The organism is Salinispora sp. H7-4 (assembly GCF_013416675.1).
Lineage (GTDB): Bacteria > Actinomycetota > Actinomycetes > Mycobacteriales > Micromonosporaceae > Micromonospora > Micromonospora vitiensis.
In genome coordinates this window covers 1-57,671 of the sequence record NZ_JABZED010000060.1, presented here as the reverse complement: position 1 = coordinate 57,671, position 57,671 = coordinate 1, and the positions used below count along the sequence as shown (strand labels likewise).

Sequence of the window (57,671 nt, the reverse complement as noted above, 5' to 3'; positions counted from 1 at the left end):
TCGGCTACCGCCATCCGCTGGGGGTGCTGCTCTGGGTCTGGGCGTTCAGCATCGCGATGTCGCTGGTGTTTCTCGACCCGAGCGTCGGCTACGGCAGCATGTTGCTGGTCAGTGGCGTGCTGGGATTGGGCCACCTGTGGGGCCGGTGGGCACAGGCGCGCGCCGGCCTGGTCGCCGAGCAGGAACGGGGTGCGATGCTGACCGAGCGCGCACGCATCGCCCGTGAGCTGCATGACGTCGTCGCCCACCACATGTCCCTCATCGCGGTGCGGTCGGAGACCGCCGCCTACCGGCTGGACAAGCTTCCACCGGCGGCGCGCGCGGAGTTCGGGGAGATATCCGGGGCGTCCCGGGAGGCGCTCACCGAGATGCGGCGGCTGCTGGGCGTCCTACGTGCCCCGCAGGAAGGGAGACCTCCACCACCTGCGTCGCCACGACGAGGGCTGCTGGGCGTCCTACGTGCCCCGCAGGAGCAGCCCTTGACCGCGCCTCAGCCCGGCCTCGCGGAGCTGGAGGCGCTCGTGGCGGACGCGCGGGCAGCCGGAACCCCGGTCACACTGTCGGTGGACGGCATAATCACCGGTGTGCCGGATTCTGTGGGTCTCTCCGCCTATCGGATCGTGCAGGAGGCACTCTCCAACGTGGCTCGTCACGCTCCGGGCGCGCCGACTGATCTCACCCTGCACCGGGCCCGGAGCGAGTTGACCATCCGAGTCCGCAACGCGGCCGGGGTGGACCCCAACGGCCGACCGCTCCCCCCAGCGGTTCCCGGGGCAGCTGGCGCGACCGGTGGTCACGGCCTGCTCGGGATGCGCGAGCGGGTGGCCGTGCTCCACGGCAGCCTGAGCGCGGCCGAGACCGGCGACGGTGGATTCGAGGTGCGGGCGACGTTGCCCCTGGAGAGCCAACCATGATCAAGGTGTTGCTCGTTGACGACCACGCGATGGTCCGGGAGGGTTTCGGGGCGCTGCTCACCGCCCAGGAGGACATGGTGGTGGTGGCGGACGCCGCCGACGGCGAGCAGGCGATTGCCGCGGCGCGCCGGCACGCTCCCGACGTCATCCTGATGGACATCCGGATGCCGACCGTGGATGGTCTCACCGCGACGCGCCGGATCCTGGAGCTGCCCCCCGGTCGGCATCGGCCGAAGGTGCTGATCCTGAGCACCTTCGACGTGGACGACTACGTGTTCGAGGCGTTGCGGGCCGGCGCGAGCGGGTTCCTGCTGAAGGATGCGCCGGCCGCGGAACTCGTGCACGCGGTCCGCGTGATCGCCGCGGGTGAGGCATTGCTCGCTCCCTCGGTGACCCGGCGGCTCATCGAGGCGTACGCGAGCCGGACAGCACCGCGGCGAGCCGGTCCGGACCCGATCAACATGCTCACCCGGCGGGAAGCCGAGGTACTGCGGCTGGTCGCGCGCGGGTTGTCGAACCAGGAGATCGCGGCGGACCTGGTGCTCGCCGAACAGACCGTCAAGACTCACGTCAGCCGCGTGCTGGCGAAGCTGAACCTGCGGGACCGGGCGCAGGCGGTGGTCTACGCCTACGAGAGTGGCATGATCAACCCGGGCGAGTAGTACCGGGGTACCGGTCTGGGTTGGCGCTCGCGGGTGACGCCGCCGGGAACGGTCTCTACCTAGCGTCACTGCCATGAAGCGATGGTTGTCGCGGCTGGTCGCCGCGGTGCTACTGGTAGCCGCGTGCCCGGCCCCGAGCCCGGCGGCGCCTGGCGCGCCGGTGGTGCGGACTGTGGGCGATCCGCGAGCAGCGGACCGGATCGTCGTGCTGGTGCCCGGTGTGGGCACCACGCCGGAGAACATCGACCGGGGGCACGGGGGAGTGCGACGACGCTCGCCACACTGGCAGGCCCGGCAGTTGCACACCGCGTGCGGCGGGCAGGTAGCGGTGGTGGCCTGGCTCGGCTACGCGCCACCCGGGGGCGTTGACCTCGCCGCGGTCCGGTCGGAGCGCGCGGTGGCTGGAGCGACGGCCCTGACCGGCTACGTGCGGCAGCTCGCCGCGGCCCGGCCGGACGCGACGATCACGGTGATTGGGCACAGCTACGGCTCCCTGGTCCTCGCCTACGCGGCGGCCCGGCTGCCCGTTCAGGTCGCCGACCTGGTGGTGCTGGGAAGCCCCGGCCTCGATGTCGGTGCGGCCGAACAGTTGGATACCGAGGCACGGCTCTGGGTGGGCAGCGCCGAGGATGACTGGACCCGGCGAATCCCCGAGGTGCGGATCCTCGGCCTCGGTCACGGCGCGGACCCGGGCCAGCCCTCGTTCGGCGCGCGAAACCTAGATGTCACGGGCGCCGTAGGTCACGACGGGTACTTCCTCCCCGGCACCACCTCATTGGAAAGTCTCGCCGCCGTGGCGTTGGGGGCATCATGACCACGAGGTCGCTCCGCGCGCGCTTCGAAGTGATCGCCCGGCCCGGTCGAGACCGGTCCATCGACGTGCTGCGTGCCCTGGCCATCACCGGTGTGGTGCTCGGCCACTGGCTGGTGACCGCGTTCGTGGTCACCGGGTCGGGGCTGCGGGTGGCCAGCCCGCTGACGTACCTGCCCGGCCTCACCCCCATCTCCTGGCTTTTCCAAACCCTCGCGATCTTCTTCTTCGTCGGAGGCTTCGCCGCGGCGCGCGGGCTGCCCGCGGCGAGCAGCTACCGGGAGTGGCTGCTGGCGCGGATGGGCCGACTCCTGCGTCCAGTGCTGGCTTTTCTCGCCTTCTGGGCGGTGGTGGCCGTGGTCTGGATGCCAGCCGTCGGCCCGGAGTCAGCGCGGACCGTTCGCGTCATCGTACTGAGCCCACTGTGGTTCGTCGTGGTGTACGCCGGGCTGATCGCCCTGACCCCGCTCGTGTGGAACCGTCCCGGTCGGGTCGTTGTGCCGCTCGTCGCCGCGGTCGCCGTGGTCGACGTGGCGCGGTTCGGGCTCGGCGGCCCGTCGTGGCTCGGTTGGGTGAACGTGGCGACCGCCTGGCTCGTACCCTTCTGTCTCGGGGTTGCCTGCGCCCGTGGGGCCCGGCTGCCGGCGGTCGGGCTGCTCCTCGGCGGGATCGTGGCCACCGCCGCGCTGGTGCACTGGTGCGACTATCCCGCCAGTCTGGTCGGTGTGCCAGGCCAGGGCCGGTCCAACCTCAACCCGCCCACCCTCATCGCCGTGAGCTTCGGGTTGGCCCAGGTGGGGCTCGCCCTGCTGCTACGTGGCCCGCTGACCCGGCTCGCCCGCCGGCCGCTGGTCTGGGCTGTCGTGGCCGGGACGAACCTGTCGGCCATGCGGATCTTCTTGTGGCACCAGACCGCGTTGGTGGCGGTGACCCTCTTCGCCCTGGGCTCCGCCCCACTGCCCGGACTGCACACCGCGCCCGACACGTGGTGGTGGATCCTCGCCCGCCTCCGCTGGCTGCCCGTCTTCGCAGCCGTTCTGCTGGGCGGGCTGTGGCTGGGTACCCGGATCGGCGCGGGACGGCGTCCCCGAAAGGGCCGTTCGGTCCCACTCCGGCCGGCAGCGTGACAGCGAATAGCCGATGGATGGCCATTGCCGCAAGAGGCCGGCGTGGTTGCGTTCCCCGGCGAAAGCCGGAATGTTCTTCGGCGGGGGAGTTCCACTGAGCAGGTAAAGTGCCAGAGTTCGTCAGCGGCCGAGGGAGCCAGTGCATGCGTGAGGATTCGCCGCGCTGGGAGCAGATCAACGCCAGCTCCTACGCCCATGAGCAGGACGGGCTGCGCGAGTTGGCCGGTTACCTGCCCGATACCGACCCGTACCACGTCTGGGCCAACGTCGAGTTCGTCGGTGCCGACGGCTCGATCAACGAGGTTGACGCCCTGGTACTCACCCCCAGCGGCCTTTACGTGCTGGAGCTGAAGCACTGGCAGGGGGAGATTCGTGGGGACGGGTCCCAGTGGGTGCGGAGGGCGCCCAACAGCCGGCTCATTCCCGAGGACAACCCCTACATTTTGGCCAACCGGAAGGCGAAGCGGCTGGCCAGTCTGATCCGCTACTACGCCCGTAAACAGGGCCGGGAGGCCCAGGCGCCGTACGTCGGCGCGGCGGTCTTCCTGCATGCCAGAGCCCTGGACGCGAAGGGCCTGGACGTGATCGGCCGGAAGCAGGTCTACGGCCTGGAGGGACACGACTCGGGGCTGCCCGGTCTCAAGGACCTGCTGCTGACCCAGCCCCGCAACCCGGGGCACCGGGTCGACGAGGCGCGTGGGCGGCAGATCGTCGAGCTCGTGCGAGGTGCCAAAATCCGGCCGTCGGTCGCCGACCGCAAGATCGGTCAGCTGCTGCTGTACCCGAGGCCGCTCGCCGAAGGGCTTGGCTGGCAGGACTTCCTCGCCGGGCACGCACTGGACACCTCGCTGGTGCGCCGGGTGCGGTTCTACCTGACCAGTCGCGCGGCCGAGCACGAGGTGCCGGCGATCCGCAAGGCGGCCGAGCGGGAGTTCCGCCTGTTACAGGGCATCCACCACCCGGGGGTGGCCCGGGCGCATGACCTGGTTGACCACGCCTGGGGTTCGGCGGTCGTCTTCGACCACCAGCGGGACTGGGTCCGCCTCGACCAGTGGCTGGTGCGCCGGGGCGATTCGCTGACCCTGGCTCAGCGTCTGCAACTGGTCCAGGACCTCGCCGAGATCATCGACTACGCGCACTCCCGCCGGTTGGCGCACCGGGCGCTCTCGCCCCGGGCGGTCTACGTCACCGATGCGGACGGTCCGCGTCCGTCACTGGTGGTGACCGACTGGCAGACCGGGGGACGCTTGGCCGGGGTCACCCAGACTGCTCGACTCGGTCCGTCGAGCGACCCGGCGAGCCTTGAGTTGTTCTTCGACGACGAGGTCCGTCGTTATCAGGCACCGGAGGCGGGGAACGCTGCCCGGCTGTCGGGACACCAGCTCGATGTCTTCTCTCTCGGCGCGCTGGCGTACCGGATCTTTGCCGGTTCGGCGCCAGCGACGACGCCGGAGGAACTGGTTGCCGAGGTGCGCGACAGCGGTCTGCACCTGGACGTCGCTGTCGACGGCATGCCAGACGAGCTGGTCAAGCTGGTCTACGACGCGACCCGGGGCGACCCAGGGCAGCGGCTCGTCGGGGTGGTGGCGATCCGTGAGCGGCTGGAAGCGGTGTGGGACACGCTGACCGCACCCGAGCCCGAGCCGGTGGCGGATCCGCTCTCGGCCCACCGCGGTGACCTGCTCGACGGCGGCTTGGAGGTGCGCGACCGGCTGGGTTCCGGTGCCACGGCTGTCGCCCTGCTCGTGCGCCGCGTCGGTGAGGACTCCCGCGAACTGGTGTTGAAGGTGGCGCGTGACGAGCGGCACGAGGACCGGCTGATCGCGGAGGCGCGTACCCTCGCCAACCTGAAGTATCCGCAGGTCGCAGCCCTGGTCGAGGGTCCGGTACGGGTCGGCGGCCGGACCGCTCTGCTGATGGAGAGCGCCGGGCGGCGAACCCTCGCCGAGGAACTGCGCGGCGGCCGGCTTGCCTTGGACCTGCTGGAGCGCTACGGGCGGGATCTGCTCGACATCGTCAACTTCCTGGACGGGCAGGGAGTCTGGCACCGCGACCTGAAGCCGGCGAACCTGGCCGCTCGGCCCCGGCCAAAGGACAAGCAGCCGCACCTGTGCGTCTTCGACTTCTCGCTGTCATCGACGCCGGCGGACCAGGTTGGGGCGGGCACGGTCGGCTACCTGGACCCGTTCCTCGGACCGCCACGTCGGCTGCGCTTTGACGCGGCGGCGGAGCGGTTCGCGGCGGCTGTGGTGCTCTACGAGATGGCGACCGGCACGCTGCCCCAGTGGGGCGACAACGCCAACCCGGCCGCGGTCAGTGAGGAGGTGACCCTCGAACCGTCGGTGTTCGATTCGGCGGTCGCCGACCGGCTGGTGGGGTTCTTCCGGCGGGCCCTCGCCCGGGACGCGACGGCCCGGTTCGACACGGTTGACGAGATGACCGACGCCTGGCGGGCCATCTTCCAGCAGGTACCGCGGTCGGCGGTGACGCCGGTTGGCTCGGCACCGGCGGTGGTGGGGCTGACCCGCGAGTCGCCGCTGCAAGCGACCGAGCTGACGGCGCGGGCCCGCTCGGCGTTGGAACGGCTCGGCATGCACAGCGTTGGTGATCTGCTGGCGGCGGACCTGTCCAAACTCACTCGGGTCAAGGGCGTGCCGGACGCCACCCGCAAGGAGATCGTCGGCCAGATCCGTGCCCTGCGTGCGGTACTGCCCGCCGCCAGTGAAGCAGCCGACGTCGATGCCCTGCCGCTGGCGCAGGGCGTCGAGGCGCTCTGCGTGACACTGCTGCCGCCGAAGGCGTCTCGCAACCACCACACCCTGGCCGTGCTCCTCGGGCAGGCACCCACCGTCGATGGTGCTTTTCTTCGCTGGCCGACGCAGAGCGAGGCGGCCCGGGGCACGGGCAGGAGCCAGCCGCAGATCTCCAAGCTGCTGACCAGTCAGGCCCGTACCTGGCTGGACGAGCCGGCGCTGGATGCGGTGCGTAACGAGATCGTCGCGCTGCTCGATGCTCGTGGTGCGGTGATGTCCGCTGAGGAGCTGGCGCAGGCACTGATCGCGGCGCGCGGCTCCTACACCGCGGAGCCGAAGCGGCTGCCGCAGGCGATCGGCCTGGTCCGGGCCGCTGTCGAGGCGGAGCTGAGCACGGGTGGGGACGCCCGGGTGGCGCTCTACCGGTTCCGTGCCCCTGGCATCGTCCTGGTCGGTCGGGAACCGGACGATCCGGCGTCTGACGTCACCGCCGCCGACCTTCTCGAGTACGTGGTGGGGTTGGGCGGCCGGGGCGTGGAGCTGGCCGCCGCCGACCCGCTCCTCACCCGGCAACGCGCGATCGACGAGCTGCGCCGGCTACCCGCGCCGGCCGGCATGCCGGCGGTGGCAGACGTGCGGCTGTTGCAGCTCGCGGCGGTCGGGAGCAACGATCGGGTCGACGTCACCCCGCAGGGGCAGCTCTACCCGGTGGGGATGTCGGCCCAGCGGGCGCTGCGGCTGTCGATGGGCAGCCTGATCGGCCAGCGGCTCGGCGAAGGGCCACTCCGCGACCGGGTGCACAGCCGATTCCCCAAGGCGGAGCGGTTGCCGGGCCGACCGGACCTCAACACGCTGCTGGCCGCGGCTGGGGTGCCGCTGACCTGGCACGCAGCCGACCGCGCGTACGGGCCGGTGACCGCCACCGCCTCGGTGACCGGTACCCAGCTGGTCACCACCCAGGCTCCGCTCCTCGGGCTCTCCGCCGCCGATGAGGTGACAGAGAAGCTGGCCTCAGCGGTCGATCGGCGCGCCTTCCTCGCGGTGCTGGCCCCGCTGCGCCGGTTGGGCGCGGCTCGCCGGGCGCTGTTGGCCCGCCTGCCACTGACCGAGGTGGACATCACCGCGATCCTGCTGGACCGGCTGCGGTCGCTCGGGTTCCCGTGGGAGGCGATCGTCGCGGCGGACAAGGGCGTGGCGCTGGACGCCGACTTCCGGAGCCTGCTGGATCTCGTCCGACACCAGGTCGTGCCGGCGATCGCGGAGAACATCGCGGCCGCCGACGGGCCGGTGCTGCTCACCGAGGCGGCGCCGCTGGCCCGCTACGGTCAGCTCGGGCTGCTCCAGGAGCTGGCCGACCCGACCCGGCCGCGACCGGCCGCCCGGCTGCTGCTGGTGCCGGCCCGCCGACCCGAGCCGGCGTTGCTGGACGGCGTACAGGTGCCGTTGACGTCGTCGGCCAGCCAGTTGCTCTGGCTGGCCGACGACTGGATCAAAGGGGTAGGCCTGCCGGTAGCCCCGAGCCGGTAGCGGGCGTGTCGGCGGCGGTACGGGAGGCGCCGCTCTACCGAGCTGCGGTGCGGTCAAGCCGTCCGGTGCGGTCAAGCCGTCCGGTGTGGCCATTCGGAGGGCAGGTGAGCGGTCACTGACTGTGGTAAAAGTCTAAGAATGCCGCTGCGCAAGATCGTGTTGGGGAACTACCGCTGCTTCCGGGACCGGCAGGAGATCGAGCTGGCCCCGGTCACGGTGGTCCTCGGTAAGAACAACTCCGGCAAGAGCGTCCTGACCCGGGCGCCGCTGGTTATCTCCACCGGCCTCGACACCATGAGCACCGCACCGCTCGACCTGGACCGGCTCGAACCACAGCAGGTGGACGGTTTCGCCGACCTGGTCTTCGAGCAGAGCCCGATTGGCAAATTCTTCCTCGGGTTCGAGGTGGATGGGCCGCTTCCGTTCTCGATGGAGGCGACGGTCCAGCTGGTCATCGAGGATAGGACCGCGTTCGTCTCGGCTCTGCGGGTTGGATTGGCGGGGCAAGGCGGGCTGATGGAGCACGAGTTCGTCCTCTCGGGGCAGTCGACCCTGACCAATGACTTTGCGAGGTTGTCCTACCAGATCCAGGCGTCGGGGCAGACCCCGGTCATCCGGACCGTGCCGTTCGCCGGGCTGCTTCCCCGCCCGGCCGGCATTCCGGAGCTGCGTCCGCTGACTGACCGGCGCGACGGCCTGAGTCTTGGGCCGATCCGCTTTCTCAGCGCCTACCGGGACCGCCCCGGGCGGCAACACCGGCTGCCACTGGGGGTGCCCCGCGGCATCGGCGAGCAGGGCCAGGGCACCCTTGCCATCCTCGCCCACGACCAGGCGCGTAACGGTGGCGAACTGCTCGCCCGGGTCAACGAGCGGCTGCCGGCCATCGTGCCGGGCTGGCGGATCGAGGAGATCGAGGTCGGCTCGTTGTGGTCGACGGTGCTGACCCGCAGCGGTAGCTCGGTGCAGGTCAACCTGGCGGATGCGGGCACCGGTCTGTCGCAGGTGCTGCCGATCCTGGTGCAGTGCGCGATGGACGAGGTGCAGGGCGAGGAGATGCAACCTGCCCTGCAGATCATTGAGGAGCCGGAGATGCACCTGCACCCGGGCGCACACGCCGCGCTGGCCGATCTCTACCTGAATACCGCGCGGGCCACCCAGACCCGCTTCCTCATCGAAACCCACAGCGAAACCCTCCTGCTGCGACTACGACGACACATCGCCGAGGGCTGCCCGCCGGAGATGGTGGCGGTGTATGTCGTGGAACAGCACGGTGGCGTCTCCGAGGTACGGCGGGTCGGCATCGACCGGCTCGGCAACCTCGAAGACTGGCCCGAGGGCTACTTCTCCCAGGACTACCACGAGGTGCGGGCGCTCGCCGCCGCGCAGCTCAGGCAGGGCGGCTATGCGTCTTGACATCGAACCAGACGTCTTCACCTCCGGCGACCGGCTGTCGGTGATCCACCTGCTGGGGCTGGCGGTGGAGGGGCAGCACGAGTGGCGGCCGAGCCTGCCGGCCGCGATCAGCGCCGAACGGTTCGCCACCGAGCAAGCCCCGCTGTTTTCCGAGTTCGTGCAGCAGGCGCTGGTGGAGGCGGCGAATCCGGCCCCGGCCGCACCGGCGGTCGCGCGGATCTCAGCCGACCGGCTCAAGGAGCTCGTCTCGGACCTCCGCCGCCCGGCGACGCTGATCGTGGAGAACCGGATCGCCGACGGCGGCTTCGTCCGCGCGGTGGCGGCGGCGCTCGGCGATCATCAAGTGGTGGAGGCGCTGTCGCAGCAGCCGCCCTGGTTGGGCTTCAGCCACGGCGGCGGCAGCGGTGACATCCCGGAGCTGGCGGCCGACGAGCGGGCCGGCTTCACGGTGCTGGTGCGGGTCGCGGTGCTGTTCGACAGTGACCGCAAAGCCGCCAGCGACCCCGGCCGGAACCAGGAAGACAAGGCGATGAAGTGCCGCGACAACGGTGTCGCCGAGGTGCATCTGCTGGCCTGGCGGATGATGGAGAACTACGCGCCGTTCCGGGTCTGGGAGCACCACTTCGCGCACCGGCCGGAGCACGTTGACGAACTGCGCGCCATCGAGCCGGAGCAGCGCGGCTACCTGCACCTCAAGACCTGGTTCAAGGGCCGGCGATGCCACCCGCCCAAGAGGGTCTTCCCCGCCGAGCTGACCCTGACCGAGGAGGACTTCGCCGAGTTGGGGCCCGAGGTCGTCGCCGAGCTGCGGGAGTTGCTCGCAATGATCCACCGCATCCTGTAGGAGACTGGGCCCATGTGCGCCGACCAGGCCGAGATCCGGCCCGACCCGACCATCGCCCTCGTCGACGACCTGTTGGGTGGCATCGGTCGAGGCGAGATCCGGGTGCCGGCCTTCCAACGGCCTTTCGTCTGGCGGCCGGAGCAGATGCTGGAGCTGTTCGACAGCATCGAGCGTGGCTATCCGATCGGCAGCCTCCTGCTCTGGCAGACCGACACTCAGGTGCCCTCGCTGGACCAGATCGGCGGCTTGCCGGTGCCGCCACCACCGGCCGGCCGGCAGGTCTCCTACCTTTTGGACGGTCACCAGCGGGTCTCCACCCTCTTCGGGGTGTTGAACCGGCCGCTGCGTGACGGCCCGGCCGAGGAGGACCGGGACTGGATCTGGCAGATCTACCGGGACCTGCGCCCGGTCGACCTGCGCGGCTCGGACCGCTACCGACACCACCGTTCCGGTCGATGGACTCCGCACCTGCTGCCGTTGGCGGCGGTGATGCGCACCCGGGACTTCCTGCGGCACTTCCAGCGGGTGGAGCTGAGCGTCAAGGACACCAGCCTGGCCGACTCGCTGATCCGGGAGGCCGAGGCGGTCGCGTACCGGATCAAGGCATACAAGCTCACCATGGTACGGCTCCAGGGCGCGAGTCTAGACCAGGCGGTGAATGTCTACGCCCGGCTGAACCGGACGGGCACCCGGATGGAGCCGGACCAGATGCTCTCCGCACTGACCTATCGGGAGGAGCAGCCCTCCCTGGCGAACCGGATCGACGATATCGTGGCCTCGATCGCCGAGACGGGCTTCGGTGAGCTGCCCCGCCTCGCCGTCTTCCGTTCGATGTTGGCGGTGGCCGGTGAGTCCGACGTCCTGTCGCCGCGCTGGAGCCTGGTCGCGAACTACATCCAGAACCGGCTGCACGACGCCCTGCCACAGACCGAGCGGGCGGTGCGGCGGGCAGCGGAGTTCCTGCAGAGCGGGGTCGGGGTGCCACATGCCCGGTTCCTGCCCTACGCACACCAACTGGTGCTCCTGGCGACATTCTTTCACTGCTGCCCCGAGCCGAGCGGCGAACAATATGACGGGCTGCGCCGCTGGTTCTGGATAACGTCGTGGTCGAACGCGTTCGCCGGGGCGACCTCGACCGTGCTGCGCCGGGCCCTGGCGGAGATGCGGTCGTACGCCACCGGCAAGGGCGACCTGGCCCCGGATGCGGACGACGTGCAGCCGATGCCGGAGGCGTTCAAGCTCAACAGCGCCCGGACGAGGGCGTACGTGATCTGGGAGGCGCTGGAGTTTCCCCGCCGGCTCGACATGCTGGGCGTGCCTCTCGACGTGGCGAGAACGCTTGCCACCTCCGACAACCAGGTATTCCGGCACGTGGTGCCGCGGGACAAACGCCCCGCCAACCGCCTGATCTTTCCCACGACCGCGAATACCACCGTGTTGTCGGCGCTGAAGGCGCTCAGCCCCCCAACCGGGCCGGGCCTGTTCGACGGTTTCCCGGAGCCGTCGAACAATCCGGTGGTCCCGTCGCAGACCGAGCTGATCCTGGAGAGCCACGGAATCCCGATCAAGGCGTGGCGACGGCTCTGTGAGGGCGGCAACGGGGGCCAGATCTTCGTCGAGGATCGCACCGAGCTGTTGGTGCAGCGGCTGCGCGCCTTCGCCGCGCGTGCGGGCGTGCCGGTCTCCGGCGCGATGATCGGCGCGGCCGATGACGATTCGGAGTAGTTGCGGGCGGGGCGGCAGACCTTAGGATCTAGCGGTGGTTGAGCTGAAGGCATTGCAAGCTCAGGTCAAGAGCCTGGTGGAGGATCTGCGTCGGCAGGTCGCGGAGACGCCGGTGCTCCGCGCCGAGCTGCGGCAGGAGCACGAGCGGGCCAAGGACGCCGAGCGGGTCGGCGCGAGCTTCGAGACCTGGCTGGAGGGCGTGCTCGACCAGGCGGCGGTGGCCTGGGTGCTCGGCTGCGTGTTCGTCCGGTTCTGCGAGGACAACATGCTGGTCGACGGGCTGTGGCTCGGCGGTGGTGACCCGGCGGCCCCGGCCGAGCGGGGGGTGCAGCACCGGCAGGCGTACCTGATCGCCAACCCCCGGCACAACGACCGGCACTGGCTGCGGGAGGCGTTCACGTACCTCGCCGAACTGCGTGCCACCGGCAAGATTTTCGACCGGCACAACCCGGTGTGGCGGTTCGACATCTCCGGCCCGGCCGCCGAGGAGCTGAGCGACTTCTTCCGCCGGGGCGTCGGCCGGGAGTCACTGCGCCGCGACGACCTGGACACCCGCTTCCTCGGCGACCTCTACCAGGACCTGTCGACGCACGCGAAGAAGACGTACGCGCTGTTGCAGACGCCGGAGTTCGTGGAGGAGTTCATCCTCGACCGCACCTTCGAGCCGGCCGTCCAGGAGTTCGGCCTGCCCGCCACCAGCGTCATCGACCCGACCTGCGGCTCCGGCCACTTCCTGCTCGGCGCGTTCCACCGGCTGCTGCGCAAGTGGCGGGACCGGGAGCCCGCCACCGACATCCGGGTCCTCGCCGAGCGGGCACTTGGCCAGGTCACCGGGGTCGACATCAACCCGTTCGCGGTGGCGATCGCCCGCTTCCGGCTGCTGATCGGGGCGATGAAGGTGTGCGACCTGGACCGGCTGGAACGCACGCCGGCCTTTCCGGTCCGGGTCGCCACCGGCGACTCCCTGCTGCCGTGGGAGCCGGAACGCTCCCGAGCGCAGGGCGACCTGCTCGCCGCCATCGAGGGCAGGGAGGTCTTCGCGTACGAGAGCGAGGACGCCGACCTGCTCCAGGATTACCTGGCCGAGAACAAGTACACGGTGGTGGTCGGGAACCCGCCCTACATCACCGTCGCTGACCCCGCCCGCAACAAGCTCTACCGCAGCATCTATCCGACGGTGTGCCATCGGCAGTACGCGCTGACGGTGCCCTTCGCCAAGCGCTTCTTCGACCTGGCCAAACGCTCGGACGAACACGGCGAGGGCGCGGGCTACGTCGGCCAGATCACCGGCAATGGCTTCATGAAGCGCGAGTTCGGCAAGAAGCTGATCGAGGACTACTTCGCCCACGAGGTCGAACTGACCGAGGTGATCGACACCTCCGGCGCCTACATCCCAGGCCACGGCACCCCGACGGTGATCCTGGTCGGCCGCACCAACAAGCGCCGCCGTCCGGCCAGCATCCGTGCCGTGCTCGGTGTTCGGGGCGAGCCGTCGACGCCGGATTCCGCCTCCGACGGCCTGGTTTGGCAGGCGATCGCCAGGCAGATCGACTGGCCAGGCTCCGACTCGGATTGGGTCAGTGTTGTAGACCTGTCCCGAAAACAACTCGTCATGCACCCCTGGAGTCTTTCCGGTGGTGGCGCGAGTGATCTTGTGAGCGTGACCGAAGCTGCCGGAACCGCGATGGCCCAGGTCATCGACCTACCAGTCGGCCGGGCGATTCGGGCCGGAGCCGACGAGGCATTCATGCGTCCGATGCGCCGCAAGCTCAGGTCGTTCGCTGACCAGCGCGCTCTTCGACCACTGGTCATCGGTGAGGTCGCGCGGGATTGGTCCACGGCACCCGAGGACGCGATTTGGTACCCCTACGACTCCTCGCTGGACAGCCGAGGGCTGGCTGATGAGCTGTGGCCCTGGCGTGAGTTACTAGCCAAACGTCGCACGTTCCAGGGCAACATGGCTGACGCTGGCTTGGTGTGGTGGGAATACCACCAACACACGGCTTCCGCTTATCGGACGCCGTTGTCGATTGCGTTCGCTTTTGTGGCGACGCATAACCACTTTGTGCTGGACCGGGGCGGGAAGGTATTCAAGCAGTCTGCGCCGGTGATCAAGTTGCCGGAGGGGGCGACGGAGGACGATCACCTGCGGCTACTCGGGGTGCTGAACAGCTCGACCGCCTGCTTCTGGCTGAAGCAGGTCAGCCATAACAAGGGCAGCACTGTCGATCAGCGCGGTGCTCGGCAGACGACTGTAGCCTGGGAGAACTTCTTCGAATTCACCGGAACCAAGTTGCAGGAGTTTCCGCTGCCGGAGGCGTACCCGTTGGGGCGGGCGCGGGAGTTGGACGGGCTGGCGCAGCGGCTGGCGAGCCTGACTCCGGCGGCGGTTGCCGCTTCGGGGGTGCCGACCCGGCAGCGGCTCGCGGAGGCTGAGGCGGAGTACCGCTCGGTGCGGGCCCGGATGATCGCGCTCCAGGAGGAGCTGGACTGGGAGGTCTACCAGCTCTACGGGCTGAGCGACGAGGATCTGACCTGCGCCAACCCGCCGGAGATCGCGCTGGGGGAGCGGGCCTTCGAGATCGTGCTGCACACCAGTGGGGCGCAGACCGAATGGTTCAACCGGCACGGGTCCAAGCCGATCGACCGGGCGCAGCCGGACTGGCCGGCGGAGTACCGAACACTGGTGGAGCGGCGGATCGCCGTCATCGGGTCCAACCGGCACATCGGGTTGATCGAGCGGCCGGAGTGTAAGCGCCGGTGGTCCACCGAGGGGTGGGAGAAGATGCAGTCGGCCGCGCTGCGGGCCTGGCTGCTCGACCGGCTGGAGGCGCCCGAGCTGTGGGGTGGGCAGCCGGCCCCGCTGTCGGTGGCGCAGCTCGCTGACCGGGTCGGCGGCGACCAGGATTTCCGGGCGGTGCTGGAGCTGTGGGTCGGGCACGACAACTTCGAACTGGCGAAGACGATCGGCCTGCTGGTCGCCGACGAGCATGTGCCGTACCTGCCGGCGCAGCGTCACAAGCCGGCCGGGCTGCGCAAGCGGGCGCAGTGGGAGCGGACCTGGGCGTTGCAGCGCCGGGAGGACGCGGGGGAGCAGGTCGAGATCGAGGTGCCGCCGAAGTACACGTCGGCGGATTTTGCCCGGCCGTCGTACTGGCGGGCGCGCGGCAAGCTCGACGTGCCGAAGGAGCGGTTCATCTCGTACCCGCAGGCGGGTCGGGACAGCGACGGTAGCGAGCTGCTCGGCTGGGCCGGGTGGGACCACCTGGCGCAGGCGCGGGCGCTCGCCACCGTCTATCTGGACCGCAAGACGCAGGAGGCGTGGCCGGCGCACCGGCTGCTGCCGCTGCTCGCCGGGCTGGTGGAGATCGAGCCGTGGCTGCACCAGTGGCACTCCGGCGAGCATCCCGCATTCCCCATGCCGCCGGCCGAGTTTTTCACCGACTTCATCAACACCGAGCTGGCCCAGCTCAGCTCCGACCGCTCGGCCCTGACCCTGCTGCGGGGGGTGCCGGAGCTGCGCTGACCTGTCAGGAGTGCAGCTCCGTCACCACGGTGACGTGGTAGTTGCCGGGGCCGACCGACCGGTCGAGGGTGCGGAGGATCCGGTCGGGTTTGTCGTGCGGCCCCTGCTGGAAGTAGGGCTTCCCGTTCAGACCGAACGTGATCCGGCTCGGCGGCTCCCAGGTGCCGAGCAGCGGCGCGGCGCTGTAGAAGTCACGATGCGGGTCGAAGCCGAGCGTGCGCGCGTAGTCGACCGCCCCGAAGACCAGGTGCCGGGCCAGGCCGATCGGGGCCTCGGTCGGCCCCTGGTCGTATGCGGCGAAGAAGTCGCCCACGAAATACGGCACCTCGTTCGGGTCCGACGTGGTCGGCGGCAGGGCGTTCTTGACGCCGAGGCAGTAGGTGTCGACCAGGAAGCCACAGGTGGTCACCGCGTCGCCGTCTACACGGGCAACGGCCACACTGACCAGCCCCGCACCCATCGCCATCGGCGGTAGTTCCTCGTCGTCGACCCAGTCGGCCGGCCGGTCGGCGATGCCGAGCCCGTTGCTCCACTGCCGGCTGATCCAACACCCGACCAGCGGTAGCTCCGACGGGTGGGCTCGTCTCGGCCGGACGACCTCGACGCCGCGGACCAGCCGGGTGGCCACCGCGCGGGTGACACCGAGGTCCCGGGCGATCTGCTTGGGTGTCTTGCCGGCGGAGCGGAGAGCCTGCGCCCGCGCCTTCAACTCGTGCGAATCCACCGCGCCATCGTGGTGTCGCCCAGACCGAACGTCAAGGCCGCCACGCGTGCGGTGATCGTGAGGACGTGGCGCTGGCGCCGAGCCTTCGGCCGAAACCCGCCGCCCTACGACGCGACCCGCCTCCGCTACCACCGAAGGTGAGCGGGGCCGTTGACGCTCGGCGATTACCGGGAATCACCCGGACCAGCCGGGGCTGGTGTGTGACAGTGCGAGACGTGCCTACGTGCACCTCGGGCATCCGACCACTTCACAACGTGAGGAAAACCCGTGTTACTTCGCCTGCACCACTTTCGTCACCTGGCCGGGAGTGCTTCACCTCACGGAGCCGCAGCGCAGGCCAAGCTGACGTTGGTCGCGGCATCCTTCTGTATCTTCCTGGTTCAGCTCGACTTCTTCGCGCTCAACCTCGCGCTGCCGAAGATGGCGTCGGAGCTGCGCACGTCTCCCACCAACCTGCAGTGGGTGATCAGCGCCTACATGCTCTCCCTGGCGGCGTTCCTGATTCCTGGCGGACGCCTCGGCGACATCCTTGGCCGCCGACGCATTCTCATGGTCGGACTCGTGATTTTCGGTCTGAGTTCCCTGGGTGCCGCCCTAGCCCCCAACGCAGGGACCGTCATCGCCTTCCGGACCGTCCAGGGAGTCGGCTCCGCCATCATCTTCCCGCTCGCCATCGCCATCGTCACGAATGCTTTTCCCGCAGAGCGTGTGAAACGGGCGATCGGCTACGCCTACGGCATCGGCGCCGTGTCGATGGCGCTCGGCCCTCCCTTCGGCGGTGGGATAACAGAGCTGGTCGTCTGGCGGGTCGTGCTGTTGGTGAACGTACCGTTGAGCATTATCGCCATCGCGATCGTCGCCGCTGGCGTGCGTGAATCACGCGACCCTACGGTGCCGCGGTCGATCGACCTGCCCGGCCTGGCCCTGGTGGCGGCTGGGATCGCCCTGGTCACGCTCGCGGTAGACCTGGCGAGCAGCTGGCAGCCCCTCGCCACGGCCGGGATCGCCGTGGTCGGGCTGCTGGTTCTGGTGGCGTTCGTGCAGCGCGAGCGGTTGGCGAAGTATCCCTTGGTCAACCTTGAACTGTTTCGCAACCGTCCCTACGTCATGGTGACCCTGATGGGGACGGTCGCCAACCTCGCTCTCGTCATCGGAGTGTTCGGTAGCACGGTCTATCTACAGCAAGCGGAGGGTCGCTCGCCTCTCGCCGCGGGTCTGATTCTTCTCGCCGCCTCGGTGGCCACCGGTATCGCCGGTCCGATCTCAGGGCGCATCGGCGAACACCTGAATATTCCGGTAGTGATGGGTATCACTGCGGTGACCGGTGGGATTGGCCTGTTCGTGGTCGCCCTCGGCGGTGGTTTCGAAACCTACCTGCCCGGCCTCGCGTTGTTCGGATTCAGCTACGGCGTGGGGTACGCGATGTCCAACATCGGCACCCAGTCGGTTGTCGCCCGGGAACTGGTGGGCGAAGCATCCGGTGTCACCCTCGCGATCGTTATCGGGGTCTCCGGCCTCGCGGTAGCGGCCGCGGCGACGCTGATCGACATCCAGTCGAGAAGTATGGGGCTCACGGAGGCCATCGAAGACATCATGCGGTGGACTGCGGCAGGAAGCATCGTGGCCTCCGGGCTTCTCCTCCTGGTAGCTCGCCGCCGACCGTGACCGGCACGAGACGGCCGGAGTACCGCGCGCCATCCCCTCACCAAATCCCCGCGCTTGGTACCTGTGTTCACACAGCTACCGGTATTCGGCGGCAGCCCGTTCGGCCTCGGTGACGAACTCGTCAAGCTGCTCCGGTGTCAGGTGGGAGTCCTGCAGAAGCTGGCCCAAGATGAACACCTCAACGCCGAGCGCGACGTCTGGGGCGATCTTGTCGGCCAGCTCGGGTTCACCGAGAGCAGCGCGGATCAGCCCTTCCATCTCCAGCGCGGGCAGGGTGTTGCCGTCGCGGTAGTTGGCTCGTGCAGACGAGACGTACCGTGCCACGTCGGCCGGCGTGCTGTCGGGACCGAAGCGGCGGTTGACCGCTATAGCCAGCGACTTTCGGCCTTCACAACCCCGATAAACGTTCGCCAGGCCGGGGCCGCGAAGGTCAGGATCGGCCCGCCCGAGTCCTTGCTGTCCCGAAGCGAGACCTTGCCCGCAAGGTCATCGGCGACCTCGACACAGTTGCCGGAGCCGTTGCTGCGAGTGCTCTTTCGCCAGGTCACACGGGTGATTCCCATCTCGTCCACTGAACGTCATCCTCTCACTGCTTGTTGATCGTCTCCTGGATCAGATCGCGAAACCTGCGAGCACCTTGCCGCCGTGGTGGCTAGGTGCTCGAAGACTCGGCTGTACTCCCTGACCTGATGGCCTTCGGGATTACGGCTACCCGGACCTGCCGCGCTCTCAGGAGCGCGGCGATCCGTCCTTGACTCTCGTAACGAATGCAGCCCAGGCGTCGGGTGCGAATTTCAGCGCCGGGCCGGCAGGGTCCTTGCTGTCGCGTAGCCCGACGACGCCGGGCAGGTTGTCGGCGACCTCGATGCAGTTGCCGCCGTTGTTGCTGCGGGTGGACTTGCGCCAGGTGGCATCGGTCAGGTCAGGCACGGGAGTGCTCCTCTGGGCTTGCTGGATCAGGCGGATGGGGTGGGACTCGTTTAGGCGCGGTCCGCCTGGTTGAACCGGATGCTGTTGTAGGGGACGGCAAGAGCAACGGTGCCCATCCGGGCGAGGACGCGCAGCCTTGGGAGGTGGCGCTACAGCGTCAGCGGTGCGAACCTTCGGCCTTTGTGGCTCGGACGAAGGTGGCCCAGGCTGCTGGCGTGAAGATCAAGAACGGGCCGCTCGGGTCCTTGCTGTCGCGGAGCCCGACTTTCCCCGCCAGGTCGGCCGCGACCTCGATGCAGTCGCCGGAGCCGTTGCTGCGAGTGCTCTTTTGCCAGGTCACGCTGGTCATGTCCATCTCGTTCACAACGCACCATCCGCTCACCGCTCGTTAGGTCGCCTCTTGGCTTAGAGGCTACCCGTGCATGCCGCGTTGTCAGGAGTTCGGCAAACCGTCCTTAACTCCCGCAACGAAAGTAGCCCAGGCAACGGGCGCGAATTTCAGCGCCGGGCCGGCAGGGTCCTTGCTGTCGCGTAGCCCGACGACGCCGGGCAGGTTGTCGGCGACCTCGATGCAGTTGCCACCGTTGTTGCTGCGGGAGGATTTGCGCCAAACGGCGTTGGTCGGATCAGGCACGGGAGTACTCCTCTGCGACTTGCTGGATCAGGTGGATGGAGCGAGATTCGTTCAGGGCGCGGTCCGCCATGTCGGCCCAGATGGTGTTGTAGGCGATGGTCTCGTGTGGCTTGTTGAGGTAGATCGCACCCGTTGCTGTTTCTAGATAGGTCACGGGCGGTTCGACCTCCTTGCCGCTGCCGTCTCGTGGGAACTCAAGGATCGAGAAGGCTCCGGACATCGCTCCGGCGTGTAGCCCAGCAGAAAAGTTCAACACCTGCACGGTTACATTCGGTAGTTCCGCAGCCTTGACGATCTGGTGTAGTTGGTCGGCCATGATCCTTGCGCTACCGACCGGACGACGCAACACGGCCTCGTTGATTATCACGCTGAGTTGTGGAGCGGAGAAGCGAGTCAAGAGCGTCTGGCGCTCCGTGCGAAGTTGTACCGCTCGTTGCTGCTCATCGTCGTCCCCGGCGTCGATCGAACCGCCGGGCGTGCTGAATATTTGCTCGGTGTACGCACGGGTCTGGAGTAGGCCGGGGACCAGCTCAGCCTCGTACTGTCGGATGGTGGAGGTCGCTGCCTCCAGGCCGATGTAGAGCTGAAACCAGCGCGGTAGGCCGGAGCCGATGTAGTCGTGCCACCAGTTCTTGTTCTCGCGGGTGGCTGCTGCCATGGCGAGGACCAGTTCTATGTCCTCCTCCGATGCGCCGTAGAGCCGCAACATCTCTTTGACATCGGAGGCCCGGAAGCGGACGTTCTCCGCGCCGCTCTCGATCCGGTAGAGGGTCGCCCTGGCCCGATCCAGCTCCTCCGCTGCTTGCTCCGTCGTCAGCCCGGCGGCCTTGCGGAGTGCTTCGAGCTTCCTGCCGAGCTGTCGGCGAAGCATGGTTGAGCCCGTTACAGCGTGTGACACCGGCCCCTCCGATGGTCAGGTCATGGTGGACGCTTGCCCATCCAATTAAACGCCTTTGTTGTCTCAGAAACAATAGACAAATCACTCTGAGCTTCCTAAGAGTTTCTGATCTTTATCGGGCGCTCTCTGTTAGACGTTGCATTGCATTCAGTGCAGTGCTTCACTTGCCCCGCAGTCATTGAGGAGTCTCTGCAGCTCAATGGCGGTGTCTGCCCTGCTGCCGTACTGCCGATCGGGGCTGCGGTGGTAGGTGCCGGGGTGGGTCCGCCGGTGCGGGGCGGGCCGGTGGGCCTACCCCTTCCACAGCTCAATTACGACGGTGAAAGGCAGGTGCTGTCATGCGCGTCTTCTTCCGGCGTGCCGGGCGTCGTCGGCGATCGGTCCTCGGGCCGACCTGCTACCGCTCGGCGGCCTACGACCCGCTGTGGCCGTGGCAGGTGCGGCAGCGGCGGTTCCGGTCCACGCGGCTGGGCCGGCGCGGGTTGGACCCGCAGGAGGTGGGGGAGTTCCTCGACCGGGTCGCCGGGGACCTGGCCGCTGTCTACGACGCGCTGGCCCGCAGCCGGCGGGAAACCGACCGGGTCAAGGACGCGCTGCGCCGCTGGCAGTCCGAGCAGGCCCGTGTCCAGTGGGCAGGCACGGATTCGGAGCCCCGGCGGTGACCGGCCGTTACGTCGTCCACCTGCCGGTGGTGGCCCGCGACCTCCCCGCCGCGCAGCGGCTGGCCCGGGTGCTGGCCCGCTGGGCGCAGGTGCTGCCGCGGACCGACCCGGGGGAGACCACCGTGTCGGCCGAGGACGCGCAGGACGTACGCCATCGGGTCTTCTGCGACCTGCCGCTGCCCGGCGGCCGGCGCTGTCTGCTGCGGGACGGCCACGACGGTGCCTGCTCCCGCCGGCTCGGCGGTCGGCGCTCGTGACCGCGCGAAGAGGCCGCGCTCGGGTGGGCGAAAGGACCGAACGATGCCTGAGGTGATCGACTGCGACGAGTGCGACGGACTGGGCTTCCGCGTTCGGCGCTGCGTCTGTGTGCAGGGCGGTGACCAGCTCATCGTTGACGGGCACCGCTGCGCCGACCAGGCGTACGCCGACTGTCGGGTCTGCGGCGGCGACGGCAGCGTGGTCGAGCCCTGCGGCCGGTGTGGGCGTGCGGGGCGGCGGCGGGCGCAGCTCGTGGTCACCGTGGTCAACCTGGACACCGGGGCGGCGGCGTCGCGGCGGCTGCTGCCCGGCCGCCTCGACCCGCCGGCCGGCCCCGACAGCATCACGCGGGCGCGGGACATTGTCACTGAACTGGCCGCCACCGTCGGCGTGCGCGGGCTACGCCCACGTTGGGGGCAGTGCGCCCTGGACGACCCGGTGTACTGGCTGCCCCGGCAGTGGCGGGCCGACCTGCCGACGCGGGAACGCCTGGACCTGGAGGCCGAAGCCCTCGCCCAGCAGGAGTACGCGCCGTGGCGGGTCTACGTCGGGCGGGGCACCGAGGCGCCGTCGCCCCCGGAACCCGGCCGCGAGCTGGCCCGGCTCTGCGAACTGGCCGACCTGCTCCACCTCGACCTGGTGGTGGAGGCTCGCCGTCAGCACGACGTGGCGGTCTGGGCGATCCGCTACGAGCTGCCCGGCGGGCCGGTGCCGCTCGACCCGCCCGCCCACGCCCGGGACCTGCCCTCGGCGGTCGCTGCGACGACGTTCCGGGAGGCGCTGCGCGGGCTCGACGAGCGGGGGCGTGCGGCGCCCGCCTACACCGTACGTCCGGTGCGAGCTGCCGGCGTACCACCGAGGGTGGACCTTGACCGGCTCGGCCGGGCCGTCCTCGCGGACCTGGCCGACGGCGTGCCCGGCGCCCAGGCGGTCTGGCGCGACGGGCGCTGGTGGCACACCCCGTTGCGGCCCGCCGGCAGCGTCGAGAAGCTGCACGAACGCGACACCGGCCAGATCGTGAGGTACGTGCGGCAGCGGGTACGCAGAGCCGTGGAGCCGCCCGACCCGGCCTGGTGGGGCGAGCCGGTCGGGCACCGGCCCTGCCCGGACTGCCGGCCCGGCACCCGGCTGCGCCGCTGCCACTGCCGAATCGGTGCGCCCGGCCCCGACCCGCAGTGCTCGCGTTGCTCCGGGGCCGGCTTCGCCCCGTCGGGTCTGGCCTGCTTCACCTGCCGCGACGGCGGTCGGATCCCGGCGGCGCTGACGGTGACCGTGACCGACCTGCGCCGGGTGCGCCACGAGACGTGGCGCCCGGTCGCGGGGGAGTCGGCCCCGGTGGTCGGCTACCAGCCCAACGGCACCCCCGTGCACCAGCTACGCCCGCACTGGCGGCTGGCCCGCCACGCCACCGGTTTCGGGGTACGCCCGGCCGACCTCAGCCGCCTCGACGAGGAGCAGCCGGTCGACCAGGACCTGCTCAACGGCACGGTGACGGGCTACGACCCCGTCGTCGAGCCGGCCCGCCAGCACGTCGAGCGGGTCGGCGCCGGGCTGCCCGGAGCCCGGCTGTTCGTGCTGGCCGCCGCGCCCGACGCGCCGCCGCTGACCGACCTGCTGCGGCTCGCCCACGCGCTCGACCTTGCCGCCGTACTGACCTACTGTGATCACCGCCTCGACACGGGCGACCCGACCAAAATCCAGGGGGAACGGTGGGACCTCCGCCTCGCCGCCCGGGACGCGCCGATCGGGGTGGAATCCCCGTTCTGCGCCAGCGTCGAACTCGCCGTGGCCCGGTGCGTCGAGTACCTCGACATACATCTGCTCGCCGCCGTTCCCCGGGAGCCGGACCGGCCGGTGCCCGCGCCGCAGGCGGCACCGTCGCCCCCGGTGGCGGACCCGACCGCGCTGCTGCGCCGGGTCGGTCAGCACTACGCCGGGCAGCCGGTGCTGGTGTCGTTCGACCGGACGGGCTGCCAGCTCTGGCTGGCCGAGGGGGAACACGTCCAGCCGCTTGCCCGAGCCACCACCCTCGACGCCGCGGTCTCCGCCCTGCGGTTTCCCGGCGGGGAATAGCGGAAGGAGTCGATCGCAGCTCAGGGTGACGGGACGGCTTAGGATCGTCGGGTCGCCGGTGACGTCGGCGGCACGGTCGGGCGGCGACGCGAGGAGCAAGGATGACCCTGTTACGGGACGTGATCGACATTCCGACCTCGGTCGGGGACGGTGACTTCGTCGTCCGCGCCGCCGAGGGTGCTGACCTGCGTCGGTATGTCGTGACCGACCAGCTGCGGGAGAACTTCGTCGAGGCGCTGCGCCGGGTCGGCCATGCCGTCACCACCGGCCGCTCCCAGGCGGTGTTCCTGCACGGCTCGTTCGGCTCCGGCAAGTCGCACTTCATGGCGGTGCTGCGGGAGATCCTCCAGCACAACCCGGAGGCCCGCGAGGTGCGCGGCCTGGCCGAGCCGGTGCTGGCCGCTGACCCGTGGCTGCGCGACCGAAAGCTGCTCCCGCTCACCTTTCACATGCTCGACGCCCGCTCGGTCGAGCAGGCCGTCCTGGAGGGCTATCTCAACCAGATCACCGCGCTGCACCCGGCGGCGCCCGTCCCCGCCGTACACCGGTCGGACGCGCTACTCGCCGACGCCGCGCGGCTGCGGGAACAGCTGGGTGACGACGCCTTCTTCGCCACCTTGCGCGACGGCGGCGGCGCACCTGCGGCCGATGGCGGTGGGCCTGCGGCCGATGGGGGCGGGCCTGCGGCCGATGGCGGTGGGCTCGCCGTGCTGGTCACCCGGGCCGCCGGTTGGACCCCGGACAGCTACGCCGCCGCCGCGGCGGCGCCGCCGGGCACCTCCGACCGGGACCGCCTCGTCAGCGCGCTGACCAGCACCTTCTACACCGGGGCGGTCCGCAGCGGGGAATACCTCGACCTGGACACCGGCCTCGCGGTGATTACCCGGCACGCCAAGTCGCTCGGGTACGACGGGCTCGTGCTCTTTCTCGACGAGTTGATCCTCTGGCTCTCCACGAAGATCAGCGACCACGTCTTCGTCAACACCGAGGGCGCCAAGCTCAACAAGCTGGTCGAGTCGGCCGACGCCACCCGCCCCCTGCCACTGATCTCTTTCGTCGCCCGGCAGCGCAACCTGGAGGACTTCCTCGGCCCGCAGGTCGGCGGCACCGAGCGGGAGGCGCTCGCGCATGTCATGCGCAGCGTGCAGGGCCGGTTCGGCGAGGTCGCCCTCGCCGACACCAACCTGCCGGAGATCACCGAGAAGCGGCTACTCAAGCCGCTTTCCGACGAGGGACGGGCGGTGATCGACAGTGCGTTCGGCGCCGTGAAGGGAAACCGGGAGGTGTGGGACGCGCTACTGCTCGGCGCCCAGTACGGCGACGCCGGCATCGGCTCCGACGCCGCCGCCTTCCGCAAGCTCTACCCGTTCTCACCCGCCCTGGTCGCCACCCTGGTCGCGCTCTCCCAGGCACTGCAGCGGGAACGCACGGCGCTGAAGGTGATGACCGAGCTGCTCGTGGACCGCCGCGACACCCTCGAGGTCAACGACCTGATCGGTGTCGCCGCGCTCTTCGACCCGCTCGTCCTGCACGGCGAACTGCCGGACCGGCCCAAGCTCAAGCAGCTCTTCCAGTCTGCCCGCACCCTCTACCGGCAGAAGCTGCGGCCGATCCTGCTCGATCTCAACGGCATCACCGAGCAGCAGGCCGCCGGGCACCAGCAGTTCCAGCTCGACGACAAGCTGATCAAGACGGTGCTGCTCGGGGCGCTGGTGCCCGAGGTGCCGGCCCTGCACAACCTCACCGCCGCCAAGCTGCACGCGCTCAACTTCGGTTCGATCGCGTCCCCGATCCCCGGCTACGAGCGGCAGATCGTGCTCAACCGCCTGAACCGGGTCGCCGACAGCGCGGGCGAGCTGCACCTCACCAAGACCCCCGATCCGGTGATCAGCCTCAAGCTGCACACCGTCGACTACGACAAGCTGCTCGACCTGGTGCCCGAGGAGGAGACCACCACCACCGGCGTCCGACAGCAACTCCTCCGTGACCTGGTCACCGCCGAAATGGGCATCACCGGGGCCGGCGGGCAGCTCGGTGAGCTGCTGGTCCCGCGTCCGTGGCGGGGCCGGACGCACACCGTCCAGGTCAAGTTCGGCAACGTCCGCGACCCTGACACGATGCCGGCCGCCGCGCTGATCGGTACCGGGGAGGCGTGGCGGATCGTCATCGACTACCCGTTCGACCTGCCGGAATACCAGCGCAGCGATGACCGGGCCCGGATCGAGAGCCTGGAACGCGGCTCCCGCACCGTGTTCTGGCTGCCGTACTTCCTGACCGACGAGCTGATGGGCAAGGTCGGCCAGCTCGCCAAAATCAACTATCTGCTCGGCAGCGGCACCGGCGACCGACTCAACTCCCTCGCCGCGGACTGGTCCCTCGCCGACCGGCAGCAGGGCAAGGTCTACCTGCAACAGCGCCAGACCCAGCTGCGCGGCACGCTGCTCAGTGCGCTCATGCAAAGCTACGGGTCGGCGGCCTCGCACGGGTCGGACGTACAGGACGACGCCGTCGGGGTGTTCCACACCCTCACCGAGGGGCTGCACGTCGGTGATCCGCGCGGCGGCACGCTCGCGGAAGCCTTCCACAACTTGACCGGGGAACTCCTCGCCTGGGCCTACCCGGGCCAACCGGCGATGCCCGACGACGAGAAGCCGGTCACCCGCGGCGAGTTGGCCAAGGTCCTGGAGTACGTCCGGCGGGCCGCCGCCGATCCCACCCGCGGTGTCACCGTCGCCAACCCGACCGACCAGCGCACGCTGCGCCGGATCTGTAACACCCTGCGTCTCGGCGAGTACCACGACGGCCGGTACGTGCTCACCACCTCCACCTGCCGGTGGAGCCAGCAGCTGCTGCAGGCCGCTGCCAACGACGGCTACACCGACCGCTTCCCGGTGGGCGTGCTGCGCAGGCTCATTGACGAGCCCGCCGCGTTCGGCTTCGAGCGTGATCTGCAGAATTTGATCATTATGGTGTTCGGGCTGGACCAGCAACTCGCCTGGTACCAGCACGAGGTCAAGATCGATGTGGCCGACCTCGCCGCGGTGCGAGACGAACTGGAACTGCGGCACCCGCCGATGCCCGACGAGCAGGCGTGGGCCACGGCGGTCGATCGCGGCTCGGCAATCTTCGGTGGCGTTCTGCCCGTCTGGCATACCCCGGCCAACCTGGGCGAGCTCGCCGGCACGCTGCGTTCGTCGGCGGCGAGCCGGCAGCAGGCGGCGGGGGAACTGGTCAAGGCGCTCACCGTGCACGCGGACGTGCTCGGCCTGGACGTCGCGGCGGCAACCGGCCGCCTGGCGACCGCACGTCGGGCGGCCCGGTTCGTCGCCGACCTGGCCGGGGAGCGCGACGACGTGGTGCTGGTCGAGACGATGGCCCGCGCCGACCTGGGCGAACTCGACGACCAGGCAGTCGGGGCGGTACTCAGCCAGGCCGAGAAGGTCAGCGGTGCGTTGGCCCAGCAGCACCAGTGGCCGGTACTCCAGGCCATCTCGGCCCGGGCCGCCCACGACCAACAGGCCCGAGCGATCATCGAAGAGCTGCGGGATGCCGCCCGGCGGGACCAGCACGGGCAGGGCCTCGTCGACGCCCTCGGGGCGGCCGTCTCCGCCTCCGCCGCCCTGTTGGCCGCCGGGCCGTCAGCTCGCCCCGACGACGGTACGGCTGCTGGTGGGACGCCCGCCGACCGGGCTACCGGGCCGGTGCCGCCACAATCCGGTACGCGGCCGGACGACGAGGGCGTCAACCCAGCCGGCCTTCAGCCCGGTCGGGCCACCGGCGGCACCATCGATGGCGCGACGACCGGCGGCACGATGGTCGGCGGCGTGCCGGCCCAGACCGCCGGTCCACCGCCGATCGGTGGCGTGGTCGACCGGACGGCCGATGGCCCGGTCGCTGTGGCGCAGCACACCCGCGAGGTGACTGACCCGGCCGGCTGGGACAAGGTCGCCGCCGAGATCGCGAGCGAGGTCAGTGCCGGCCATCGGGTCATCGTCACCTGGGAGATCCGCTGATGTGCACCGCAGCCGGACGGGGCGACACCGGGAGCGCGGCCAACCGACGGCTGGCCGCCACAGACCACCGGTCGCTGTCGTGAGCGCGCCGGTCAGCACCGCACAGCCGGACGCCGTTCGTCGGAAGGTCGAGGCGTGGCTCGCCGAGGACGACCCGGCCGAAGCCATCGCGCTGACGGCCCGTCCGGAATGGCCCGTCGGACCGTTGTTGACCGTCGCCGGAACCGCGGTGCGGGTGGTGCCCTGCCCCACCCCGATCGCCGCCCGCGCCGCCCTACACGACCGGGCCGAAGGTGAGCGACTGGTGCTGCTGACCGAGCTGACCGACAGCGAACTGGGCGACGGTCTGCTCGCCCACCTCAGCCGGCAGACCGTCCGAAAGATCGACCCGTGGGATCTGGTCCGGCAACTGTTCGGCGGGGTGAGCGCCCTCGACCCGACCCTGGTTCGGCTCGGTCGCTGGGTCGCCAACGCGCTCACCGACTTCGCTCCGCCAACCGGATGGCCACCTCCGCCCGGGGTGCTCCTCACCCGGGACCACGCGCTGCGAAGCCTCGCCGCCGAGTTGCTCGACCTGCCCCCCGCCGAACTCGACGACAGCGGCCTCGTGCAGTGGAGCACGCACGCCCACCGGCAACTGCGCTTCACCACGGTGCCCGACGCCGTCGCCGAGGGGATCACCGACTACCTGACCAGCACCGCCGGCCCGGCTGCCACCCCGATCATGGCCAGCGTCCGCGCCGGGCACGGGGTGGACGCGATCCCACTGGGGTTGCTCGCCGGGCTGCTGTGGGCCAACGGCAGCGAGACTGCCGTCGAGGTGGCCGCCGCCATCGGCAGGACCCGGATGGAGCCACGCTTCGGCGGGCTGCGGCTCTCCCCAACGCAGGCCCAGGCGCTACACCAGGCAGCCGAGGCGTGGATCTACCGAACGGTCGACTCCGGCCCCCACGGGCAGGCCGAGGCGATGCGGATGCTGCGGCAGGCCGAGGCCATCGCCGCCGAGATCGGCACCACCGATCTGCTGGGCTCCTCCGCCGTCCTGCCCACCGGCTTCGGGTACCGACTGCGGGCGTTCGCCGACGCCGTACGGCTCGCGGTGCCGACCAGCGGGTCGGCGCTGCCGGCTGCGGTCGCCCGTGCCCAGTCGGCGCTCGCCGCGGTCGAAGCGCATCGCGCAGCAGACACCCGGCGGGTGGAGACCGCCCGCATGGCCGTGCGGCTGCTGCGCTGGCTGCACACCGTGGACGGCCCCGCGCCCGCCACCCTGCAGGACGCGGTGCATCGGCAGGTCCGCCAGGACGGATGGGTCGACCGGGCCCGGCTCGACATCTTCGCCGGCGACCCCGATCTGCCGGTCGCCGAGGCGTACCGGCTGCTGCACGAGGCCGTGGACGCTCGCCGGTCCCGCCACGACCAGCAGTTCGCCACCCTGCTCGCTCGCGAGACCGCCGCCAACGCCGAACCGGGCGCGCTGCTACTCGTCGAGGACGTACTCGACCGGGTGGTCCAGCCGATCCTCGACCATGGTCGTCGGGTGCTGCTGCTCATCCTCGACGGCATGGGCGTGGCGGCGGCCACGGAGCTGGCTGAGTCGGTCACCAGCAGCGGGGCCTGGGTGGAACTCACCCCCGCAGGTGGGCCACGGACCGGTGTACTTGCGGCGCTGCCCACGGTCACCGAGGTCAGCCGGTGCAGTCTGCTCAGCGGGCGAATCACCACCGGTGGCCAACGGGCGGAGCTGACGGCGTTCGCAAAGCGGTGGCCCACCGGGCGGTTGCTGCACAAGAAAGCGATACGGGCCGCTGCTGGCACCGCCCTGGACCCGGAGGTGCTGGCCGCGCTCGATGATCGGGCGACCCCGGTGGTCGCCGCGGTGATCAACACGATCGACGACGCCCTCGACCGTGGCGACCCCGGCAGCACGGTCTGGGGCAGGGACACCGTCACCGCCGTCGGTGACCTGCTGGCGTCGGCAGCCGACCGAATGGTTGTGCTGGTCTCTGACCACGGGCACGTGGTCGACCGGGGGCCCGAGTCGGTCGTGCTGCCCAGCGCCGGCAGCGAGAACCGGTGGCGGACGGGCAGTGGGCCGGCCGGCGCTGGCGAGATCGCGGTCAGCGGCGGCCGGGTGGCGCTCGGCGGCGGCTCGGTAGTCCTGCCGTGGCGGGAGGAGGTGCGGTACGGACCGCGCAAAGCGGGCTACCACGGCGGCGCCGCACCGGCGGAGGCCGTCATTCCGCTGCTTGTGCTGACCACGAACGACGACCAAGCCGTACCCGGATGGGCCGGTGGCCCAGTGGCCAGCCCCGACTGGTGGCGGGAACCGCTGCCCGAGGTGGTGGCAGCGCCGTCCGACTCGGCTTCGCCCGCCCGCAACCGACACCGGAGCCCCGTCGAACCGCAGGTCGAGAGCCTGTTCGACCTGGATCCCGCGCCCGCCCCAGCAGCCGCGGCTCCCGCACCACACCCCACTCTCCCCGACCTGGTGCCGGCGCTGCTCGCCAGCCCTCGCTACGCCGAACGGCGGAATCCCCGAACGCCGCTGGCAGACGAGCGGGTCGCCGCGCTGCTCGGCATCCTGCTCGCCGGTGGCGACCGGGCCACCCTCGACACCCTTGCCGCTCGGGCCGGAGTACCGGCGCACCGGATCACCGGCACCATCACCGCGCTGCGCCGTCTGCTGCAGGTCGAGGGATACCCCGTCATTACCGTCGATCCCGACGGCCGTACCGTCCACCTCAACCGGGCGCTGCTGGTCGAGCAGTTTGAGCTGGAGCCGTAATGACCGCCGAGATCTCCGCCCGCCGCCGCCGAGACATCGTTGACGCGCTGCGTCGCGGCGTCGTGCCGAGTAGCGGGCTCGACGCGCTCGCGGTCGGGCTGGATCGGTTCACCGCCGCCCTCGACGACGACCTCGACCGGGTCGCTGGTGGCGGCAGCGTGTTCAAGGCCGTCCGGGGCGAGTACGGCGCCGGTAAGACCTTCTTCACCCGGTGGCTGGCCGAGCGGGCCAAACGACGCGGTTTCGCCGCCGCCGAGGTGCAGATCTCCGAACTGGAGACGCCGCTGCACCGGATGGAGACCGTCTACCGACGGCTCGTCGAGCACCTCAACACCGAGCAGTTCTCGCCCAGCGCGTTCCGGCCCGTACTCGATGGTTGGATCTTTGCGCTGGAGGAGGACGCCCTCGCCGACGGGGTAGTCGCCGAGGACGACGCGGAGGCGCTCGACCGCGCCGTCAGCGACCTGCTGGAGCGCCGACTCGGCGAGATCTCCCGCAGCACACCCGGCTTCGCGGCGGCGTTGCGCGGCTACCGTGCTGCCACCGCCACCGGCGACCACTACACCGCCGACGGCCTGGTGGCCTGGCTCGGCGCTCAGCCACACGTCGCCGCCGCAGCGCGGCGGGCCGGCGGGGTGAAGGGCGACCTCGACCACTACGCGGCGCTGAGCTTCCTGCGTGGACTGCTGACCGTCCTGCGCGACAGCGGGCACCAGGGGCTCCTGCTCGTGCTCGACGAAGTCGAGACGCTGCAACGGGTACGCTCCGACGCCCGGGACAAGGCGCTCAATTCGCTGCGCCAACTCATCGACGAGATACACGCCGAGCGTTTTCCCGGCTTGATGGTCGTCATCACCGGCACTCCGGCCTTCTTCGACGGACCGCAGGGAGTGCAGCGCCTCGCGCCGCTCGCCCAGCGGCTCGCCACCGACTTCGGGCCGGAGCGACGCTGGGACAACCCCCGCGCCACGCAACTGCGGCTGCCCGGTTTCACGACCGGCGCGCTCGTCGAGCTCGGTAACCGGGTGCGCACGATCTACGCCAGCCCAGCGGTTGCGGCTCGAGTAGACGACGACTACCTCGCCACCCTGGCCCGAGCCGTCACCGGAGCGCTCGGCGGCCGGGTTGGAGTCGCGCCCCGGATCTACCTGAAGAAACTGGTCGCGGAGGTTTTCGATCGCGTTGACCAGTTCTCGGACTGGGATCCGCGTCGCCACTACGAGCTGACCCTCGGCGCAGCCGAACTGACCGAGGTCGAGCGCAACGCAGCCGCCTCGGCGGACGATATCGAACTGCCGATCTGACATGTTGCCGGACCTTGACCCGGTCGTTCTGCACCATGTGGTCAACACCCTGGGCTGGCGCGACCTACGCCCGATGCAGCGCGCCGCCGTCTCCCCGGTTCGCGACGGCTCGGATGCCCTGCTCCTCGCCCCGACCGCCGGCGGCAAGACCGAGGCGGCGCTGTTCCCACTGCTCACCCGGATGGCGGAGCAGCGCTGGACCGGCACCTCCGTGCTCCATCTGGCCCCGCTGAAGGCGCTGCTCAACAACCTGCAACCCCGGATTGAGCAGTACGCCGGTTGGCTCGGCCGCCGAGCCGCCGTCTGGCACGGCGACGTCAGCGCCGCACGTCGGCGTACCGTGCTCTACGAACAGCCCGATATTCTGCTGACCACCCCCGAGTCGCTGGAGTCCATGCTGGTCAGCGTCCGGGTGGATCACCGGCTCTTCTTCGCCGGCCTGCGCGCGGTCGTCATCGATGAGGTGCACGCCTTCGCCGGGGACGACCGCGGGTGGCATCTGCTGGCCCTGCTGGAACGACTGAGCCGGATAGCCGGGCGGCCGTTGCAGCGGATCGGGTTGTCCGCCACCGTCGGCAATCCCGCTCCCCTCCTGACCTGGCTCCAAGGCTCCGGGGCCGGCAACCGACCCGCGCAGGTGGTCGCCCCGGAGACGGCGGCGGTGGCCGAGCGCACACCGCCGGGCGACATCGAGCTGGACTACGTGGGCTCCCTACCCAACGCGGCGAGGGTGATCGCGGGGCTTCACCACGGGCAGAAACGCCTGGTCTTCTGCGAGTCTCGGCAGACGGTCGAAGAGCTCGGCCAACTGTTGCGGGAGAAGGGGATCACCACCTTCCTCTCCCACGCGTCGTTGTCGACCGACGAACGTCGCCGCGCCGAACAGGCGTTCAGCGAGGCGCGGGACTGTGTCATCGTCTCGACCAGCACACTTGAGCTCGGCATCGACGTCGGCGACCTGGACCGGGTCATTCAGATCGACGCTCCCGCCTCGGTCGCCTCCTTCCTACAACGCCTCGGCCGCACCGGCCGTCGCCCCGGAACCAGCCGCAACTGCCTCTTCCTGACCCTCGACGGGGAGGCGCTGACCGAGGCAGCGGCGCTGTTGCTGCTCTGGTCCCGCGGCTGGGTGGAACCAGTGACCCCGCCACCTGAACCGCGGCACATCGTCGCCCAACAGATCCTGGCTCTCTGTCTCCAGGAGCGACGGGTCGGCGACCAACTCTGGACCCAGGAGTGGAACGGGCTCGGCCCCTTTGGCGAGAGCGCCCGACCGATCGTCCGTCACCTGGTTGACCAGGGCTACCTCGACCGCGACGCGGACATGCTGTTCATCGGGCCCATGGCCGAACAGCGTTTCGGTCGTCGGCATTTCATGGAGCTGACCGCGGTCTTCACCGGACCCCCGGAATTCACGGTGTTGGCCGGGCGGGACGAGCTCGGCCGGATCGATCCGAGCCTGCTCACCGAGGAGGTCCGAGGCGACCGCCGACTGCTGTTGGGCGGTCGTAGTTGGCGGGTCACCTACATTGACTGGCGTCGGCGACGGTGCTTCGTGGCGCCGGCTGACACTGGTGGACGAGCGCGCTGGCTCGGCACCGGATGGGCCGGGCTGAGCTTCACGCTGGCCCGTACCGTCCGCGAAGTGCTGCTCGGCGGAGTCCCGCCCGTGAAGCTGACCAAACGCGCGTCGGACCGGCTCGCCCGGGAGCGTGAAGAGAAGCTCCACCTCGTGCATCCCGGCGGGAACGTCATTGTGCGTAACAAGAGTGGCGACCTGCGCTGGTGGACGTGGGCAGGCTTTCGCACCAACGCAACCCTGACCGCAACGCTCGGCCAGGTGATTGATCCGGTCGGGCGGTTCGACGATCGCAGCATCCGCCTACGAGCAGACCTGACGCCCGCGGAGTGGGCTGTGGCGGCAGCGACGGCGGAAGAGCGACTCTGCCTCCCCGAGATTGACGAGAAAGCTCTGGAAGGCCTCAAATTCTCCGCCGCACTTCCCAAACGGCTAGCTGAAGCCACGCTCGCGGCTCGCTCAGCCAACGTCGAAGGTGCTGCCGCCATCCTGCACCAATCCAGCCGCTTTACCTCCCTTGCCTGAGTCCACCCCGCCGCCGCGGGCGGTTCTGGGGCGACCTGGCCGCCAGCCCCGGCTGGGCGGGTGGCGCCGGGACGGGCGCCGGCCACTTTCGGCGTTCACCGGTTCTCGAGCTGCATCCACCGGTCCGGCCGTGCGAGCGGGTCGAAGCCGAGCTTGGCGTACACGCCGTGCGCGTCCCTGGTGGCCAGCAGGATGCGGCGTACGCCGAACTCCGCGAGATGGTCGCGGACCGCACCGGTGAGCCAGGTGCCCAGCCCCCGTCCGCGCGCGGCAGGCTCGATGTAGACATCGCAGAGCCAGGCGAAGGTGGCCCGGTCGGTCACTGCCCGGGCCACCGCTACCTGGCGCCCGTCCTCCGGCCGGTAGACGCCGAAGCCGATCGAGCCCGCGAAGGCGCGCTCCACGGTCGCCCGGTCCCGCCCCTGGGCCCAGTACGCGTCGGTGGAGAGCCAGTGGTAGACCAGGTCAAGGTCGAGCCGCTCGGGCGCGGTGCTGACCAGGTAGCCGTCGTCTCGGGTCAGGGTGATCATCGGCCCGATGCTAGCCGCCGCTCACCCCGCTCCAGCAGTCATTTTCTCCGTCCTGGTCTGCCGGAGCGACCGAAAACCGGTTGCGGTGCACCGGCTGGCGCCCGCTAGCCTCGGCGCGCATCGACATCAGGCGGGCTACCGGAGGAGAGATCCGATGACAACACCAGGCGGTCTTTGGCTTCCCTCTTTCCGCACTGCCTGGAGTCTTCGTGTTTCGCCTCTTCGAGAACGCCGCCGATCCCTTCGGCACCGATGAGCCCGCTGACGCACCACAGCGGGTCCTGCCCTACCTGATCTCCGAGTTCCGGCCGCTGCGGTGTGTCCTCACCGCCAGCCTGCTCGCCACCGTCATCAGCGCCGGCGTCGAGCTCTGGCTCATCGCGTACGCCGGCCGCCTGGTTGACACGCTCGCCGGGGCCGACCCGGCGACGCTGTGGCAGACCCACGGCGTGGAGCTGTGCCTGGTCGGAGCGCTGATCCTCTTCGCCCGCCCGCTCCTGCACCTGTTCAACGAGGGCCTGGACGACATCGCCTTCCGGCCCAACGCGCGCACCCGCGCGCTCTGGCGTGCACATCGGCGGGTCTCCCGGCAGCCGGTCGGCTGGTTCCGCGAAGACCTCTCCGGTCGCATCGCCACCCGGGTGCGGGAAGGCTCGGCGGCCGCGGCCATGGCGACGTACAACGTCGTGCACACGCTCGCCTTCGTCTTCGTCTACATCCTCGGGTCGATCTGGCTGCTGGGCTCCGTCGACCCACGCCTCACCCTGCCGCTGGCGGTGTGGATCCTGCTCTACGCCGGGCTGATGGCGTACGTCGTGCCGCGCTACCGGGCCGCCGCCGAACACCATCAGGACGCGGACTCGGCGGTCACCGGTCTGCTGGTCGACTCGTACGCCAACGTCGACACGCTTGCGCTGCTCGATGTTCCGGCCGCGGCCGACCGGGCCGTCTTCGCCGCCGAGCGCGAGGCCCGGCTGCGGGTGGAACGGCTCGAAGTCACCATGAACGTCGGGATGATGTGCCTCAGCGGGATCCTGATGGTGGGGCTGATCGGGTACGGCATTCTGCTCTGGCAGGCCGGTGCCGCCCCCATCGGCCTGGTCGCCGCCACCCTGGCGCTGACCTTTCGGATGACCGCGATGGCGGAGTGGCTGCTCGACGGTGTCTCGGCGCTCTTCGGGCATCTCGGCACCCTGCGCCGCGCGCTGCGCACGATCGCCCAGCCACCAGCGGTCACCGACCGCCCCGACGCGGGCACCCTGGCCGTGCGGAGCGGTGCCATCCGGATCACCAACGTCAGTCACCACTACGGTACGGGCAGCGGTGGGCTGGACGGGCTCAGCCTCGAGATCGCCGCGGGCGAGAAAGTCGGCGTCGTCGGGCGCTCCGGCGCCGGAAAGTCCACGCTCGTCAATCTGATTCTGCGGTTCTTCGACCCGGAGGTGGGCACCATCGAGATCGATGGCCAGGACATCGCCGCGGTGACCCAGCGGAGTCTGCGGCGGCAGATCGCCATGGTGACCCAGGAGGCCACGTTGCTGCACCGCTCCGTCCGGGACAACATCGGTCTGACCACAGCCGGGGAGGAGAGCATCGTCGCGGCGGCGCGACAGGCGGCGGCACACGACTTCATCAGCACGCTGTCTGACCAGGATGGTCGTACCGGCTACCACGCACATGTCGGCGAACGAGGGGTCAAGCTCTCCGGCGGCCAGCGTCAGCGCATCGCCCTCGCTCGTGCCATCCACAAGGACGCGCCGATCCTCATCCTGGACGAGGCGACCAGTGCCCTCGACTCCGAGATCGAAGCGGTGATCCAAGAAACCATGGACAAGGTCATGGCCGGCCGTACGGTGATCGCCGTCGCGCACCGACTCTCCACGATCGCCCGGATGGACCGGATTGTCGTACTCGACCAGGGGCGAGTCGTCGAGGACGGTACGCACGCCGAACTGCTCCGCCGCGACGGCCGCTACGCCGCCTTGTGGGCGAGACAGGTTGGTGGCTTCCTCGGGCGGTAGCCGGGCGCGGGTGATTGGCGGCCCGCCCCGCCGTCCGGGAGGGTGGGGCCCGGCCTCAGGAGCGTTGCTCGATCTCGGCTCGGATGTCGGCGAAGTTGGCGCGGGCCGTGCTGGCCGACGCGGAGAACATCACGATCATGCCGACGCTGCCCTTGTCCGCCCAGGCGCAGACTCCGAGCGGGATGTCCGAGGCCTTCCCGTCCCCACATTTCGCGACACCGCCGAGGGGGTCGGTGGAGACTGTGGACATCTTGCGGACGTTCAGGTCCGAGGCGAGCTGCTCGACGGTGGCGTCCAGCTCCTGTTGCGGGTTGAGGACGAAACCGGAGGCACCAGCGATCATGATGATGTCCTCATCCTCGAAGCTGCCGTAGAAGGCCCCGACCGTGCTGTTCCCGCTGCTGACCTTGGCCTCCAGCTCCTTCACCAGCTCGTCGGCGAGCGCCTTCAGCTCCGAGTCGGTGCTCCTGGCCCGACCGTCGAGTGTCTTCGGTGCGACGAGGCGGATCTGTGGTTCGGGACTGGGCTCGGGGCTGGGCTCGGTCGACGGGGTTGGTTCCGTGCTGTCGGCGGCTTGCGGCGTTTCCGCAGAGGGCGGGGCGGCGGCCGGGGGCGGCGCCGAGCTGTCTCCGCCGGTACGGGTGAGGTAGGCGAGGCCACCCAGCGCGAGTACGAGCAGGCCGGCCAGGCCGAGCGAGAGCAGCAGGGTGGACCGTGCCGGCCGCCGGGAGGCCGATGCCGCGGAGCCGGACGATGCCGCGGAGCCGGACGATGCCGCGGAGCCGGACGATGCCGCGGAATCGGACGGGGCCGCGGGGCTACCCGTCTCCGCTGGTTGCCGATCCTGGTCAGCCAGGTCGGGCTCGGCCGGAGGGATCGGCGGGATGGTGCGGTGTGCCTGGGTCGGCTCGTCAAGTGTGGCTGACCAGTTGGGAAGGGCCGGCTTGGCGGGAGGGGCCGGTGTGGAGGCCGGGGCCGACCAGGGGAGCGGGGCCGGTGTGGAGCCAGGCGGGGTCGGTGTGGGGTCGAGTGGAGGCGGTGTGGGGTCGAGCGGGGGCGGGGGCCGCCAGCCGTCCGGTCGCGGTTCGGGGGGCTCCGGACGCGCGTGCCGGGCTGCGCGCGGCGGGGAGGACGGCGGTGGATAGCTGGGCTGGGCACCGTGCTCCGGCGGGCCGGACCAGGGATCGACCGGTGAGGACATGACAACGCCTCCAGGCGAGGGTGCTGGCGGCTGATGCTAGCCGGTCGGGGATCCGGTCCACGGGACCGACCCCCGCCGGCCAGAGACGAATCGCGGTGGCCACCCGAGGGCGGCCACCGCGATCACGGGGAAGGGGCAGGTCAGGCCGGGAGGCTGGCGACACCGGCCGGCAGGAACCGCTTGCCGGTGACCCGTTCGGTGGTGCCGGTGCGGTCCAGGTACGGCGTGACGCCGCCCAGGTGGAACGGCCAGCCGGCGCCCAGGATCAGGCACAGGTCGATGTCCTGCGCCTCGGCGACCACGCCCTCGTCGAGCATCAGCCGGATCTCCTGCGCCAGCGCGTCGAGTGCGTTCTGCCGGACCTGCTCGGCGGTGAGCGGCTGGTCGCCGACCACCAGCAGGTTGGCCACCTCGGCATTGATCTCGTCGTCTATGACGATCGGTTTGCCGGCCTCGGCGATCCGCTTGAGGTTCTCGCTGACCCCGAAGCGGTCCGGGAAGGCCGCGTGCAGGATGCCACCGACGTGGTGCGCCACCGCCGGCCCGACCAGCTGCAGCAACGCCAGCGGGCGCATCGGTAGGCCCAGCGGATCGAGCGCGTTGTTCGCCACCTCAAGCGGGGTGCCGGCGTCCACCGCGGCGAACACCGTGCCCAGGAAGCGGGTCAGCAGCCGGTTGACCACGAACGCGGGCGCGTCCTTCACCAGCACGCTCGACTTCTTCAGCTGCTTGCCGACGGCGAACGCGGTGGCCAGGGTGGCGTCGTCGGTCCGCTCACCGCGGACGATCTCCAGCAGCGGGAGCACCGCGACCGGGTTGAAGAAGTGGAAGCCGACCACCCGCTCCGGGTGCTCGAGGTCCGCGGCCATCGCCGTCACCGACAGCGACGACGTGTTGGTGGCCAGCACCGCCTCGGGCTTGACGATCTTCTCCAGCTCGGCCCAGACCTGCTTCTTGACGGTGAGGTCCTCGAAGACGGCCTCGATGACGAAGTCCGCGTCGGCGAAGACGGACTTGTCGACCGATCCGCTCACCAGGCCGTACAGCTTGGCGGCGGTGCCCTTGTCCATCCGGCCCTTGCTGACCGACTTCTCGATCTGCTCGTGCACGTAGGCCACGCCCTTGTCGACCCGGGCCTGGTCCAGGTCGGTCAGGACGACCGGCACCTGCAGACGGCGGGCGAACAGGAGCGCGAGCTGGCTGGCCATCAGGCCGGCGCCGACGATGCCAACCTTGGTCACCGGCCGGGCCAGGTCCCGGTCGGGCGCCCCGGCCGGACGCTTGGCCCGCCGCTGCACCAGGTCGAACGCGTAGAGGCCGCTGCGCAGCTCCGGCGAGAAGACCAGGTCGGCCAGGGCCTCGTCCTCGGCGGCGGTGCCGGCGGCGAAGTCCGCCTCCTTGGCCAGGCCGAGCAGTTCGAGGGCCCGGTTGGCGGAGGGGACGGCGCCGTGCAGGCGGGCATCCAGGGTCTGCTTGGCGAAGAAGAGGACGCCGTCCCACATTTCCCGGTCAACCTCGGGCCGGGTCACGGTGTGCTCGCCGCGGACCACGGCGGCGGCCCACTCCAGGGACCGCTCGAGGAAGTCCGCCGGCTCCAGCAGGACGTCCGCGAGGCCCATCTCCGCCGCCTGCTTCGGCTTGAGCATCTTGTTCTGCATCAACGGGTTCTGGATGATCACCTGGGTCGCCGCCGGGATGCCGACCAGGTTCGGCAGCAGCTGGGTGCCGCCCCAGCCCGGGATGATACCGAGCGAGACCTCGGGTAGGGCGAGGGCTGCCGCGCCGACGGACAGCGTCCGGTAGTGGCAGTGCAGGGCCAGCTCCAGGCCGCCGCCCATGGCCGCGCCGTTGACGAATGCGAAGGTCGGAACGTCGCTGTCCTTGAGCCGGGCGAAGACCCGGTGGCCGAGCTGCCCGATCTCCAGCGCCTGCGCGCGGTCGGTGAGCAGCGGCAGGCCGGTGAGGTCCGCTCCGACGCAGAAGATGTAGGGCTTACCGGTCACCGCGACGAACGCCGGCTTCGCCGCGTGGGCCGCCGTGATCGCCTCGTCCAGGCTGGTCAGACCACCGGGTCCGAGGGTGTTCGGCTTCTTGTGGTCGAAGCCGTTGTCCAGCGTGATCAGGGCGGCGGGGCGGTCCAGGCCCGGTACGTCCACCAGGCGCAGCAAGGCCTTGGTGACGACCTCGTTCGGTGCCGCGATGCTCACTGTGCCTCCTCCGTTTCCGACTGCGGGACGCACTGGCTCGACCCGTTGCTCGCGCTCACTTGGCTCCACCCTCCCAGTGCGGGTTCTCCCAGATCACGGTGCCGCCCATGCCGATGCCGATGCACATGGCGGTCAGGCCGTAGCGGACCTCCGGGTGCTCGGCGAAGTGCCGGGCGAGCTGGGTCATCAGCCGGACACCGGACGAGGCGAGCGGGTGGCCGATGGCGATCGCGCCGCCCCACGGGTTGACCCGCGGGTCGTCGTCGGCGATGCCGAAGTGGTCGAGGAAGGCGAGTACCTGGACCGCGAAGGCCTCGTTCAGCTCGAACAGGCCGATGTCGTCGATGGTCAGGCCGGCGATGCGCAGCGCCTTCTCGGTCGACGGGATCGGGCCGATCCCCATCACCTCGGGCTCGACGCCGACGAAGCCGTAGGAGACCAGCCGCATCGCGACCGGCAGACCCAGCTCCCGTGCGGTCTCCTCGGCGACGAGCAGGCTCGCCGTGGCGCCGTCGTTCAGCCCCGCCGCGTTGCCGGCGGTGACCTTGCCGTGCGGGCGGAACGGCGTCTTGAGGGTGGCGAGCTTCTCCATCGAGGTGTCCCGCGGCGCCTCGTCCACGGTGGCCAGACCCCAGCCGGTCTCCGGGTCCCGGACCGCCACCGGCACCAGGTCGTCCTGGAGCTTGCCGTTGGCGTACGCCTTGGCGGTCTTCTGCTGGGAGGCGAGCGCGAACGCGTCGGTGCGCTCCTTGGTGATGTGCGGTACCCGGTCGTGCAGGTTCTCCGCGGTGGCTCCCATGACCAGGGCGGACTGGTCAACCAGTCGCTCCGCGACGATCCGCGGGTTGGGGTCGACTCCCTCGCCCATCGGGTGGCGGCCCATGTGCTCGACCCCACCGGCGATGGCGACGTCGTACGCGCCCATGGCGATGCCGCCGGCGACCGTGGTCACCGCGGTCATCGCGCCCGCGCACATCCGGTCGATGGCGAAGCCGGGCACGGTCTTGGGGAGGCCGGCCAGGAGCGCGGCGGTCCGGCCGATTGTCAGGCCCTGGTCGCCGATCTGGGTGGTGGCGGCGACGGCGACCTCCTCGACCCGCTCCGGCGGCAGCTGCGGGTTACGGCGCAGCAGCTCGCGGATGCAGCGGATCACCAGGTCGTCGGCGCGGGTGTTGGCGTACATGCCACCCGCTTTGCCGAACGGGGTGCGGACGCCGTCAACGAAGACGACATCCCGAACTTCACGGGGCACTTGAGCCTCCTAGCCGGATAGCCGGACTGGCGTTTTCTCGGATGCTACTTGTCAGTAACCAACTGGAGTACCACCCCCTGTGTGGCCCACCCCACATCGATGACTCAGGTTTCGGTCGGCGGTGGGCCGACCAGGGCCCGGGTCAGGTCCGGCTGCAGCAGCGCGATCTGCCACTCGCGCGCACCCAGGCCCCGCAGGGTCTCCGCCACGGTGCCCTCGGTGATCTCCTCGGGCGGAACCCAGGCGAGGCGGCGGATCGAGTCCGGGGCGATCAGGTTCTCCGGTGGCAGGGTGTGCGCGCCGGCGGTCCCGACCACCACCTCCCGGCACCGGGTCAGCCGGGCCGCCGCGACCGGGTCCCGCTCGGCCCACCGGTGCGGCGGCGGCGGGCCCTCGACCGTCGGCGCGACCGGCAGCGACTCCGCTGGCAGCTCCCGGGCATCGTCCAACGCCGCCAACCAGGTACGGGCCAGCCGGCGCACCGAGCGACCGCCGAAGCCCGGCAGGGTCAGTAGCGTCTTCTCGTCCCGCGGATCCAGCTCGGCGGCGGCGACGATCGCCGAGTCCGGCAGCACCCGTCCCGGAGCCGCGTCGCGCCGTGCCGCGATCTGGTCCCGGGCGTACCACAGGGACCGCACCCGGGCCTGCGCCCGCGCCCCGCGGACCCGATGGATGCCCGAGGTACGGCGCCAGGGGTCGGCGCGGACCCGGGGCGGGCGGGCACCATTGCGGACCAGCGCGGCGAACTCCTCGGCCGCCCACTCGGCCTTGCCCTGCCGGGTCAACTCGGCGTCGAGCGCGTCCCGGAGCTCGACCAGCAGCTCCACGTCCAGGGCGGCGTAGGTCAGCCAGGACTCCGGCAGCGGCCGGCTCGACCAGTCCGCCGCCGAGTGGTGCTTCTCCAGGCTGAACCCGAGCAGGTTCTCGGTCAGCGCGGCGAGCCCGACCCGCTCGAAGCCGGCGAGTCGGGCGGCCAGTTCGGTGTCGAAGAGCCGCCGTGGCCGCAGACCCAACTCGGCCAGGCAGGGCAGATCCTGGCTGGCCGCGTGGAGTACCCACTCGGCCTCGCCGATGGCCTCGTCCAGACTGGCCAGCTCCGGCAGCGGCAGCGGGTCGATCAGGGCGGTGCCGGCGCCGGCGCGGCGCAGCTGCACCAGGTACGCCCGTTGGCTGTACCGGTAACCGGAGGCGCGTTCGGCGTCCAGCGCCACCGGGCCGGTGCCCTGGGCGAAGCGGGCCACGACCTCGGCCAACTCCGCCGGAGTGGTCACCGGCTGAGGGGTGCCCTCGCCGGGCGCGGTCAGCGGGGTGGGGCCGCCCTCGGCGTCGCGCGAGGTGGTAGCTGGGCCACCAGCGGTCGGGTCAACGTCCGTGTCTCCCGGCCGGATCAACGGCGGGTGCGGTGTGTCTCCCGTGCGGTTTGCGGCGGCCCGACGGGGTAGGGGTGGTTCGTCGGTCACCCGACAACCCTATTGCGCTACCCGATCGGGCGGGGACAGCCGGTCCAGTGCGTGTCGTGAGTCAGCCGTTTCGGTGGAGTAATCCGAGCAGACAAGGGATGTGCGTGCCAGATACGGTCGTAGACCACAACATTCGTAGCGGTCGAACAGTTAGCGGTCAAGGCCGGCGGTTGCCACCATGTGGCAACGGTATCGGCGCGGGGAGGGCACGGCAATCATGAATATGGGTGAGGGATTATCCGAGGTGGGAGGCGAGTCCACGCCTGGAACCACCTGGTCCCCGCCGCTCCAGCCCGGCCGGTTCAGCGCGGCATCCGGGGCTCCGGTTCCTCCAGCGGTCCCGGTTGCCGCGGCTCCTCCGGCGGTCCCGGCTCCTCCGGCGGCCCCGGTTCCTCCGACGGTCCCGGCTCCTGCCGCGGCTCCTCCGGTTCCGCCTCCGGCGGTCTCGCCGTACGGCGGCTCGGTCGCGTCTGGCCCCACCCAACCGTCGGCTTTCGGGCCGGGCGTTCCACCGCCGTTCGTGCCCCCTCCTGGCGGTCCAACCGGGCGCTGGCCCAGTGACCAGCCGGCTCCCGCCCCGGCGTCTCGGCGGCCTGCCCTGTTCGGGCGGGTGGCCGTGCTGCTGGTCGTTGCGGCGCTGCTCTCGGTGACCGGTGTCCAGGCGTACCAGATCCATCAGCTCACCGGGCAACTCGCCGACACCGATCGGCGGCTGGACGCTGAGCAGCAGGAGAGCCTGGCTCGGCTCGACGGGTTGGAGGCGCGGGCGCGGGAGCTGGAGTCGGCGATCGGTGCTGCGTTCGACCCGGAGGCGATCGCCGCTGCCGTGTTGCCCAGCGTGTTTCGGATCCGCGCCGGGCAGTACACCGGCAGCGCGTTCGCCGTCGGTGAGCCGGCCGCTGATGGTGGTACCAATCTCTTCACCAACTTCCACGTCGTCGAGGAGGTCTGGGAGGACGGGGACCGGCAGGTCTTCCTGGAGCGCACCGACCAGCGCTTCCCGGCCACCATCGTCGAGGTTGACGAGGCCAACGACCTCGCCCAGCTTCGGACGACCAGCACCTTCACCGGGCTGGTCGCCGCACCGACCGCGGTCAAGTCCGGTCAGCCGATCGTCGTTGTGGGCGCACCCCTCGGCCTGGAGGACAGCGTCACCACCGGTGTGGTGAGCGCGTTTCGCGAGGCCAAGGGGGGTGATCCGCCGTTTATTCAGTTCGATGCGCCGATCAACCCGGGTAACTCGGGTGGCCCCGTCATCAACGACGAGCAGCAGGTGGTCGGGATCGCCACCGCCAAGGCCTGGGATGCCGAGGGGATCAGCCTCGCCGTGCCGATCGCCACCGCCTGCGACGGTTTCGAGATCTGCTAACCCCGTTCCGGTACCTCGTTCCATATCAGTTCGCCCTGCCCTGACCCGCGGGTGAACTGCCCGAACTGCTCCACAGGAGGAGTCATGTCCCATCCCCCGATCGAGCCGACTGGAGCTGCGTCGGAGCCCACCGTGCCGGGGCAGCCGGTTCCAGCGCCCACCGTGCCGGGGCAGCCGTTTTCAGTTGCGCCGCAGCCTGCGGTGCCCGGGCAGCCAACCGGCGATCCTGCCGCTGCCCCAGCTCCGTCGGCCGCGCCCTTGGACAGCACCATGCCGCTCCCGACCATCAACCACCCGGTCGAGCAGCCGATGGCGGCCCCACCGATGATGTCGGGTCCGCCGATGTCGGGTCCGCCGATGTCGGGTCCGCCGTTTGGTACGGCTGCTGGCAGCGTCCGGCCGGCCCGGGCGACGGTGATTCTGGCCGTGGTGGCGGGACTGCTGTTCCTCGTTGGTGGGGCGATGACCGGTCTGTTCCTGAAGACCACCGGTGATCTGAACCGGGCGGAAGAGCGGATCAGCGAGCAGCACTCGACCATCGAGGCGACCAGCGCCGAGTTGGAGCAGGTCAAGGTCGACCTGCAACGGGCTCAGGAGACGCTGGCGCGTACCCAACAGGATCTCACCGGTACCCAGAACGACCGGGACGAGCAGGCCCGGCAGAAGGAGGTTATCGCCAGCTGCCTGGACAAGCTCAACACCGCGCTCACCGCGGCGGCGTTCGGCGATCTGGAGGCTTTCGAGGAGGCCAACGAGGGCCTGGAAGAGGTGTGCGCAGAGGCCGACGACTATCTCTGACCGGGCGCGCCCCGGCGCTCAGGGTCGTGCTGGCGGGGCGGCGCTCAGGGTCGTGCCGGCGGGGCGGCGCTCAGGGAGCGCCGTCACCCCGGGCGGCGGGAGGCCGGCGGTCGAGGCGAGCAGGGTGCACCAGGCGTGCAGATGCGGCACGAGTGCGTCGTCCATCGGCGTCCAGGACGCCCGGATCTCGACATCGCCGGCCGCGGGTGGCCCAGCCAGATCACCGAACCGGGTGGACATGGTCTGCGTGACCGTCCCCCCGATCGCCCGGTGCCGGGCGTTCCGCACCCTGAGGGCGTCGGTCAGCCAGGTCCAGCCCACCTCTGGCAGGAGCGGATCGGCGGCCAGATCCACCTCAAGCTCGGCGGTGACGTACGTCACCAGTCGGAGCGTGCCCTGCCACGCCTCGTGCCCGGCGGGGTCGTGGAGGAGGATCAGACGTCCGTTCGCCACCTCGTCGTCGTCCCGGAGGACGGTCGCGGCGAGGGCGAAGGCGAAGGGGGCCAGCCGTTGGGGTGCGCCGACCTCCTCCAACTGGATCTCGGTCCGGGTGGCGGCCGATCGCAGCCCGTCAACCGCGCGGGCGAACGTCTCCGGGAACGCGGTCGGGGGGGTCATTACTGAAGCGTAAGGGTCCCCGGGCCAGCCGATTCGGCGGCACGCCGGGAACCGGGGCGGCGGGCGGCCGCGTCCGGACCCGAATACCGTTTTGTGGGCGCGGATCACACGATGTGACGGTGACGGCGGGACGGGGCGGGCGGCGTGGCACGATGGGCCACGATGAGCACCGAGACCACGGGCGCCGCCGCCCGAGACGAGGGGCCGCGCCCCGGCGATCCGGCCGATTCCCCCTTCGTTCGTGCGTGCCGGCGCGAGCCCGGCCCGTACACTCCGGTCTGGTTCATGCGGCAGGCGGGCCGCTCCCTGCCGGAGTACCGGAAGATCCGGGCGAACGTGGCGATGTTGGAGTCCTGTCGCCGGCCGGACCTGATTACCGAGATCACTCTCCAGCCGGTGCGCCGGCACGGGGTTGACGCGGCGATCCTCTTCAGTGACATCGTGGTGCCGGTCGCCGCCGCCGGGGTGGCGTTGGACATTGTCCCCGGCACCGGCCCGGTGGTGGCCGATCCCGTCACCGCTGCGGCGGACGTGGAGCGGATCCGGCCGATCACCCGCGACGATGTTCACTATGTGGACGAAGCGGTCCGGATGCTGGTCGGTGAGCTGGGTGCGACCCCGCTGATCGGCTTCGCCGGCGCCCCGTTCACCCTCGCCAGCTATCTCGTCGAGGGGGGCCCGTCGCGTAACCACACGAAGACCAAGGCCCTGATGTACGGCGACCCGGACCTGTGGCACGCCCTGGCCGGCCGGCTCGCCGAGGTGGCGCTGGCGTTCCTGAAGGTGCAGATCGACGCCGGCGTCTCCGCCGTGCAGCTCTTCGACTCCTGGGCCGGCGCCCTCTCCGAGGCCGACTACCGCCGGTACGTGCTGCCGCACTCACAGACGGTCCTCGCCGGCCTTGCCGACGCGGGCGTTCCCCGGATCCACTTCGGGGTGGGCACCGGCGAGCTCCTAACCGCGATGGGCGAGGCCGGCGCCGACGTGGTCGGCGTGGACTGGCGTACGCCGCTGGATGTCGCCACCCGCCGGGTCGGCCCGCAGCGGGCGGTGCAGGGAAACCTGGATCCGTGCCTGCTGTTTGCCCCGTGGCCGGTGCTTGAGGCCGAGGTCCGGCGGGTGCTGGCGCAGGGGCGTGCCGCCCCCGGACACATCTTCAACCTCGGCCACGGGGTGCTACCGGAGACCGACCCCGACGTCCTGACCCGGCTGGTGGCCCTGGTCCACGAGTTGACCGCTCGGGAAAGCGGAAGGAGCTGAGTGGAATGGCGACACCATGGCGGATCGCGGTGGTCGGCGGTGGCATCGCCGGTCTCGCCGCTGCCGTCCAGCTGAGGGACCACGCTCCCGCCGACACCGAGGTGACGGTCTACGAGCGCAGCGACTCCCTCGGTGGCAAGCTGCACACCGGCGAACTGGCCGGCGCTCCGGTGGAGTTCGGCGCGGAAGCGTTTCTGATGCGCGACGGCACCGGCGGGGAGTCGGCGGCGGTGACCCTGATCCGCCGGGTGGGGTTGGCCGACGACATCGTCCACCCCACCGTCGGGCAGGCGGCGCTCCTGGTCGGCGGTGAGCTGCATCCGTTGCCCCGGGGCACGCTGATCGGCGTACCCGGTGATCTCGCGGCGGTGGCGGCGGTGGCCCGCCCGACCGCGGAGGACGATGTGGACACCGGTCGGCCGCTACTTCCCCCCGACGCGGACATCACGGTGGGCGAGCTGGTGCGGGCCCGACTGGGAGACGAGGTCGTCGACCGGTTGGTGGAGCCGATGCTCGGCGGCGTCTACGCCGGCCGCGCCGATGACCTCTCCCTGGCCGCCACGATGCCCGCGCTGACCCGAACCGCCCGGATCGAACACACCCTGGTCGGCGCGGTCCGCGCGGCGCAGGCGGCGGCGCCGCGGTCACCCGGTACGCCGTTCTTCGGCACCCTGGCCGGTGGCCTCAGCACCCTGGTCGAGGCCGCCGCGTCGACCAGCGGCGCCACGATCCGACGGAACGCGACGGTCCGGGCGCTGACCCCGGCCGGTGCCGGCTGGTACCTGACCGTCGGCCCGAACGGCGACGCGGAGCAGGTCCACGCCGACGCCGTGGTGCTGGCCGTGCCGGCCCGGCCGGCGGGGCGACTGCTCGCCGATGTCGCCCCGGCTGCCGCCGAGAACGTTGGAGACCTCGCCTACGCCAGCATCGCCCTGGTCACCCTCGCGTTGCCGGCGACGGAGCTGCCCGGGCTCTCCGGCCTCCTGGTCCCGGCCGGCGAGGGGCTGCTGATGAAGGCGTCCACCTTCTTCACCACCAAGTGGGGGCACCTGCATCGGCCCGACGGGTTGACCCTGGTCCGCGCCTCGATCGGCCGGTACGGGGACGAGGCGCAGCTGCAGCGCCCGGACGGGGAACTCGTCGACACCGTGTACCGGGAACTGTCGGCGGTGCTCGGTGCCGAGCTGCCCACCCCCATCGCCACCCACGTGCAGCGCTGGGGCGGGTCGCTGCCGCAGTACGCGCCGGGCCACCTGGAGCGGGTGGCGTCGGCGCGGGCCACGCTGCGGGCGCAGCGACCAACCCTCGCGCTGGCGGGAGCCGGTTACGACGGCGTCGGGATTCCGGTCTGTATCCGTTCCGGCGCGGCGGCGGCCGACGAGATCATCACTGCACTGAAGGGTTCCGGGAGATGACCGAGCAGACCAACGCGGCCCGGCTGAACGAGCTGAACGCGACGATCCGGTACACCATGTGGTCGGTGTATCGGGCGAACCACGCCCTGCCGTCACTGCGCGAGAACGTCACCGCGGAGGCGACCGCCTTCTTCGACGAACTGGCCGGCGAGGACGTGACCATCCGGGGCACGTACGACGTGGCCGGGCTGCGCGCCGACGCCGACCTGATGATCTGGTGGCACTCCTCGTCGAGCGACGCACTCCAGGACGCGTACCTGCGGTTCCGGCGTACCACGCTGGGGCGGGCGTTGACCCCGGTCTGGTCCCAGCTCGCGCTGCACCGGCCGGCGGAGTTCAACAAGAGCCACATCCCGGCGTTCCTCGCTGGTGAGCAGGCCCGGGACTATCTCTGCGTGTACCCCTTCGTCCGCTCGTACGAGTGGTATCTGCTGCCGGACGCGGAGCGGCGGGAGCTGCTGGCCGAGCACGGCGGGATGGCCCGCGGCTACCCCGACGTGCGGGCCAACACGGTCTCCTCGTTCGCCCTCGGCGACTACGAGTGGTTGCTCGCCTTCGAAGCCGACGAGCTGCACCGCATCGTTGACCTGATGCGGGACCTGCGGGCCTCCCGCGCCCGCCGGCACGTTCGGGAGGAGATCCCGTTCTACACCGGCCGTCGCCGCACGATTGCCGACATCATCGCCAGCCTGCCCTGACCGTGCCGCCCTCCCCACCCGGCGGTACGGCGGTGGCCCGCCCGGCTCCGCCGCTCTGGCAGCCGAGGGGCCGGCTGACCGTCGGGTGTGGGTAGGGCGTTCGGGGGAGTCATGCCGAGGTGGGCGTGGTGAACTCCGGCTGGTCGAGCACCTGTAGCCAGGACCCGTCGGGCTGGCGGCGGGCGACCTGTGCCCGGGCGCCCGCACCGTCGCTCGGCGGCGTCGAGGTGAGGGCGAGACGCCCTGGCGGCGTTTCACCACGCGCACACCGGTGAGTCCATGTCGCGGGACCACCATGGCCGGTGTTCTACTGCGCCGCGGTGTGCTACGCCGCCGGGGTGTTCCGGCGCATCGGCGTGTGCGCAATGCCGTCCTCGAGGTACTCCGGCCCGGTGACCGTGAACCCGTGCCGGGTGTAGAAGTCGACCAGCTGGGACTGGGCTTCGAGGGTGCACGGGCGTTCGCCGACCTCCACGAGGGCCGCGGTCATCAGCTGGCCCGCGTACCCCGCGCCGCGCGCCTCCTTCGCCACCACCACCCGGCCGATCTGTCGCCGACCGTCCGGACCGGCCAGGACCCGCAGGTACGCCACCGGCGCCCCGGCCTGCTCCAGCCAGAGATGGCGGGTGCCCGGCTCCACGTCCCGGCCGTCCAGCTCCGGGTACGGGCACTCCTGCTCCACCACGAACACGTCCACGCGCAGCCGGAGCAGGTCGTGGAAGGCACGGGCGGACAGGTCGGTGAAGGAGGCGGTCCGGAGCTCAGTGGTGGGCGGCATCCTGCGATGGTAGGTCGCCGGCCGATGCCGATGCCGATGCCGATGCCGATGCCGATGCCGGCTGCCGGGCGGCGGAGCGCCGCCGGCGAAGCAGCGTGCCGGCGACCGCCACCGCGAGCAGCGCGGCGACCGCGGCCCCGATCGTCCACGGGCCCAGACCGTCCACCCACCCGCTGATCGTGGCCTGCACCCGACCGGCCGCGTCGATCACCGGGTCGTTGACGTCGTCGCCGGCGAAGAGCCGGATCTCGTACCAGCCGTACCAGGCGACGTAGCCGCCGGTCAGCACCAGGAGCAGGCCGGCGATCCGGCCGAGCAGCGGCCCGGCCCGCCGGGTGCGCCGGACCAGAGACTCCCGGGCCAGCGCGACCGCGAGCGCGGCGGCGCCGACCATCAACCCCATCCCGACCGCGTACGCGACGAAGAGCCCGACCCCGGCGAGCGGGCTGCCCGCCCGGAATCCGGCGACCACCACGGCCAGGAACGGTCCGATGGTGCAGCCGAGGGAGGCGATCGCGTAGGCGGCACCGAAGAGGACCATCGATCCGAAGCCGCGCCGGACCTCGGGGCCGTTGGCGATCCGGGGGGCGAAGGTCGGTAGCGCCCGACCCGCGGCGAGCCAGCCGCCGGTGGCGACCAGGGCGAGCCCGATCGCGACCGACACCCAGGGCAGGCGGCTGGCCAGGGCGTCGGCGGCGGGGCCGGCGAGGAGCCCGAACCCGCCGAAGACGGCGACGAAGCCGAGGGTCATGGCGGCCGTCAGGGCCAACGCCCGACCCACCGGCGCGAGCGACCCGCGGCCGTCCGCCGGGCCGTCCCCCAGCACCAGCATCGACAGGTACGCCGGCAGCAGCGCGAAGCCGCACGGGTTGACGGCGGCGAGCAGCCCGGCGCCGAGCGCGAGACCGTAGGGGGCGTCAACCATCTCAGGTCAGCTCCGCGACCCGCTCGCGTAGGTCGGCCTGGGAGAGCGAACCCTTGTGGACGATCTTGCCGGTGGAGTCCAGCAGGACGTAGTACTGCTGCGAGACCACCTCGAACCGCTGCCACACCTCGCCCGCGTCGTCGGCCAGCTGCGGGAAGCCCTCGATGCCCGTGTCCTGCGCGAACCGGCGCATCGCGTCGTCACCGCTGCCGAGCCCGGCCACCCCGACCACGTTCACCCGGTCGGCGTTCTCCTGCTGCACGGCCGCCACCGAGTCGGCCTCGCCCCGGCACTTGGGGCACCAGGCGGCCCAGAACCAGAAGACGGTGGGCTTGCCGGCGAGGCTGGCCCCCGTGAACGTGTCACCGTCGATGGTGCGGGCGGTGAAGTCGAGGGTCGGCGGCACCTCGGCGGCCGGCTCGCCGGTCGGGCTCGCCGCGGTGCTGGCGGGCGCGCTGGCGGAGGCGGTCGTCGGGGCGGGGGTGGGCTCGTCGCCCGCGGCGGTGTCCTCGGAGCTCCCGCAGGCGGAGAGCGCCAGAACGATGGTCAGTGCGATCGGGATTGACCGGGTCGTGGTGCGCATGTCCGGATGTTAGCCCGGTGCGGCATCGAGTCTTCTTACCGCTCGCTAACGTCGGCGTCCCGAACGCCACCACGGCTGTCTCCGCCCCGAAACCGCTACCTGGAGTGAGGCCGGCCCTGCCCTGCTGTCCCCGTCCGCTCAGGAGGGTCGGGCTCCGACCGAGTCGCGGACCTGGGCGCCCTCGGTTCCCTCCTTGACCCGGGCACAGTTCGCGCAGCAGAAGAAGCGGCCGGAGACCTCGACGCCGTGGCCTACGATCTTGACCTGGCATTGTTCGCAGATCGGCGCCAGCTTGTGCGCGGCGCACTCGAAGCTGTCAAAGGTGTGCACGTCACCGCTGATCGTACGAACCTCAAACGTCAACCAGTAGTCGTTCTCGCAGACCTCACAGGTCGCCATGCTATTCCCCCAAAAATTGGATTCCTGGGGTAAGCGTTAAACATCCGCTCCGGGCCGGCAACCGGAATCGGTAAACCGGTGCGGCCTGTTCCAGTTTGCCGGAGTCGTCAGGAGTCGCGTGGCTCCAGCCGGAGGGACACCGAGTTCACACAGTGCCGGGTGTCCTTCGGGGTGAAGCCCTCACCGGTGAAGACGTGCCCCAGGTGGCTGTCGCAGCGGGCACAACGGATCTCCGTCCGGACCATGCCCATACTCCGGTCCTCGACCTCCCGAACCCGTCCCGGAATGGCGTCGTCGAAGCTCGGCCAGCCGCAGTGTGAGTCGAACTTCGCATCGCTGCTGAACAACTCCAGCCCGCAGCCGCGGCAGTGGTAGACCCCCGGGGTCCTGGTGTCCACGTACTCGCCGCTCCCCGGGGCCTCGGTGCCGTGCTCCCGCAGCACCCGGAACTCCTCGGGGCTGAGCCGGACCCGCCACTCGTCCTCGGTGCGGGGCAGTTCACTGTCGTCGAGACTCACCCGCCAACAGTACGTCGAAGGTCGGAGCCGTCGCATAGGGTCGCGCAATGGGTGGCACGAGGGCTGCAGCCGAAGAGATCGAGGTCGCCGGGCAGCGAGTCCGGCTGAGCAGTCCCGAGCGGGTGGTTTTCCCACAACGGGGCTTCACCAAGGCCGACGTCTTCCACTACTATCTCGCCGTCGGTCCGGGCATCATGCGGGCGCTCGCCGAGCGGCCGACCACCCTGCAACGCTTCCCCGAGGGGATCGAGGGGGAGGCCTTCTTCCAGAAGCGGGTGCCGGCCCGCGGCGTACCGCCCTGGGTGCGCACCGCGCAGATCAGCTTCCCCAGCGGCCGGAAGGCGGCCGAGCTCTGCCCGGCGGATCTGGCCCATGTGGCGTGGGCAGCCCAGATGGGCACCGTGGTCTTCCACCCGTGGCCGGTCCGCGCCGCCGAGCCGGACCGCCCCGACGAGCTGCGGATCGACCTTGACCCGCAGCCCGGCACCGACTTCGCCGACGCGGCGGAAGCGGCGGCCGAGCTCCGCGGGATCCTGGCCGAGCTGGGTGTCCCCGGCTGGCCGAAGACCTCCGGCGGTCGGGGCGTCCACGTCTATCTGCGGATCCAGCCGCGCTGGACCTTCGTCGAGGTCCGCCGGGCGACCATCGCCCTGGCCCGGGAGCTGGAGCGGCGCCGCCCCGACCTGGTCACCACCGCGTGGTGGAAGGAGGAGCGCGGCACCCGGGTCTTCGTCGACTACAACCAGATGGCCCGGGACCGGACGATCGCGTGCGCGTACTCGCTGCGGGCCAACGCCCGCGCCACCGCCTCCGCCCCGCTGGCCTGGGACGAGTTGGCCGACGCCGAACCGGACGACTTCGACCTGCGCAGCGTGCCGGCCCGGCTGGCCGAGCGCGGGGACCCGCACGCCGGCATCGACGACAACCCGTGGGATCTCACGCCCCTGCTGGAGTGGGTCGAGCGGGATGCCGCGAACGGGCAGGGCGATCTGCCCTACCCGCCGGAACACCCCAAGATGCCCGGCGAGCCGAAGCGGGTGCAGCCGTCCAAGGACCGCGACCGCCCCCGCTGAGCCGTCACAGCGGCAGCTTCATGCCCTCGTGGCTGGCGACGAAACCGAGACCCAGATAGAAGCGGTGCGCCTCCTGCCGGGACTTGTCGGTCGTCAACTGGACCAGCGCACACCCACGGGCCCGCGCCTGGTCGATCGCCCAGGCCATCAGCTGCCGGCCCAGCCCTCGTCCGCGCTGGTCGGAGCGGACCCGGACCGACTCGATCAACTGTCGCTCGGCGCCGTGCCGGCTGAGCCCGGGAATGTAGGTGAGCTGCATGCAGCCCAGCACCTCACCGCCGGCCTCGGCGACGACGAGCTGGTTGCGTGGGTCGGCCGTGATCGCCGTGAACGCCTGCTCGTAGCGGGCGTCAACCCGTCCCACCTCCCGGCTGCGCCCCAGCCGGTCGTCGGCGAGCAGGTCGAGCACGGTGGGCAGGTCGGCCCGGACCGCCTCCCGGAAGATCACGTCGTTCATCCGGGGAGGATGCCACAACGGCGGGCGCCCCGGCCGCGACCAAGGTCACTGGGGCGGGCAGCTCTTCCCCTCGGCGGGCACGGTCAGGTCAACCAGGTACGCGTCCACCGCTGCGCTGATGCAGTCCGTCTGCGGATAGGCGGTGTGCCCCTCGCCCTCCCAGGTGAGTACCCGACCCACGCCCAGCATCTCGGCCAGCGCCGGGGTCTGCTCGTAGGGGGTCGCCGGATCCCCCGTGGTGCCCACCACCAGGATCGGCGGCGCCCCGTCCGCGGCCCCGGTCGGGTACGGGTCCCGGCCGCCGGGCCACTCGGTGCAGGCGAGCAGACCGACCGCGAGCGCCGGGCCGAACAGCGGGTACTGCTCACGCCACTGCGACTGGAGCTCCCGGATCTGCTCCCGGCTCGGCTTCTCCGCCTCGTCGGCGCAGTTCACCGCGAGGTTCGCGTCGAACAGGTTCGAGTAGGTGCCGTCCGGCTCCCGACCCGCGTACGCGTCGGCGAGGCGGAACACCTCGGTCGCGTCCCCGCCCGCCAACTCGTCGATCGCCTGGGCCAGCTGCTCCCAGCCGGCCTCGGTGTAGAGCGAGGAGACCACGGCGTAGAAGATCCACCCCGGAGTCGCCTCCCGCCCATCGTCGCCCCGGACCGGGGAGACCCGCGCCTTGTCGATCGCCGAGGTGACCGCCTCCCGCGCGCTGGGGGCGATCGGGCAGCGGTCGGGGTTGGAGGAGCACCACAGGGAGAAGTTGTCGAAGGCCCGCTCGAAGCCCTTGGCCTGGCTCTCCGAGCTGGCTACCTGGTCCAGCCGCGGGTCAACGGCCCCGTCCAGCACCAGCGCCCGCACCCGCTCCGGATAGAGTTGGGCGTAGGTGGCGCCGAGCAGAGTGCCGTACGAGTAGCCGAGATAGGTCAACTTCTCGTCGCCGACGGCAGCCCGGATCGCGTCGATGTCGTGGGCCGCCTGCTCCGTGCCGTAGAGCGCGAGCTGGTCGCCGTAGCGGTCGCCGCACTCGCGCCCGATCCGTTGGTTCAGCGCGACGAGACCGTCAAAGGACTGCTGGCTCTCCGGGTCCGGGTCGTAGCCGAAGCTGGCGTCGAGGTTGGCGTCCGAGATGCACTTCACCGGGCTGGAACGGCCCACCCCACGTGGGTCGAAGCCGACGATGTCGAAGCGATCGGTGACCGCGGTGGGTAGACCGCCGAGCGCGGCCGGGAAGGAGAGGTAGACGGCGGTGTCGACGCCGGAGCCGCCCGGCCCGCCCGGGTTGATCAGCAGCGAGCCGATCCGGTCCCGCTGATCCGTGGAACGGGCCCGCAGCAGGGCGATCTCGAAGGTCTCCCCGGCGCCCGGGCCGGCGGTGGCGGCGGTGCCGTCGGCCCAGTTGCGGGGGACCTGGATCCGGGTGCACTCATAGCGCATGCCCGGGGCGGTACGCCCCACCAACTCCTCGGCCACCTCCGGACAGGCCTGCCAGGTCGGCGCGGTGCCGGACGGCCCCGCGGGCTGGGCCTCGGTGCGCGGCGCGAGCGCCGGCACGGTGCAGCCGGCGGCGAGAAACGTGCTGGCCAGGAGGAGTACGGCCGGGGCGAACCGGCGGGCGGGGCTGCGAACCACGGGGTGGACCTTTCGGGGTCGGGGTAGCCGGCTACGCCGGCCCGGACGTGGGGCCATCGTGCTCCGGGTCGCCCCGGAGCACCTGATCCACGTCGAACCGGACCGGACGGTCGAGCTGGTCGTAACGGCAGGAACGTGGTTTGCGGTCCGGGCGCCACCGGACGAACTGGGCGGTGTGCCGGAACCGATCGCCCTCCATCGCGTCGTAGCTCACCTCGACCACCAGCTCCGGTCGCAGGGGCTCCCACTCCAGGTTCTTCGTGCCGGTCCACCGGCTGACCCCGCCCGGGATGCGCTGGCCGCGCTGGTGGTCGCCGTGCACCCATGGATGGTCGTCGCCGGCTCCCCGGTATGGCTCCAACTCGTCCACCAGCGCCTGCCGGCGGGCCATCGGGAACGATGCGCTCACCCCCACATGATGCAGGACGCCGGCATCGTCGTAGAGCCCCAGCAGGAGTGAGCCGACCACCGGGCCGGACTTGTGCCAGCGGAAGCCCGCCACCACGACATCGACCGTGCGCTTGTGCTTGACCTTGAACATCAGCCGTTTGCCCGGCTCGTACGGCAGGTCGGCGGGCTTGGCGATCAGGCCGTCCAGCCCCGCCCCCTCGAACCGGTCAAACCAGCGGCGCGCGATGGCCGGGTCGGTGGTGATCTGGGTTACGTGCATCGGTGGCGCGACACCGCCCAACGCCGCCTCCAGCCGGGACCGCCGCTGTGGGTACGGCTGGGCCAGGAGGGACTCGTCGGCGAGGGCGAGCAGGTCGAACGCCACGAAATCCGCGGGGGTGGTCTCGGCGAGCAGCTTCACCCGGGAGGCGGCCGGGTGGATGCGCTGGGCCAGCAGCTCGAAGTTGAGCCGGGGCCGCCCGCCCGGCCGGTCGCGCTGGATCACGATCAACTCGCCGTCGACGACGCAGCGTTCGGGCAGCTGCCGGCGGGCCTGCGCGACCACCTCGGGGAAGTAGCGGGTCATCGGCTTGCCGCCCCGGCTGGTCAGCTCGACCTCCGCGCCGTCGCGGAACACGATGCACCGGAAGCCGTCCCACTTCGGCTCGTAGGTCATCCCGGCCGCGGTCGGGATCCGCGGGACGCTCTTGGCGAGCATCGGCTCGACCGGCGGGCTGATCGGCAGCTTCACGGCGACCAGTCAACCAGACGGCGCCGACAGCCGTGGGGAGGAACACCAGCCACGGCTGCCCCTTCCCGGCCGCCGAGCAGCCGCTTGGCCCGGATCGGGTGCGGGCCACCGGAGTCAGCAGCGGGACGGCACCGTCTTCTCCAGCAGCGCCAGCGGCACGCCGTTCGGGTCCTTGTCGTGGCCCACCAACCGGTAGCCGGAGCGCTGGTAGAGCCGCCGACTCTGCACACTCTCCGCCCCGGTGAACAGGGTGAACCGACACACCCGCGCGCCCGCCACCGTCTCGACGGCGCGCAACAGGCGGCCACCGATGCCCCGCCCCTGCTGGTCGGGGACGACCGCCAGCCGGCCGATGGCGGCGATGACACCATCGACGCGGACCCGGACCGACCCGACGAGTCGATGGCCCAGCCGGGCGGTGAGCACCGTCTGCGGGCCGGCGAGCACGGCCCGAATCTCGTCCAGGGTCTCGGTGAGCGGCGGCAGGAACGGGTCGGCGTAGCGCTGCGCCTCGGCCAGGTACGCGGCGAGCTGGACGGTGAGGATCTCCCCGGCGTCGGCCGGGGTCGCGGGAGCGATCAGCGGGCGAGCGGTCACCGGCCCAGCCAACCACAGCGCCGCGATCCCGTGGCGCCCGAGTCCCTTGACGACGGTCAGCTACCGGAGTTGGTGAATATCGTCACCAGCGGATGCCGTGAAGGGTGGGTGTCGTGCCGGCTCGGGCACGCCGCTGCAGGTCGGCGGGATGGCTAGAAGCGCGCGAACGAGCGCAGCGGTGCCCGCGGGCCGAACTTCGGAGCGGTGATGCCGGCCGCCGCCAGCAGGACGCAGACCCGACCCCGGTGGCCCCGGAACGGTTCGAGCAGGGCCAGCATCCGGGCATCGTCGCCGCGCGCCTCGCCGGCGAGGGCCCAGGCCACCGTGTTCGGTACGTGGTAGTCACCGACGCACACCGCGTCCGGATCGCCGTACGAGACGCGAACCACCTCGGCCGCGGTCCACGGGCCGATCCCCGGGACGGCGGTGAGCCGGCGGGTGGCCTCGGCCGAGTCGGCGCACCGCTCCAGCCGGTCGGCCACCGCGGCGGCCCGGCGCAGCGTGTCGGCGCGGCGCTGTTCGATCCCGAGGGGGTGGAAGGCCCAGTACGGGGTGGCCGCCACCGCCGCCGGCTCCGGCGGCAACAGCAGCGGCTGCATCGGCCCGGGGGCCACCGCCCGGAAGTGGCGGACCGTGGCAGCGTACCCCCGGTACGCCTCCCTGCCGGTCACCCGCTGTTCGAGGATGGCCCGGAACACCCGGGGAAAGACCTGGCCGCTGGTCGGCAGCCGCAGCCCCCGGTGCCGGGCGGCCACGTCCGCCACCACCGGGTGCGCGGCGGCCAGCTCGGCGAAGCCGGTCAGGTCGTCCCGGAGGCCGGCGAGGGCGTCGGCCTGGTGCACCACCCAGTTGGCGCCCGGGCCGTACCCCTCGGCGACCAGGTGGCCGGCCTCGGGACGCAGGGCGAGGGTGGCGGGTCCGTCCGGGGTGCGGGTGGCCCACCAGAGCGCCCCGGCGACGATCCGGGCGCAGGGGTCGTACGGGCTGAAGGTGAGGGGCCGGACCGACGCGGCCAGCCGGTACCCGGCCGGCGGGTGCAGCAACCGGCGGGCGGTGGGTTCGGTCCGGGACACCCTGACCATGCTGCCACCGGGGCCGGCTGACTGCCGTCGGCGGGTGGGCGGATTGTGGCCTGGCTGGCTCTCCCCGGGGCCCGTGCAACACGGGCCGGCCGGGTATCTTCCGCGCGTCAGGTGCTGATAGAACCGGTCGGACGACGTCAGGGTCAGCAGAGTGGGGGAAGGGCCGGTAAGCCGTGGACCTCAGCAAGCTTCCCCAGCTAGACGATCTATTCCAAGGGGTACGGGGACAGCGAAGAGAGGCGAGGGCGTCAATGATCGACGTTGCTGAGCAACGATGACCATGGAGGCCACGTGCACGTCGATCGGGACACCCTCGCCAC

The 57,671-nt window shown here is 70.9% G+C and carries 46 protein-coding genes and 3 pseudogenes (1 of these 49 running past the window's edge); 24 read left to right on the top strand and 25 right to left on the bottom strand.

Annotated elements, in window-relative coordinates:
- From H0524_RS22450 to pglX, 9 genes are all read left to right on the top strand, one after another.
- On the top strand, positions 1–914 hold the 3' portion of the coding sequence (locus H0524_RS22450; protein WP_180200432.1) for a sensor histidine kinase. It extends 391 nt beyond the left edge of the window; the window shows 914 of its 1,305 coding nt (coding positions 392–1,305); its start codon lies beyond the left edge, outside the window; the stop codon is at positions 912–914.
- Positions 911–1,576: a response regulator transcription factor gene (locus tag H0524_RS22445; RefSeq protein WP_180200431.1), complete on the top strand. Its 666-nt coding sequence runs from the start codon at positions 911–913 to the stop codon at positions 1,574–1,576. Before H0524_RS22450 ends, H0524_RS22445 begins: the two co-directional genes overlap by 4 nt.
- A 73-nt stretch (positions 1,577–1,649) precedes the next feature.
- Positions 1,650–2,390 (top strand): alpha/beta hydrolase, encoded by a 741-nt coding sequence (locus tag H0524_RS22440; protein WP_180200430.1) that lies wholly within the window; start codon positions 1,650–1,652, stop codon positions 2,388–2,390.
- Positions 2,387–3,514 (top strand): acyltransferase, encoded by a 1,128-nt coding sequence (locus H0524_RS22435; protein WP_180200429.1) that lies wholly within the window; start codon positions 2,387–2,389, stop codon positions 3,512–3,514. Before H0524_RS22440 ends, H0524_RS22435 begins: the two co-directional genes overlap by 4 nt.
- A gap of 143 nt (positions 3,515–3,657) precedes the next feature.
- Entirely contained in the window at positions 3,658–7,794 is a 4,137-nt protein-coding gene (gene pglW / locus H0524_RS22430; protein ID WP_180200428.1) for a BREX system serine/threonine kinase PglW, read from the top strand.
- A 138-nt stretch (positions 7,795–7,932) separates the two neighbouring features.
- Entirely contained in the window at positions 7,933–9,207 is a 1,275-nt protein-coding gene (locus tag H0524_RS22425) for a DUF3696 domain-containing protein (protein ID WP_180200427.1), read from the top strand.
- Positions 9,197–10,051, top strand: a complete 855-nt coding sequence (locus H0524_RS22420) for a hypothetical protein (protein ID WP_180200426.1) — start codon at positions 9,197–9,199, stop codon at positions 10,049–10,051. Before H0524_RS22425 ends, H0524_RS22420 begins: the two co-directional genes overlap by 11 nt.
- Positions 10,052–10,063: 12 nt before the next feature.
- Positions 10,064–11,776 (top strand): DUF262 domain-containing protein, encoded by a 1,713-nt coding sequence (locus H0524_RS22415; RefSeq protein WP_180200425.1) that lies wholly within the window; start codon positions 10,064–10,066, stop codon positions 11,774–11,776.
- A 34-nt stretch (positions 11,777–11,810) separates the two neighbouring features.
- Positions 11,811–15,302 carry a BREX-2 system adenine-specific DNA-methyltransferase PglX gene (gene pglX / locus H0524_RS22410; RefSeq protein ID WP_180200424.1) on the top strand — a complete coding sequence of 1,164 codons (3,492 nt, stop codon included), beginning with the start codon at positions 11,811–11,813 and terminating at the stop codon, positions 15,300–15,302.
- A 4-nt stretch (positions 15,303–15,306) separates the two neighbouring features.
- Here the strand turns inward: pglX and H0524_RS22405 are convergent, their stop codons facing one another.
- Positions 15,307–16,026, bottom strand: a complete 720-nt coding sequence (locus H0524_RS22405) for a hypothetical protein (protein WP_180200423.1) — start codon at positions 16,024–16,026, stop codon at positions 15,307–15,309.
- 267 nt (positions 16,027–16,293) lie between these two features.
- Here H0524_RS22405 and H0524_RS22400 point away from each other — a divergent pair, with 267 nt between their 5' ends.
- Entirely contained in the window at positions 16,294–17,691 is a 1,398-nt protein-coding gene (locus tag H0524_RS22400; protein WP_180200422.1) for an MFS transporter, read from the top strand.
- A gap of 75 nt (positions 17,692–17,766) precedes the next feature.
- On the opposite strand, the pseudogene H0524_RS22395 reads toward H0524_RS22400, so the two are convergent.
- The 7 genes and pseudogenes from H0524_RS22395 to H0524_RS22370 form a co-directional block, all read right to left on the bottom strand.
- Positions 17,767–18,069: pseudogene (locus tag H0524_RS22395) on the bottom strand (hypothetical protein); the annotation flags it as partial.
- Positions 18,057–18,263, bottom strand: coding sequence for a DUF397 domain-containing protein (locus H0524_RS22390; RefSeq protein WP_180200421.1), 207 nt, complete (start codon positions 18,261–18,263; stop codon positions 18,057–18,059). The gene H0524_RS22390 and the pseudogene H0524_RS22395, both read right to left, overlap by 13 nt.
- A gap of 14 nt (positions 18,264–18,277) precedes the next feature.
- Positions 18,278–18,404: pseudogene (locus tag H0524_RS25680) on the bottom strand (XRE family transcriptional regulator); the annotation flags it as partial.
- Positions 18,405–18,420: 16 nt separating this feature from the next.
- The gene (locus H0524_RS22385) at positions 18,421–18,621 is read right to left on the bottom strand and encodes a DUF397 domain-containing protein (protein ID WP_180200420.1); all 201 of its coding nucleotides are present in this window, start codon (positions 18,619–18,621) and stop codon (positions 18,421–18,423) included.
- Between the two features lie 157 nt (positions 18,622–18,778).
- Positions 18,779–18,985 (bottom strand): DUF397 domain-containing protein, encoded by a 207-nt coding sequence (locus H0524_RS22380; RefSeq protein WP_180200419.1) that lies wholly within the window; start codon positions 18,983–18,985, stop codon positions 18,779–18,781.
- Between the two features lie 69 nt (positions 18,986–19,054).
- On the bottom strand, positions 19,055–19,255 hold the full coding sequence (locus H0524_RS22375) for a DUF397 domain-containing protein (protein WP_180200418.1): 201 nt from the start codon (positions 19,253–19,255) through the stop codon (positions 19,055–19,057).
- Positions 19,248–20,126 carry a helix-turn-helix transcriptional regulator gene (locus H0524_RS22370; RefSeq protein ID WP_180200417.1) on the bottom strand — a complete coding sequence of 293 codons (879 nt, stop codon included), beginning with the start codon at positions 20,124–20,126 and terminating at the stop codon, positions 19,248–19,250. Before H0524_RS22370 ends, H0524_RS22375 begins: the two co-directional genes overlap by 8 nt.
- A gap of 365 nt (positions 20,127–20,491) precedes the next feature.
- Between H0524_RS22370 and H0524_RS22365 the strand changes: the two genes are divergently transcribed.
- From H0524_RS22365 to H0524_RS22335, 7 genes are all read left to right on the top strand, one after another.
- Positions 20,492–20,815, top strand: coding sequence for a DivIVA domain-containing protein (locus H0524_RS22365; RefSeq protein WP_018214633.1), 324 nt, complete (start codon positions 20,492–20,494; stop codon positions 20,813–20,815).
- On the top strand, positions 20,812–21,072 hold the full coding sequence (locus H0524_RS22360; RefSeq protein WP_027653219.1) for a hypothetical protein: 261 nt from the start codon (positions 20,812–20,814) through the stop codon (positions 21,070–21,072). Before H0524_RS22365 ends, H0524_RS22360 begins: the two co-directional genes overlap by 4 nt.
- 43 nt (positions 21,073–21,115) lie before the next feature.
- A complete protein-coding gene (locus H0524_RS22355) occupies positions 21,116–23,146 on the top strand; it encodes a hypothetical protein (protein WP_180200416.1) in 2,031 nt (676 codons plus the stop codon).
- Positions 23,147–23,247: 101 nt separating this feature from the next.
- Positions 23,248–27,159, top strand: coding sequence for a phage resistance protein (locus H0524_RS22350; protein ID WP_180200415.1), 3,912 nt, complete (start codon positions 23,248–23,250; stop codon positions 27,157–27,159).
- Between the two features lie 79 nt (positions 27,160–27,238).
- Entirely contained in the window at positions 27,239–29,944 is a 2,706-nt protein-coding gene (gene pglZ / locus H0524_RS22345) for a BREX-2 system phosphatase PglZ (protein WP_180200414.1), read from the top strand.
- On the top strand, positions 29,944–31,248 hold the full coding sequence (brxD, locus tag H0524_RS22340; RefSeq protein ID WP_180200413.1) for a BREX system ATP-binding protein BrxD: 1,305 nt from the start codon (positions 29,944–29,946) through the stop codon (positions 31,246–31,248). Before pglZ ends, brxD begins: the two co-directional genes overlap by 1 nt.
- A gap of 1 nt (position 31,249) precedes the next feature.
- Positions 31,250–33,352: a DEAD/DEAH box helicase gene (locus tag H0524_RS22335; RefSeq protein WP_180200412.1), complete on the top strand. Its 2,103-nt coding sequence runs from the start codon at positions 31,250–31,252 to the stop codon at positions 33,350–33,352.
- A gap of 95 nt (positions 33,353–33,447) precedes the next feature.
- On the opposite strand, the gene H0524_RS22330 is transcribed toward H0524_RS22335, so the two are convergent.
- Complete coding sequence (locus H0524_RS22330) at positions 33,448–33,882, bottom strand: GNAT family N-acetyltransferase (RefSeq protein WP_180200411.1); 435 nt, start codon at positions 33,880–33,882, stop codon at positions 33,448–33,450.
- Positions 33,883–34,091: 209 nt separating this feature from the next.
- Here H0524_RS22330 and H0524_RS22325 point away from each other — a divergent pair, with 209 nt between their 5' ends.
- The gene (locus H0524_RS22325) at positions 34,092–35,903 is read left to right on the top strand and encodes an ABC transporter ATP-binding protein (protein ID WP_180200410.1); all 1,812 of its coding nucleotides are present in this window, start codon (positions 34,092–34,094) and stop codon (positions 35,901–35,903) included.
- Positions 35,904–35,958: 55 nt separating this feature from the next.
- Here H0524_RS22325 and H0524_RS22320 read toward each other — a convergent pair whose 3' ends face one another.
- The 4 genes from H0524_RS22320 to H0524_RS22305 all read right to left on the bottom strand — a co-directional run bounded on the left by H0524_RS22320 (position 35,959) and on the right by H0524_RS22305 (position 42,023).
- Entirely contained in the window at positions 35,959–36,789 is an 831-nt protein-coding gene (locus H0524_RS22320; RefSeq protein ID WP_180200488.1) for a hypothetical protein, read from the bottom strand.
- Between the two features lie 455 nt (positions 36,790–37,244).
- A complete protein-coding gene (locus tag H0524_RS22315; protein WP_180200409.1) occupies positions 37,245–39,311 on the bottom strand; it encodes a 3-hydroxyacyl-CoA dehydrogenase NAD-binding domain-containing protein in 2,067 nt (688 codons plus the stop codon).
- Positions 39,312–39,366: 55 nt separating this feature from the next.
- A complete protein-coding gene (locus H0524_RS22310; protein ID WP_018721753.1) occupies positions 39,367–40,563 on the bottom strand; it encodes a thiolase family protein in 1,197 nt (398 codons plus the stop codon).
- 104 nt (positions 40,564–40,667) lie between these two features.
- The gene (locus H0524_RS22305; RefSeq protein WP_180200408.1) at positions 40,668–42,023 is read right to left on the bottom strand and encodes a ribonuclease D; all 1,356 of its coding nucleotides are present in this window, start codon (positions 42,021–42,023) and stop codon (positions 40,668–40,670) included.
- Between the two features lie 223 nt (positions 42,024–42,246).
- On the opposite strand from H0524_RS22305, the gene H0524_RS22300 reads away from it, so the two are divergent.
- Positions 42,247–43,392, top strand: a complete 1,146-nt coding sequence (locus tag H0524_RS22300; protein ID WP_375372022.1) for a S1C family serine protease — start codon at positions 42,247–42,249, stop codon at positions 43,390–43,392.
- A 270-nt stretch (positions 43,393–43,662) separates the two neighbouring features.
- Complete coding sequence (locus H0524_RS22295; RefSeq protein ID WP_180200406.1) at positions 43,663–44,190, top strand: hypothetical protein; 528 nt, start codon at positions 43,663–43,665, stop codon at positions 44,188–44,190.
- A gap of 18 nt (positions 44,191–44,208) precedes the next feature.
- Here the strand turns inward: H0524_RS22295 and H0524_RS22290 are convergent, their stop codons facing one another.
- Complete coding sequence (locus H0524_RS22290; protein ID WP_180200405.1) at positions 44,209–44,808, bottom strand: DUF3000 domain-containing protein; 600 nt, start codon at positions 44,806–44,808, stop codon at positions 44,209–44,211.
- A gap of 162 nt (positions 44,809–44,970) precedes the next feature.
- On the opposite strand from H0524_RS22290, the gene hemE reads away from it, so the two are divergent.
- The 3 genes from hemE to hemQ are packed head-to-tail and all read left to right on the top strand — an operon-like array spanning position 44,971 to position 48,181.
- Entirely contained in the window at positions 44,971–46,068 is a 1,098-nt protein-coding gene (gene hemE, locus H0524_RS22285) for a uroporphyrinogen decarboxylase (protein WP_180200404.1), read from the top strand.
- Between the two features lie 5 nt (positions 46,069–46,073).
- Complete coding sequence (gene hemG, locus H0524_RS22280) at positions 46,074–47,483, top strand: protoporphyrinogen oxidase (protein ID WP_180200403.1); 1,410 nt, start codon at positions 46,074–46,076, stop codon at positions 47,481–47,483.
- Positions 47,480–48,181: a hydrogen peroxide-dependent heme synthase gene (hemQ, locus tag H0524_RS22275; RefSeq protein ID WP_180200402.1), complete on the top strand. Its 702-nt coding sequence runs from the start codon at positions 47,480–47,482 to the stop codon at positions 48,179–48,181. Before hemG ends, hemQ begins: the two co-directional genes overlap by 4 nt.
- Before the next feature lie 109 nt (positions 48,182–48,290).
- Here hemQ and H0524_RS22270 read toward each other — a convergent pair.
- The 6 genes and pseudogenes from H0524_RS22270 to msrB all read right to left on the bottom strand — a co-directional run.
- A pseudogene (locus tag H0524_RS22270) lies at positions 48,291–48,425 on the bottom strand (DUF4440 domain-containing protein); the annotation flags it as partial.
- Positions 48,426–48,506: 81 nt separating this feature from the next.
- Positions 48,507–48,959: a GNAT family N-acetyltransferase gene (locus tag H0524_RS22265; RefSeq protein ID WP_180200401.1), complete on the bottom strand. Its 453-nt coding sequence runs from the start codon at positions 48,957–48,959 to the stop codon at positions 48,507–48,509.
- Positions 48,943–49,884 carry a cytochrome c biogenesis CcdA family protein gene (locus H0524_RS22260; RefSeq protein ID WP_180200400.1) on the bottom strand — a complete coding sequence of 314 codons (942 nt, stop codon included), beginning with the start codon at positions 49,882–49,884 and terminating at the stop codon, positions 48,943–48,945. The genes H0524_RS22265 and H0524_RS22260 overlap by 17 nt, the downstream gene beginning before the upstream one ends.
- A gap of 1 nt (position 49,885) precedes the next feature.
- Positions 49,886–50,467, bottom strand: a complete 582-nt coding sequence (locus H0524_RS22255) for a redoxin domain-containing protein (protein ID WP_180200399.1) — start codon at positions 50,465–50,467, stop codon at positions 49,886–49,888.
- A 138-nt stretch (positions 50,468–50,605) separates the two neighbouring features.
- The gene (locus H0524_RS22250; RefSeq protein ID WP_018214653.1) at positions 50,606–50,866 is read right to left on the bottom strand and encodes a hypothetical protein; all 261 of its coding nucleotides are present in this window, start codon (positions 50,864–50,866) and stop codon (positions 50,606–50,608) included.
- A 107-nt stretch (positions 50,867–50,973) separates the two neighbouring features.
- Positions 50,974–51,384: a peptide-methionine (R)-S-oxide reductase MsrB gene (gene msrB, locus H0524_RS22245; protein WP_180200398.1), complete on the bottom strand. Its 411-nt coding sequence runs from the start codon at positions 51,382–51,384 to the stop codon at positions 50,974–50,976.
- Positions 51,385–51,431: 47 nt separating this feature from the next.
- Here msrB and ligD point away from each other — a divergent pair, with 47 nt between their 5' ends.
- Positions 51,432–52,457 carry a non-homologous end-joining DNA ligase gene (ligD, locus tag H0524_RS22240; protein ID WP_018725384.1) on the top strand — a complete coding sequence of 342 codons (1,026 nt, stop codon included), beginning with the start codon at positions 51,432–51,434 and terminating at the stop codon, positions 52,455–52,457.
- 4 nt (positions 52,458–52,461) lie between these two features.
- Here ligD and H0524_RS22235 read toward each other — a convergent pair whose 3' ends face one another.
- From H0524_RS22235 to H0524_RS22215, 5 genes are all read right to left on the bottom strand, one after another.
- On the bottom strand, positions 52,462–52,914 hold the full coding sequence (locus H0524_RS22235) for a GNAT family N-acetyltransferase (RefSeq protein WP_180200397.1): 453 nt from the start codon (positions 52,912–52,914) through the stop codon (positions 52,462–52,464).
- Positions 52,915–52,959: 45 nt separating this feature from the next.
- Positions 52,960–54,531: an alpha/beta hydrolase gene (locus H0524_RS22230; RefSeq protein WP_180200396.1), complete on the bottom strand. Its 1,572-nt coding sequence runs from the start codon at positions 54,529–54,531 to the stop codon at positions 52,960–52,962.
- A 31-nt stretch (positions 54,532–54,562) separates the two neighbouring features.
- On the bottom strand, positions 54,563–55,672 hold the full coding sequence (locus H0524_RS22225; protein WP_180200395.1) for an ATP-dependent DNA ligase: 1,110 nt from the start codon (positions 55,670–55,672) through the stop codon (positions 54,563–54,565).
- 114 nt (positions 55,673–55,786) lie between these two features.
- Entirely contained in the window at positions 55,787–56,269 is a 483-nt protein-coding gene (locus tag H0524_RS22220; RefSeq protein WP_018725388.1) for a GNAT family N-acetyltransferase, read from the bottom strand.
- 152 nt (positions 56,270–56,421) lie between these two features.
- Positions 56,422–57,342 carry a DNA-3-methyladenine glycosylase gene (locus tag H0524_RS22215; RefSeq protein ID WP_180200394.1) on the bottom strand — a complete coding sequence of 307 codons (921 nt, stop codon included), beginning with the start codon at positions 57,340–57,342 and terminating at the stop codon, positions 56,422–56,424.
- Positions 57,343–57,671: the final 329 nt, after the last annotated feature.

Excerpts from the sequence above, each read along its gene's own strand:
- H0524_RS22290 (WP_180200405.1), bottom strand. The coding sequence starts at position 44,808 with ATGACCCCCCCGACCGCGTTCCCGGAGACGTTCGCCCGCGCGGTTGAC.
- hemQ (WP_180200402.1), top strand. The coding sequence starts at position 47,480 with ATGACCGAGCAGACCAACGCGGCCCGGCTGAACGAGCTGAACGCGACG.
- H0524_RS22425 (WP_180200427.1), top strand. The coding sequence starts at position 7,933 with ATGCCGCTGCGCAAGATCGTGTTGGGGAACTACCGCTGCTTCCGGGAC.
- pglW (WP_180200428.1), top strand. The coding sequence starts at position 3,658 with ATGCGTGAGGATTCGCCGCGCTGGGAGCAGATCAACGCCAGCTCCTAC.
- H0524_RS22335 (WP_180200412.1), top strand. The coding sequence starts at position 31,250 with ATGTTGCCGGACCTTGACCCGGTCGTTCTGCACCATGTGGTCAACACC.
- H0524_RS22235 (WP_180200397.1), bottom strand. The coding sequence starts at position 52,914 with ATGAACGACGTGATCTTCCGGGAGGCGGTCCGGGCCGACCTGCCCACC.
- H0524_RS22445 (WP_180200431.1), top strand. The coding sequence starts at position 911 with ATGATCAAGGTGTTGCTCGTTGACGACCACGCGATGGTCCGGGAGGGT.
- hemE (WP_180200404.1), top strand. The coding sequence starts at position 44,971 with ATGAGCACCGAGACCACGGGCGCCGCCGCCCGAGACGAGGGGCCGCGC.
- H0524_RS22350 (WP_180200415.1), top strand. The coding sequence starts at position 23,248 with ATGACCCTGTTACGGGACGTGATCGACATTCCGACCTCGGTCGGGGAC.
- H0524_RS22295 (WP_180200406.1), top strand. The coding sequence starts at position 43,663 with ATGCCGCTCCCGACCATCAACCACCCGGTCGAGCAGCCGATGGCGGCC.
- hemG (WP_180200403.1), top strand. The coding sequence starts at position 46,074 with ATGGCGACACCATGGCGGATCGCGGTGGTCGGCGGTGGCATCGCCGGT.
- ligD (WP_018725384.1), top strand. The coding sequence starts at position 51,432 with ATGGGTGGCACGAGGGCTGCAGCCGAAGAGATCGAGGTCGCCGGGCAG.
- H0524_RS22300 (WP_375372022.1), top strand. The coding sequence starts at position 42,247 with ATGGGTGAGGGATTATCCGAGGTGGGAGGCGAGTCCACGCCTGGAACC.
- H0524_RS22355 (WP_180200416.1), top strand. The coding sequence starts at position 21,116 with ATGCCTGAGGTGATCGACTGCGACGAGTGCGACGGACTGGGCTTCCGC.
- H0524_RS22250 (WP_018214653.1), bottom strand. The coding sequence starts at position 50,866 with ATGGCGACCTGTGAGGTCTGCGAGAACGACTACTGGTTGACGTTTGAG.
- H0524_RS22255 (WP_180200399.1), bottom strand. The coding sequence starts at position 50,467 with ATGCGCACCACGACCCGGTCAATCCCGATCGCACTGACCATCGTTCTG.
- H0524_RS22265 (WP_180200401.1), bottom strand. The coding sequence starts at position 48,959 with ATGCCGCCCACCACTGAGCTCCGGACCGCCTCCTTCACCGACCTGTCC.
- H0524_RS22415 (WP_180200425.1), top strand. The coding sequence starts at position 10,064 with ATGTGCGCCGACCAGGCCGAGATCCGGCCCGACCCGACCATCGCCCTC.
- H0524_RS22435 (WP_180200429.1), top strand. The coding sequence starts at position 2,387 with ATGACCACGAGGTCGCTCCGCGCGCGCTTCGAAGTGATCGCCCGGCCC.
- H0524_RS22260 (WP_180200400.1), bottom strand. The coding sequence starts at position 49,884 with ATGGTTGACGCCCCCTACGGTCTCGCGCTCGGCGCCGGGCTGCTCGCC.
- H0524_RS22370 (WP_180200417.1), bottom strand. The coding sequence starts at position 20,126 with ATGCTTCGCCGACAGCTCGGCAGGAAGCTCGAAGCACTCCGCAAGGCC.
- H0524_RS22420 (WP_180200426.1), top strand. The coding sequence starts at position 9,197 with ATGCGTCTTGACATCGAACCAGACGTCTTCACCTCCGGCGACCGGCTG.
- H0524_RS22330 (WP_180200411.1), bottom strand. The coding sequence starts at position 33,882 with ATGATCACCCTGACCCGAGACGACGGCTACCTGGTCAGCACCGCGCCC.
- brxD (WP_180200413.1), top strand. The coding sequence starts at position 29,944 with ATGACCGCCGAGATCTCCGCCCGCCGCCGCCGAGACATCGTTGACGCG.
- H0524_RS22365 (WP_018214633.1), top strand. The coding sequence starts at position 20,492 with ATGCGCGTCTTCTTCCGGCGTGCCGGGCGTCGTCGGCGATCGGTCCTC.
- H0524_RS22440 (WP_180200430.1), top strand. The coding sequence starts at position 1,650 with ATGAAGCGATGGTTGTCGCGGCTGGTCGCCGCGGTGCTACTGGTAGCC.